Origin of the sequence: Gandjariella thermophila (genome assembly GCF_005405885.1) — a bacterium.
In the GTDB taxonomy this organism is placed as follows: domain Bacteria; phylum Actinomycetota; class Actinomycetes; order Mycobacteriales; family Pseudonocardiaceae; genus Gandjariella; species Gandjariella thermophila.
Genome location: NZ_BJFL01000023.1, coordinates 1 through 57375, shown reverse-complemented (window position 1 = coordinate 57375; position 57375 = coordinate 1). Strand labels below are relative to the sequence as shown.

Genomic DNA, 57375 nt, shown 5'->3' with positions numbered 1-57375 from the left:
CAGCGGGTCCGGCAGCGGCGGCGGCTTCGACGGCTCCCGCTCGGGCTCCGGCCGGCGGGGTTCCGGCCGGTGCGGCTCGGGGCGGTCGGGGTCCGGCAGGTCGGGTTCCGGGCCGGGCTCCGGGATGCGCGCCTCGGTGGACCGGTCCACCGCACGCGACCACCGCGGGTCCTCGACGAAGGCAGGCAGCGGGGCCGCGTCCGGGCACCACACCATGGCGGGCTCGGGGTCAACCGGCGAGACGAGCCGTGGCACCGGCCGGTCGGTCTCGCGTCCATGTTCACCGGCGGCCGGGCCGCCGTGCTCCCTCTGGGCTCCGCCGGTGACCCGGTCGGCCGTGGGCGCGGTACCCGAACCCCCATGAACGCCGCTCGGATCCTGGTCGTCGGCCGGCTCGTCCTGCAGGCCAGGGTGGTGGGGCGTGTCTGGTTCGGCCGCGAGGGCGCTGAGCGGGTGAAACTCCGGCGCGGGCAGCAGGGCCGACGCCGCCGGGTCCGCACCAGTGTCGGTGTCCGCCGGAGCGCCGAGCGGATCGTCGGCAGGTCCGCCCGGGGGCTCGGCGGTCTGGTCCTCGCCCGCGCTGGGGGCGGCGCCACCGGCGTCCGTGTCCTCCTCCGGGTCGGCCGCCCGGCGGCGGCCCCCCGTGCCGGGGATCGGCGTGACCCCTGCCGCCGCGAGCACGTCCAGGCCGGTCGGCCGGTCGGTGCCATGCCGAGGGTGCCGACCGCGGTCATCGGCGCGACGCCGCCCACCGGGCGGATCCTCGCCGCCGGCGGCCTCCGCCTCGGCAACGCCGTCCAGCCCGCCGTCGCCGAGGCGGTCGGCGGCGCCGCCTGTCATGCCGCTCGTCGCCCCGCCGGTGACGGTGTCCGCCGTGCTGTCCGCGGCCGCGCTCTCGCCGGCTGCCGCCTTCGCGCCGGTCGGATCCGCGCCGCCGGGTTCGACGGCGCCGGGTTCGACGGCGGGCGGCTCGTCGATCTCGCCGGCGGACCCGGGCTGCTGTGTGCCGGCGCCGGAGATTCGGCCCAGCGCGGAGAGTTCCGCGGCCTCACCGATGCCAGGCGCATCGGCACCGGCCTCGGACGTCGTGCTCGGCGAGGTCCCGGGCAGCCGGTGCAGCCGCCACCGATCGGCGGCCTGCGCCCACGCGGTGGACAGCCCGTCGCCACGCTCGTCGGCCGGTCGCCGCGTCCTGCGCCGCCCCTCGCCGCGGCTGCCCTGACCGATCCGGCGGAGCGAACTGGTACGGCGCGGCGCGGCGGGTGGTGTCTCGCCGTCCGCGAGGTCCCCGCCGGACGCTTCCTCGCTCTCCACGGACGTCCAGGACCATTCGGCGACGGCGGCAGCCGCTTCCGGCTCCGGCACATCGGCGATCCGCGGTCCGGCGTCTTCGGCCGCCTCGGCCGGCTCTGTCGGACGGGACCGCTCGGACGGCTCCGCCAGCTGCGGTTCCGCGGCGGCCGCGATTCCCGGGGAGTCCTCCGGCGCACCGAATCCGGTGGGTTCCGCCGGTTCGGCCGACCATGGTGGCACCACGGGCTCGGCGATCGACGTCGGCGCTCCGGCTAGCGAGGTGGCGGGTTCGGTGGTCGCCGTGGCGTGCGGCTGGCTGGCATCGCCGGGCCGCAGCAGCGCGGCCAACTGGTCCGGCACGGCGGTACCGACCTCGCGGCCGTTGGCGACGAACCCCTCTGCGAGCCGCGCGCGCACCCCGAACATGATTCTCGCCTGCCTGCGCTCGGCGGCGTGCGCGGACCGCAGATGGGCCAGCGCCTCGGACAGCTCGCCGCGCGTCTCGTGCACGTGCGCCACCGCGAGCAGCGCCTCGGTGAGCAGGTCGTCCAGCTGATGGCGGGTGGCGCTGTCCACGGTGTCCCGCAGCAACGCCTGGGCCACCTCCAGCCGGCCGGCAGGCAGGTGGACGCGGGTGGCGAGGGCCAGTCGGAGCCAGCCCGCGCTGGCGGCGAACGGGGCGCGCACCGGCCGGTCGAGCATGGGCTCCGCGGCCCGGGACGCCTCACCGACCTCGTCGGAGTCCATCAGCGCGCACACCAACTCCAGGACGAGGCGTCCGAGCACCTCCCCGCTGTCGGTGTCCCGGTCCCGCACCTGGTCGAGCAGGGCGAGCCCGTCCCGCGCGGCGGCGATGGCGCCGGCCAGGTCGCCCCAGCGCCGCTGGTGCGCGGCGATCACCGCGTGGAGTTGGCCGCGCAGCAGCAGCCGGGTGTCGCCGTCCAGTTCCTCGGCCGCCGCGTATCGCCGGTCCGACTCGTCCAGCGCGTCACTGATCGGCTGGCTGCGGCCGAGGCCGACCAGGCATTCGGTGGCCCGCATCAGGGCGGTCGCGCGCAGCGCGTTGGGCACGCCCTCGGCCGCCAGCACCGGCCGGAGCAGCGCGAAGCCGGTCATCGGAACCCGAGCCGCTTTCGCATTCGCGGCGAGTTCGACCCGCACCTCCCAGCCGACCTCCGGCTGCCCGGCCGCCTCGGCGGCCCGCAGCACCCTCACCGTGCGGTCGACCACCTGCATGCCCCGGCCCAGCCGGTTGAGCGCGGACACGGCCAACGCCTCCGCGCGTAACCGCTCGGCCTCGTCCCGCCGGGCGCCGGCCAGCGCCGCCGCCCGCTCGCTGAGCACCAGGGCGAGTTCGGGCGCCCGCCAACGCAGCCGCCGGGCGGACACCACGAGGGTGTCCACCTCGACGTCTGCCTGCGCCTCGTCCCTGGCCGCCACGAACGGTTTCTCCGTTCAGTCCCGCGTCAGCTTGCGGTACGTGACCCGGTGCGGACGCGCGGCGTCCTCACCGAGCCGTTCGATCTTGTTCTTCTCGTACCCCTCGAAGTTGCCTTCGAACCAGAACCACTTGGCCGGGTTTTCCCGGTCACCTTCCCAGGCCAGGATGTGCGTCGCCACCCTGTCCAGGAACCAACGGTCGTGGGAGATGACCACGGCGCAGCCGGGGAACTGCTCCAGCGCGTTCTCCAGCGAGCTGAGCGTCTCGACGTCCAGGTCGTTGGTGGGCTCGTCGAGCAGGATCAGGTTGCCGCCCTGCTTGAGGGTGAGCGCCAGGTTGAGCCGGTTGCGTTCACCGCCGGAGAGCACCCCGGCCGGCTTCTGCTGGTCCGGCCCCTTGAAGCCGAAGGCGCTGACGTACGCCCTGGACGGCATCTCGACCTGGCCCACCTGGATGTGGTCCAGCCCCTCGGAGACCACCTCGAACACCGTCTTGTTCGGGTCGATGCCGGCACGCTGCTGGTCGACATACGACAGCCGCACGGTGTCGCCGATCCGGACGGTGCCGGCATCGGGCTCCTCCAGCCCCACGATGGTCTTGAAGAGCGTGGTCTTCCCGACCCCGTTGGGACCGATCACGCCGACGATCCCGTTGCGCGGCAGGCTGAACGACAGGTCGTCGATGAGTACCCGGTCGCCGTAGCCCTTGCGCAGGTGCTCGACCTCGACCACGACGTTGCCCAGCCGGGGGCCTGGCGGGATCTGGATCTCCTCGAAGTCCAGCTTGCGGGTCTTCTCCGCCTCGGTTGCCATCTCCTCGTAGCGCTGCAGACGCGACCTGGACTTCGCCTGCCGGGCCTTGGCGTTGGACCGCACCCAGGCCAGCTCCTCCTTGAGCCGGCGCTGCAGCTTGGCGTCCTTCTTGCCCTGGACCGCCAACCGCTCGCTCTTCTTCTCCAGGTAGGTCGAGTAGTTGCCCTCGTACGGGTAGGCGCGCCCGCGGTCCAGCTCCAGGATCCACTGGGCCACGTTGTCCAGGAAATACCGGTCGTGCGTGACGGCCAGCACCGCGCCCGGGTACTGGGCGAGGAACTGTTCCAGCCACTGCACGCTCTCCGCGTCCAGGTGGTTGGTGGGCTCGTCGAGCAGCAGCAGGTCCGGTTTGCTGAGCAGCAGCTTGCACAGCGCCACCCGGCGACGCTCACCACCGGACAGGCTCCGCACCTCGGCGTCCGCCGGCGGGCACCGCAACGCGTCCATCGCCTGGTCGAGCTGGGAGTCGAGGTCCCACGCGTCCGCGTGGTCGAGTTCCTCCTGGAGCCGACCCATCTCCTCCATGAGGTCGTCGGAGTAGTCGGTGGCCAGCTTCTCCGCGATCTCGTTGAACCGGTCGAGCTTCCGCTTGATCTCGCCGACACCCTCCTCGACGTTGCCGAGCACCGTCTTGTCGTCGTTCAGCGGTGGCTCCTGCTGCAGGATCCCGACGGTGCTCTCCGGCGCGAGGAACGCGTCACCATTGTTTGGCTGGTCCAACCCGGCCATGATCCTAAGTACGCTCGACTTGCCGGCACCGTTCGGCCCGACAACGCCGATCTTGGCGCCAGGGAGGAAGTTCAAGGTCACGTCATCGAGGATGACCTTGTCCCCGTGCGCCTTGCGCACCTTCCTCATGGTGTAGATGAACTCGGCCATGGCCGCGATCGTAGAGGCGTCGCCATCGGCTGGACACTGCGGTCACCTGCAATGTGCGCGCGGACCGGCCGGGACACCGGCCACAGCATCCCTCTTCCTCCTCCGTACCGCCGTTGGAGTGCATTTGTTCGCCGTTCAGAGGTTGCGGAGAACACCGAATCGCTCACTCGGATGCACTCCGCCCCCTGGTCGGACCACCCTCATCGGCACGCCGACCGTCAGGCGGCCGACGCACGCCTCCGCCGTGCCGCGCCGGTCGCCGCCGGACCGGTCGCCACCGGGGCCTCGGCCACCGCGGACTCCGCCACCGAGCGTTCCGTAGGGCCGACCGCAGCCGGAGAGGCCTGTGCTGCCGCGGCGCCGACCGCCCGGGCGACAGCGCGGTCGCCGTCCGCCGGCACCGCGGCGGTGGCGTCCGGAGCGCCCGGCGCCGGCGCATCCCGCGCCCCGTCCGACTGCGGCCGGTTGCGCCGCAGGTCGGCGGTGCAGCGGGTGAGGTCCGGACCCACCGCGTGCGCGTCGACATCCAGCGACACCCGCTGCTGGCCCTCGTACTCGTAGTCGCGCGTGTACATGCGGCCGGTGACCACCACCGGGTCACCCTTGCCGAGCGACGCGGCCACCCCTTCGGCCAGCCGCTTCCAGCAGTTGACGGTGGCGAAGACCTGCCGCCCGTCCACCCACCGACCGGTTTCCGGATCGAAGCGGCGCTCCGTCGACGCCATCCGGAAGCTCACCCACTTGGCGCCCTCCGCGGTGCGCCGCTGCCGCAGGTCACTGGCCACGTTCCCGACCATGGTCACATTCGTCTCGTTCATCACCGGTACCTCCGCTCGTCCCGCGCCCGGTACTCCGTGGCGCTCCGGCCCGCGCCGGCACGACCCAGCCTGGCCCGACACGTGGCATCGCGGGCGCCGGAGCCGCGGTTCTGTGGACAGGCGAGCGCCCTGTGCAGAACTCCCCGCGCGGCGCCCGTCGCGCCCACGGAATGTCGGCCCGCCGTGGTAGAGGGCGTCTCCGATCGGCGCGGTAATTCCGGCGACAACCGGGCTCCTTCGTGGCACAAAGGACAACCGTCGCCCGGTGGGCGGCTCCCACACACCGAAGCACGACGGAATGAGTGAGTCCTCACTCATTGCAATGAGTGAGGACTCACTCATACACTGGGAGGGTGACCGACCATCGACCGAGTCCCAGACAGCGCCGAGCCGACCGCGCGGCGGCGCGCGCACAACGCGCGGCCGAGCGTGGCCGCGGCGGGGTGCGCGCCGATCGGGGTCACCGCAGGCGGGCGCCCGCGATGAGCGTCGAGGAGCGCCGCGAGTCGATCATCGCGGCCACCATCCCGTTGCTGCTGGAACGCGGTGACGCGGTGACCACCAGCCAGATCGCCGCCGCCGCCGGCATCGCCGAGGGCACCGTCTTCCGCGCCTTCCGCGACAAGCACGACCTGCTGACGAGCTGCCTTCGGGTGGCAGCACGGTCGGACGCCGAGGTGGAACGGATCGCCGGGATCCGCACCTCGCTGCCGCTGGCCGAACGGATGACCACCGTCTCGGAGGTGGTCGGCGGCTACCTGGACCGCATCTGGCGGCTGGCGCACGCGCTGCGCTCGGCCGGCGTCCACCCGCAGCCGGAGGACGCGCACGCCGACCGGACGGCCCGGCGGGAGCACGCCGAACCGCGCAACGAGATGGAGCGGAACATGCAGCGGGTCGCCGCGGCCATCGCCGACCTGCTCGCACCCGAGGCGGCCCGGCTGCGCGTGGCGCCGCCGCAGGCCGCCCGGCTGCTGCTCGGACTGATCTTCGCCAACCGCATGCAGGGCGAGAGCCACGCCGCGGAACGGCCGTCGGCGGAACAACTCGTCGACGTGTTCCTCCACGGCGCGATCGACACCACATCCACCAGAGGGGGAAACGGTTAAGTGACCGACCAACCGGCAATCGAGGCCGTGCGGGTCAGCAAGACCTTTGGCACGGTCAGGGCGCTGGACGAGGTGAGCGTCCAGGCGCCCAGGGGCACCGTGCTCGGCCTGCTGGGCCACAACGGTGCGGGCAAGACCACCCTGGTCAACGTGCTGACCACGCTGCTGCCGCCGAGCGGTGGCACGGCCAGGGTGGCCGGATTCGACGTGGTTCACCAGGCCCACCAGGTGCGCAGCCGGATCGGGCTCACCGGCCAGTTCGCGTCTGTGGACGAGCAACTGTCCGGATTGGACAATCTGATACTGATCGCCAGGCTGCTCGGCGCCTCCCGGAAGGAGGCCGCGCAGCGGGCCGGCGAGTTGCTCGAGATCTTCGACCTCGGGCAGGCGGCGCGCCGGCCGGCCCGGACCTACTCGGGCGGCATGCGGCGACGGCTCGACCTGGCCGCCAGCCTGGTCGGCCGGCCGGAGGTGATCTTCCTGGACGAGCCGACCACGGGACTGGACCCGGCCAGCCGGCTGGGCATGTGGGAGATCGTCGAGGAACTCGTCGACGACGGCACCACGGTGCTGCTGACCACCCAGTACCTGGAGGAGGCGGACCGGCTGGCCGACTCGATCACGGTGCTCTCCGCGGGCCGGGTGGTCGCCTCCGGCACCGCGGACGAACTGAAGGCCCAGGTGGGGCAGCGCACGGTCACGGTCACGCTGGGCCAGCCCGCGGACGGCGACCGGGCCGTCGCCGCGCTCGCCGGGGCCGGGCTGCACCCCGTGCACAACCCAGAGCGGCACGCGGTGACCACCCCGGTGACCGCGTCCACCGACCTCGCCGCCGTGGTACGCGCGCTGGACGACGCCTCGATCGAGGTCGCCGAACTCGCCCTGGCCGAGCCGACGCTCGACGACGTGTACCTCACCCTCGCCCACCAACCGTCCGCCGCCTGAGTCGAAAGCGACGAGAATCCATGACGACAACCCTGAACACGCCCGAGCGGGCCGGCAGCAGAGCGGAGCCGGCCCGCAGCGGCTGGCACGGCACCGGCGTGGCCACCCAGATCCTGGTGCTCACCGGCCGGTCCCTGCGCGCGATCATCCGCGACCCAAGGCTGATCGTGTTCAACCTACTGCAGCCGCTGGTCATGCTGGCCCTGTTCAGCCAGGTGTTCAGCAGCATCGCGCACACCCCCGGCTTCCCGGCCGGGGTCAGCTACATCAACTATCTGATGCCGGCCATCATCGTCACCACCGGCATCGGCTCGGCGCTGCAGTCCGGCATCGGGCTGGTGACCGACATGAAGAGCGGCGTGCTGGCCCGGTTCCGGTCGCTGCCCATCCGGCTGAGCTCCGTCCTCGTCGCCCGCAGCCTGGCCGACCTGGCACGGTCCGCCGTCCAGCTGGTGATCATGGTGCTGTTCGCCACCGTGGTGTTCGGTTTCTCGCCGGCCGGCGGGTGGACCGGCGTGGTCGCCGCGCTGCTCCTCGGCCTGGTGGTGAGCTGGGGCCTGGCCTGGGTGTTCCTCGCGCTCGGGTCGTGGCTGCGCAACGCGGAGGCGATGCAGTCGGTCGGATTCCTGGCCATGTTTCCGCTGATGTTCGCCTCCAGCGCGTACGTGCCGGTCAGCGGCCTGCCCGGCTGGCTGCAGGCGGTCGCGAAGGTCAACCCGCTGACCTACGCGGTGGACGCGGCCCGCAACCTCGCGCTGGCCATGCCGGTCGGCACCGGAGTGGTGTCGGCGCTGGTCACCAGCCTGCTGCTGGCCGTGCTGGGTGTCGCGTTCGCGGTACCCGGCTTCCGCCGGCCGTGACGGATCGGGGCCGTTCCGGACCACCTCCGGCCCGGAACGGCCCCGGTCACCGGCCGGGACCGCGCTCGGCGAGTTGGCGCAGCATCGCGTTGTACGCGGCGAGTTCCTCGTCGCCCCGGGTGTCGGCGCGCCGGTCCGAGCGGCGGGCCTGCCGCTCGTCGGCCTTCGCCCACTGCGCGAGCAGCGCGATGACCACGACGATCAGCGGCACCTCTCCGGCCGCCCACGCGATGCCGCCGCCGAGCCGCTGCTCGGACAGCAGGTCGGTGACCCACGGCAGGGCCAGCGACCGGTAGAAGGTCTCCCCGATCACCGTCTGCCGGCTCATCAGGATGACCCCGAAGAACGCGTGGAACGGCATCGAGGCGAGCAGCAGGCCGAGCCGTCCCAGCGCGGGCAGCCGGCGCGGGGCCGGGTCGATGCCGATGATCGGCCAGTAGAAGACGTAGCCGGTGAGCAGGAAGTGGGCGTTCATCGCCAGGTGCGCCCAGTGGTAGTTGAGCGCGGTGTCGAACAGCCCGGAGAAGTACAGGACGTAGAACGACCCGACGAACAGGGCGAGCGCCACGATGGGGTGGGTGAGCACCCGGGCCACCGGCGAGTGCACGAACGCCAGCAGCCATTCCCGGGGACCGGGCGGATCGTCCTTGCCGGCCGCGGGCAGCGCGCGCAGCGCGAGCGTCACCGGGCCGCCGAGCACCAGCAGGATCGGCGCCATCATGTTGAGGATCATGTGGCTGCCCATGTGCACGCTGAACATCGCGGGCGCGTACCGGCCGATGCCGGACGACGTGGCCAGCAGCACACTGCCGCAGCCGGCCAGCCAGGCCACCGTGCGGCCCACCGGCCAGGCGTCTCCCCGCTGCCGCAGCCGGCGCACGCCGGCCAGGTAGAGCACCGCGGCGCCGATCGCGGCGGTGCCGTACAGCAGGTCGAAGCGCCAGTCGAGGAACAGCCGGAGCAGCGTCGGCGGGCCGGCGAGGTCGTAGCCGACGAGCAGTTCGGTGGTGCTCGGCCGGGTGGCCGCGTCGGCCGGCGGCGGGGTGCGGCTCAGCGCCGCAGCCACACCCAGCGTGGTGAACATCACCAGGATCTCCACCGCGGCCAACCGCACCAGCGCGGCCCGTGACCCGGTGCCGGTCACCGCGCGCACGCCGCGCTGCCGCTGCAGGTAGCCGAACAACCCCAGGGCCAGCAGCAGGACGATCTTGGCGAGCACGAGCAGGCCGTAGGTGCTGCGCAGCAGGTCATGCACGGGCAGCCGGACCAGCGCGTTGAGCACGCCGGACGCAGCCATCACCAGCCAGCAGCCCAGCGCCACCGTGGAGAAGCGCGAGGTGGCCAGGCCCAGGTGCGCTCCGCGGCGCCGGGCGTGGGCGAGCAGCGCCACCAGGCCACCCACCCACAGCGCGGCCGCCACCAGATGGAACAGCAGGCTGTTGGTGGCCACGTCGTGCGAACCGCCGCTGGCCGAGTGGCCCGACACGGCGACAGGCACCAGCCCGAACACCGACACGAAGAACAGCGTCGTGGCCCAGCCCCAGGACAGCACCAGCGCGCAGCCGACGGTGACCAGCAACGCGATCAACGCGGTCAGCGCCCACGCCTTGGCCTGCTCCAGGGCGTCCACCATGGGCAGCAGCGTGGTCGGGTTGAGCATCTGGCCGACCGGTCGACCGGCCTGGTCGGCCGCGGTGAACGGCACGGAGAGCAGTGCGCCGGCGAACCACAGCAGCGCAGCCCAGCCCGCGGTGCGCAACGCCGCGTACCCGTCGGCGGCCAGCAGCCCGGAACGCTGCTGCGGCACCAGGAAGGCAGCGAACAGCAGCGACCCGATGGTCAGCACCGCGCCCGTCTCGGTGAGCACGCGGACCACGGTCAGCCCGTAGCTGGTGAAGGCTCCCGGGTCGGGCAACCCGTAGATCAGGTACTGGCGGGAACCGGACAGCGACACCAGCGCGGCGGCCAGCAGGGCGGCGAGCACGACGCAGCACAGCAGCAACGGGGCGAGCCGGGCGCGCTGGCGCGGCGCCGCGGCCACGTCGACACCTGCCGGTGCGGCCGGGGTGGCTTCGTGCGACACCTCACGAGGGTAGGTCGCGGCGCATCCTTCCTGTTCGCGGGGCCGTCACGGCATGGAAGCGCTCCCGCGCCTTGGCGTCACCGCCGTCGGTCACCATCAGTAATCCTGCTGGTCAGCGGGGTGGTTGGTAGAGTCGGTGACATGCTCAGCGGTTGCGCAACCGCGCACGCGTTGCGGTCGTCGACGCTCGGCCGGGCGGCGACCAACGGCACGCCCCGGCAGGTCGGCCGCCTGCCCGCAAGCCACGGCCGGCGCCGGAACGACGGCCCCGCCGGCCGCGCCAGCATGGTCAGATTCGCCTAGCCTGCTGCGCGCCTTCTTCCCGCCACGCCGCTGACCTGCGTCTTCGTCCTTCCGATGCGTAATCCGAAACGGTCCAGGCGTGACGAGCGATGTGAAGCATGGGACCGGATGCGCCGCGGTCGCGGCGCCGCGCGGTCGCCTGGCCCCCGTAGCTCAGCGGACAGAGCGAGAGACTTCTAATCTCTGGGTCGCAGGTTCGAGTCCTGCCGGGGGCACAGCGGACCATCCTTTGAAGCACCGTTACCCGCATCGACATGCGGAAAGTCCGCCAGTGTCGATCAGGCGGGAACAGGCGTCACACGGGCCGTAGGGTCCGTCATCAGGGGTGCCACGGCGTTCCCGCACGATCTTCCGCGCAGGTTCGAGGCCTGGTGTCCCCCCACCGTGGGTGCCATGATGGGTGCGTTTCCCGGCCCCGACTTCCCCCGATGATCTACGCCGGGCACGCCGCCGCCCGGAGGTTCGCCCGTGTAGACGATGCCGCTCGCGTTCCCGCCGTGACCGCCCACCGGTCGTGGCGGATCGCAGGAAGGTGCCGCATGACCTGGGCACGGCACGCCAGCCCCGTACAAGACCACGGCCGGTTCGCCGAACAACGAGCCATCGCCAAGGCCCACACCGAGATCCAGAACGGCAGAGCGGCCCGCACCGTCGCCTGCCACGCCGATGACGCCGACGACTGCGCGAACCTGTTGGAGATGCTTGGGCTCGACGCCCTCGACGGCAAGCGCCTCCGGGACGTGTGACATCCGCGACATGGCCCGCCGGTCAGCCGGTCGGCGGCCCCGCGGAGATCCACGCCGCGATCTGGGTGCGCGAGGTGAATCCCAGTTTGACCAGGATGTGCTGGACGTGCGCCTCGGCGGTGCGCCGCGAGATCACCAGCTGATCGCTGATCTCCCTGTTGTTCAAGCCGGCGGCGACCAGTTCGGCGATCTGTCGTTCCCTCCGGGTCAGCGGCGGCTCGCGCGGCGGAGCCGGGGATGTGGGTGTCTTGGGCGACCTCGCCGCCACGGCGTAGTCGACCGCCTGCTCAATCGGGAGTTCTCGGCCCCGTTGGAAGGCGGCGGCGAAGCGCCGGGCACCGAGCACGGTCCGGGTCCGCTGGAGATACTCGTCGTGCGGGCCGGCGAAGGGCAGGTAGTAGCCGGGCGCGGCGCCGATCCGGTCCCAGACGGCCTCGGCCGCTCCGAACAGGGTGGCGGCCCGGGCGGGATCGCCGCGCAGGTGCTCGATCCACGCGATCGTGTCGATCGAGAAGGCCAAGCCCAGCTTGTTGTCCAGCTGCCAGTGCATCTGCAGCGCCTGCCGGCCGGCGTGCTCGGCCCGGTCGGGCGCGCCGCGGAGCACCTCGACGTAGGAGACCGCCCACAGCGCGTAGGACCGCCAGAAGGTCTGACCGACCTCGACGGTGCCGGCCAGGCATTCCTGGAGGAGGGCGAGTGCCTGGTCGTGGTCCCCCTGCCAGCCCAGGGCGAGCGCCAGGCTGAACAGCGCGAAAATCTTGCCTCGCCGGCTGTCGAGCGCGCGGAAGCCCGCCAGGGCCTCGCCGAACAGCCCGACGGCGGTGTCGTGATGCCCGGTGAACAGGGCGGCCATGCCCCGCGCGTGGGTGACGTAGGCGGCTTCGACGCGGTCACCCACGCGATCGGCCACCTCGGCGGCCTCGGCCAGCAGCCGGTTGGCGACGTCGACGTTGCCCTGTAGCAGGGCGAACCAACCGGCCGTCCGCAGCGCGCTCGCACGTTCGGGCGCGGCCGCGGGTGCCACCCGCAGCAGGGTGTCGAGCCAGTAGCGGGCCTCGGTGTGCAGGCCGCAGATACCCCAGTAGTCGTCCAGCAGGCTGGCCATGCGCAACCCGGTGACGGCCCCGCCCGGCTGCTCGGCGCAGCAGTGCAGCGCCGCCCGCAGGTTGGCGTGGTCCCGGCGCAGCCGGTCCACCCAGGCGACCTGGTCGCCGTCGACCCACTCAGCGTCCCACTGCCGGACCAGCCGCGCGTAGTAGTCGCGGTGCCGGTGGCGGACCCGGCCATGCTCGTCCTCGGCGGCGAGGCTGTGCTGGCCGTAGTCGCGGATGGTCTCCAGCATCCGGTAGCGCACCGTGCCGCCGGCCTGCTCGTAGAACAGCAGCGACTTGTGGACCAGCGAGGTGAGCACGCCCGGTACGTCGTCGGCGGCCAGTCCGCCGCCCTGGCAGACGTACTCGGCGGCGGCCGCGTCGAAACCGCCGGAGAACATCGACGCGCGCCGCCATACCAGGCGCTCGGCCTCGGTGCACAGTTCGTAACTCCAGTCGATGAGCCCCCGCAGGGTGCGGTGGCGGTCCGGGTCGACGCGCGAGCCGGTGGTCAGCAGCCCGTAGCGGTGTAGGCGCACGCGTTGCTCGATCTGGTCCAGCGACAGCGAGGACAGCCACCGCGCGGCCAGTTCGATCACCAGGGGGACGCCCTCCAGGCTGCGCAGCAACCGGGCGAGCACGGCGCTGTTCTCCTGCGAGACGGCGAACTCGGGCAGCACGGCGGTGGCCCGGTCGACGAACAGCCGGACGGCGTCGCAGGCCAGCAGCGACCGTGGTGCCGGGACGTTCTCCGCGCTGGGCACCGCCAACGGCCCGATCCGCAGGATGTGCTCGCCGTACACGCCGAGCGGCTGGCGGCTGGTGGCCAGCACGTGTACCCGTGGGCAGAACCGCAGCAGCGCGTCGACGAGGTCCGCGCAGGCGTCGACCAGGTGCTCGCAGTTGTCGAGCACCAGCAGAACGCGGTCGGCCTTCAGGTGGCCGATGACCACGTTGACGGCGGGGCCGGAGGATGGGCCGCGCACGCCCAGGCTGTCCGCGACCACATCGGCCACCAGCGCCGCGTCGCGCAGTTCGGCCAGCTCGATCAGGCAGACCCCGTCGGGGAAGGTGCGCTGGAGGCGGTCGGCGACGTGGAGCGCCAGTCGCGTCTTGCCGACCCCGGCGGGCCCGGTGACGGTCAGCAGGCGCCCGCTGCTCAGCGCCTTCCTCGCCTCGCGCGCCTCCGACCGGCGGCCCACGAAGCTGCTCAGCTCGAGCGGCAGGGGCCGGTAGCGCTGGTGCCCACCCGCCGGGTCGACCATCTCTGTCTCGAACCCCCTGTCAGCCGTGGTCGCGACGCCGGAGACGGACCGAGGGCCGGGCTCGGCTAGCGGGCGAGGGCGTAGTCGACGGCCTGGTCGACCTCATAGTCCATGCCGCGCTTGAACGCCTCGTCGAACGCCCTGTCCCCCAGCGCCCGCCGGACGGCGGCCTCGCTCGCCTCGTGCGAGGCGACCAGCTCGGGAGCGCCGGCCTGGGGTTCCCCGATGGTCAGCCAGGTGGTCTGGGCGGCACCCAGCGGCACCGTGGCGCGGTCGTCGGCCCCCCTCGGCCGCGGCCGTCCAGGCCAGCATGTCCAGGGCGCAGGCCACGCCCAGCGCATCGTGGAAGACGTGCTTGATCCGCAGGCATTGCCGCGCGTACTCGGCCGCCAGGCCCGGCCGGCCCCTGCTCCACTCGACCAGCGCCAAGGTCCACAGTGCCCAGGACAGCGCCCAGATGTCACCGCGCTCCTCGCTGATGCTTCGGCACCGCACCCGCTCGCAGTTGTCCAGCACCAGCAGCAGCCGCCTGGGACGCAGGTAGCTCACCAGGACGTCCACCGGATCGTGCGCCGCCTGGTCGGCCAGTTCCAGGGTCTGGGCGACGGTGTGCGCCAGCAACGCCGGATTCCGCAGCGGGGCGAGATCGACGAACCACATCCCGTCCGGGAACGACCGGCCCATCCCCCGGGCCACCCGCAACGCCAGCCGGGTCTTGCCCACCCCGCCGGCGCCGGTCAGGGTCAGCGGCCGCGATGAGCGCACCAGGCTCCGCGCCCGGTCGACCTCGGCCTGGCGGTTGATGAAACTCGTCATCTCCACGGGCAGGCCAGCCGCCCGTGGGGTCGTGGCCCCAGCCACGCTGCCACGCTAGGCCCAACGCAATAACGGGTCAATCGCGCCAAAACGGACACATTGGCGCCGCTGGGCACCCGTACCGGCCGTATCGGACCGCATCGCGCCGGGCCGGCACCCCACGGGGGTACCGTTGCTCTGCCCGGCCCGGCCCGAGCCGCCCGCGGAACTCGTCTGCGGCGCGGATCACGGATCTGGTCGAGCCGTCGCGGGAACCACTTGGTGCCCTCGCACGTCTTGCGAGCGCGGGAGCCTGCGCGGCCGCGGCTGGCCGATGGACGCCATCCGCGGGTGCCGCATGCCCGCCAGCGCGCGGCGCACGTCCGCCGAACGGCGACCGCAGGCTGTGCGCCGCTCTGGGAGGCCAACAGGTGAACGACCGGTACGACGACAGAGACCGCGGTGGTGAGCCGCGGTGGCCAACGGGTGAGGACCCCGACATCGCCGAGGGCGCGCGTCCCGAAGGGTCGGAAGCTGGCGCTCGGTCCGCCGGCGAGCGCACCGCCCTCTGGCCGACCACGGACGGTGACCAGCCGCCCGACGCGGACGCCGGCCCGCGCCAGGCGGGCGGCCGTCCCGTCGCCGGCGGCGCGCCCGCCGGTCCCCGCGCTCCGGGTTCCCCCGCTACCCCACCCGCGAGCACACCCGCCGGTGGCGGGACCGCCGGCGGGCCGGCACAGCGCCCGGGCATCCCGCCCGGTGGCCCCCGGCAACCCGGCGGCCCGCAATCCGGTGGCCCGGGTGTGCCGCCGGCCGGTGCCGCGCGGCCCGGACCGGGCACGCCGCCGCGCGGCCTCCCGAACGGACCTAACCCGTCCGCACCGGGCGGACCGGGGCCTCGCCCGGGCGGCCCCGCCGGCCCTGGGCCGTCCCGGCCGGGCGGAAGCGGCCCGGGCGCGCACGGCATGCCCGGTGGGCCCGGTGGGCCGCCGGCCGGTGCGCGGCCTGGCATGCCCGGCTCGCCGCCGGGCCGCCGGCCGGCGCCCGGTGCCGGCGGACCACCGCCCGGATACCGCGCCATGGAGCCGCCCACCGAGAGGATCGACCCGCGGCACCGGCCCGAGCCGGCGCTGCTCACCCACGCCGATGCGGTGAGCCACGAGTACGGCGTCGGGTTAGGGGGCGACGGCGACGGCGGCTACCTGGAGGACGACCAGCGGCTGCGGCGGAAGAAGATCTGGCGGCGGGTGCGTCGCACCTGCTACGCGCTGGGCGCGGTGGGCGTCCTCGGCCCGATCATCGGATTCGTGGTGGCGTACCAGTTCGTCTCCGTCCCCGATCCGCAGGAGGTCGCGGCGAAGCAGCAGCAGGTCGTCACGCTGTACTACGCCGACGGCTCGGAGATGGGCAAGGTCACGCCCAAGACCGGAAACCGGGTCCTGGTCAAGTACGAGCAGATCCCGGACCAGGTGCGGCACGCCGTCGAGGCCGCGGAGGACGCGACGTTCGAGGATCCGTCCAACCACGGCTTCGACATGAAGTCGATCGTGCGGGCGGTGTGGATCCAGGCCACCGGCGGCGCCAGCGGTGGTTCCGGGATCACCCAGCAGTACATCAAGCAGGCCACCGGCAACGACCAGCACACGATCACGCGGAAGTTCCTGGAGCTGGTCAAGGCCTACAAGATGAGCCAGCAGGAGTCCAAGAACGACATCATCACCGCTTACCTGAACACGATCTACCTTGGCCGTGGCGCGTACGGCATCCAGGCGGCCGCCCAGGCGTACTTCGGCAAGGACGTCGGCCAGCTCAGCCCGGAGGAGGCCGCCTACCTGGCCGGCCTCATCCAGGGCCCGGGTCGTTCCGAGAACCGCGACTACGTGCAGACGCGGTGGAACTACGTGATGGACCAGATGGTCAAGTACCGCTGGCTCAGCGCGGAGGAGCGCCAGTCCGCGACGCTGCCCAACCCGGTGGCGCAGAACGCGTCCCGCTCGGACCAGCTCTCCGACTCCGGGCAGTTCATCAAGCGCCAGATCGAGGCCGAACTGGACGCCCAGCACCTCACCTGGGACCAGGTGCAGGTGAACGGCGCGAAGGTCTACACCACGATCGACCCGAAGGCTGAGAAGGCGGCGGAGGACGCGGCGCACAAGGTGATGGCAGCGGACGCCAAGACGCCGAGCCTGGCCACCGCGCTGACCGCGGTCGACCCGAAGACCGGTGGCATCGTCGCGTGGTACGGCGGGGACGACTCGTCGTACTACGACATGGCCACCATTCCGCACCCCCCCGGCTCGTCGTTCAAGCCGTTCGTGTTCCTCGCGGCGATGGAGAACAACCCGCAGATCGGGCTCAACACCCTCTACGACGGCACGGACAACCAGCAGATCGCCGGCCGCACCGTGCACAACTCCGACGGTGAGACCTGCGGCCAGCTGTGCACGGTGAAGACCGCGATGACCGAGTCGGTGAACACCGTCTTCTACCGGATGGGCGTGGACGCCGGCACCGGGAACGTGCGCAACGCCGCCCTGCAGGCCGGTATCGCCCCGACGATGCGGGACGTCAGCGGCGACCAGGTGCCCAGCCTGATCACCGTGGACAGCAACGGAAAGGGCACCAACGTGGAGGCGGGTATCGCGCTGGGCCAGTACCCGGTGCGCACCCTCGACATGGCCGCCGCCTACGCCACGTTCGCCAACAACGGCATGAAGGCCACCCCGCACTTCGTCAGCAAGGTCGTGGACAGCGGCGGGAACGTGATGTACCAGGCCAACGTGGCGCCGAAGCCGGCGTTCGACCCGAACGACCCGGACCACAACGCCAAGCTGGCCCGCAACGTCACCGAGTCCATGATCGAGGTGGCCAGCCACAGCGGGGTACCGCTGGACGGCAGCCGGCCGGTGGCGGCCAAGACCGGTACCGCGCAGTTCCAGGACACCGGGCACAACATGGCGGCCTGGATGGTGGGTTACACGCCGCAGATCGCCGCGGCCGTGTGGGTCGGCAACAAGGACAAGCCGGGGCCCATCTTCGGCAACTACCGCAACACCATCGGCAAAGCGCACGACTACGACATCTACGGCCGCGAGGAGCCCAGCTACATCTGGCAGTTGTTCATGAACAACTACCTGAAGGGCAAGCCGGTCGAGCAGTTCCCGGCGTTCCAGCCGCTCGGCACGGACAGCAACTTCAGCGGCCACACCACCACGACCGTGCCGCCGACGACCACGACGACCGAGTCGACCCCGCCGTCGACGACGGCCACGGAGACGACCACCGAGACCACCACGCGCACCAGCCGGAGCCGGGACTGCGGCGTCTTCGCTTGCCCGACCACCGAGCCGCCGACCGGGACGACCACGTCGAACCCGAACCGGCAGATCAGCGGCCAGCCCGGGCCGGGCGGCGGTTAGCGCTCGCGGCGTGGCGTGCCCGACGAGCCGCGGGCACGCCACGGTGCGCGTCGCGGCGGCCGGCTCAGCCGCCGCGGAGCACCGCGGGCAGGTGGGTCGCGCTGGTCAGCATGGGCGCGTCGATGGTCGCCGGGCGGTAGCGCAGCGCGGGCAGCCGGTCGATCATGCGCCGCACCGGATCGGCCACGGTGTCGGCACGGCCGAGCATGATCGTGCCCCACGGCTGCTCGTCGGAGCGGAAGTACACCCGGGTACCGAACACCTCGGCGAACCGTCGCCAGGGCCGGACGAAGCTGCCCACCGAGTCCGCGGTGGGCAGGCTGAGGTAGGGGCGGCTGACGTGGGTGGCGACCACGCCGCCGGGGGTGAGCAGGTCCCGGCAGCAGGCCAGGAACTGGGTGCCGTACAGGGCGTTGTGCCCGGTCTCGGAGCCGTCCTGCTCCTCGGGCAGGTCCAGCACGACGACATCGTAGCGGGTGCCGGAACGCAGCGCGTCCAGCACGAACTGCCCGCCGTCGGCGTAGTGCAGCCGGATCGGTCCCTCGCCCCGCTCGGCGGCGCGGACCTGGTCCTCGTCGTAGCCGTACGGCAGGTGCCGCGCGCATGCCCACACGCAGTCCGGGTCGATGTCCACGTGGTCGACGTGCTCGGCGCCGGCCTCGGCGGCGATCTGGCAGACGGTGCCCTCCCCGCAGCCGATCACCAGTACCCGCCGCACCCGCTCGGCGAGCAGCATCGCGGGCACCAGTTCGGCCTCGTGGAAGGCCAGTTGACCGCATTCGGCGCTCTGCGGGTTGTCGTCACAGAACAGCGTCACCCCGAGCCGGGTGCGGGCGATCAACACCCGCTGGTACGGCGTCTTGCCCTCGTAGCGCACCTCGTCGAGCCGCCAGAGGTCAGCCACGTCCGGCCGGATCGGTTCGCACAGCCAACGCCCGCCGTCCACGCCGACCATCATCACCGCCTCACGCCTCGGGTCCCGCCGTGCCGAGCGCCCCCGCCCGCCGGAGGCCCCGGAGCGGCCGGGGGCAACGACACATTCCGCGATCGGAATGCTCCATCCGCGTTATACCAGCACCCGGTGCATCGGAAGGGCCCCTGGTCGCCCGCGGAAACGGCCGCCCGTCACCGATCTTGCTGCGCGCCGCCGGGCAGCGCGAGCAAGGCCGCGACCGCGCAGAGCACCCCGGCGGCGAGCCACACCGGCTGGTACGAGCCGAACGCGTCGCGGGCCACGCCGCCGAGCACCTCGCCGACCGCCCCGGACGTTCCGCCAATCGGCCTGAGGTCGAGGGCGACGCGGGCGGGCCGCGTCACACGGCCGCCCAGCGGCGCGGCGAGCGCTAGCGTCCGCGCAGCCGGAAGCGGGCGTCCGGCTCCGGGACGCCTTCCGGGCCGGCCTGCTCGACGCGGTCGGCCACCGCCCTGGCCTGCCGGACCAGGCCGGCGAGGTCGAGCGCGTGCGGCGGGTCGGCGGCGTACGGCTCGATCCGGTCGGCGCCGCGGCGGAGCAGCGCGACCGCGCCCCTGCCGTTGCCGCGCTGCAGGTGGGTCAGGCCGACGGCGAGCTGGGCCAGGCCCTGCCACATGTCCCGGCCCCCGCCCTCGGTGGCCTTCCACGCCGCCTCCAGCACCTCGTGCGCCTGGAACGGCAGCCCGCCGTCGATCAGCCGCTGGGCCTCGTCCACCGTCGCGTCCGGGGTCAGCACGAGGTCGTCGGGCACCCGGTCGATGCCCTGGGCGCCGCGCGGCAGCGGCCTGCCGGCGGCGTCCCGGGGCCGCGCGTTGCGCGGCCGTCCGGCCGGATCACGGTCGCGGGTCGTCATGCGGTCGCCTCCTTGCCGCAGGTAACCACCGCACGGTAACTCGACCACGACGGTCTCAGGCGCGGTAGAGCGCGTCCCGCAGGACACCCGCGGCCTGCGCGATCGCGGCCCGGGCGGCCTGAGTGTCGGCCAGCTCGTTGAGCATCACGAAGTCGTGGATGATGCCCTCATAGCGCACCGCGATCACCGGCACGCCGGCCTGCCGCAGCTTGCTCGCGTACGCCTCGCCCTCGTCCCGCAGCGGGTCCGCCTCGCCGGTGATCACCAGGGCCGGTGGTAGCCCGGCCAGTTCGTCCGGGCTGGCCCGCAGCGGCGACGCGGTGGTCTCCGTGCGCTGCGCCGGGTCGGGGGTGTACTGCTCCCAGAACCACTGCATCGCGTCCCGGCGCAGGAAGTAGCCCTCGCCGAACTGGTGGTAGGACGGGGTGTCGAAGTTCGCGTCGGTGACCGGGTAGAACAGTACCTGCTGGACGAATCTCGGCCCGGCGCGCCGCTTGGCCAGCAGGGTGAGCACGGTGGCCATGTTGCCGCCCATGCTGTCCCCGGCGACCGCGATCCGCGAGGGGTCCAGGTTGCGCTCCCCGCCGTGCTCGGCGACCCACTGCGCGGCCCCGTAGCACTCCTCCAGCGCGACCGGGTAACGCGCCTCCGGCGAGCGGGAGTACTCCGGGAAGAACACGGCGGCGCCGGAGCGGGTGGCCAGCTCGCGGATCAACCGGTCGTGGGTGTGCGCGTTGCCGAACACCCATCCCGCGCCGTGGATGTAAACGATCACCGGCAGCACCCCGCGGGCGCCCTTCGGGCGGACCACCCGCACGGTGAGTTCACCGGTGGGCCCGCCGGAGAGGGTCAGGTCCTCGATGTCGGCGTCCGGCTTGGGGACCTCGCCGGCCTGGACCCGATCCATCACCTCCCGGCCCCGCTGCGGTCCGAGGTCGGGCGGGTACGGCGGGTTGGCGGTGGCCTCGGCGAACCGCTGCGCGGCCGGCTCCAGGACCACCTGGCGCGTCGCGGTCTCGGACATGTCAGCCTCCAGAAAAGCCGTGGAGAGGCACCGACATGTCCGGGATGCCCCGGTCGCGGTGGGCTAACCGGCGCGGGGCGGGTCGGGTGGCGGCCGGTTCGGGTGCGCCCACCGCGGGCGGCGCGTCGGGCGCCCGGCGGTGGTCAGCTCGGCCGTCAGCGAGTGGTGGGCGGTCACCAGCCGGCGCACTCCGCGGCGAAGTCGGCCACCAGCGTGCGGGACACGTTACGCAGGTCGGCGGCGCCGCCCCAGGTGGCGTCGTCCAGCTCGGCCGGGTCGGCCGACCGGTCGGCCAGCGCGAGCATCTGCGCGAACCGGGTGGCCACCGCGTGGTGCCGGTCGGAGCCGGTGATCCACTTGGTGTGGGCATGCCGCGAGTACAGGCCCACCACGCACGGCCCGCTGCCGTCGGTGCGGCTGGTCAGCGCGGCGAGCTGGGTCAGGCCGACGTCGGCGCCGATCACCAGCTCGGCCGAGGCGAACAGGTCGACGCAGTCCGCCGGGTCCGGTTCGCACAGCACGTCGACCGGCAACCCGTCGAACGCCTCGGCGCCGGTGACGTTCCGCGAGGTGATCACCGTGAAGTGCCGGGCGGCGCCGCGGGCGCGGGCCAGTTCGGCGGCCACCGCGGCGAAGTCGGCCACCTGGAAGTCCAGCCGCCGCGGCCACCCCGGCACGGTGACCAGCACGACGTGCCCTGGCTTCAGCTGGTGCGCCGACGGGAACAGCGGCGCCGGTGTCGCGTCGCGGGCGAGCCGCTCCCCCAGGGTCTGCTCGGTGGCCAGGTAGTGCCGCATCGGCAGCGCGGCATGCACCTCGACCATCCCCGGCTCGACCGCGTCCAGCCAGGTCGGCGGCTCGGCGGAGTCGACCCGGAAGCGGACCGGCGCGCGGGTCGCGGTGCGCACCACGTGCGGCCCCCAGGCGTGCCTGGTGGACTCCATGGGCAGCGCGCAGCGCCGCATCAGCGCCGCCTGCGGTCCGCTGTAGTGCAGCGGCACCTCCGGGGTTAACTCGCGCAGCGCCGCGACCGTGGCCAGCCCGAGCAGCAGCTCGGCCGAGCCGCACTGGCCCAGGTCCGCGATCCAGCCTCGGGAGCGCACCAGCGAGGCGCAGCCCGGCGCCGGCCGCTGCCCGGCGGCCCTGCGGTAGGTCAGCACCCGCCCGAACGGCGCCTGCTCCGCCGGTACCACCAGCCGCCCGCCTCGGTGACATCGCACGTCCTGGACCTGCCACTGGATCACGTCCTGCTGGGTCGGCACCACTCCACCTCCGTCGGCGGCTCACGGATGTGCGATCGAGTGTGCGCTCACGTCCCCGGACACCGGCATGACAGTTCGGAATGCCTGTCCGACGTTTGCATGACATATGGCTGGAACGTGCCCTTTACTTCGTAGGGTGCGGAGGTCCCCGGCGACCGACGCCCTGAAAAAAGGGGGTGCACCCGTTGCTCGGATCGCAGCCAGCGCCCCGAACCCGCCTCGAACAACTGGTGCGGCAGAGCCGCCGCACCGTCGGAGAGTTCTGCGAGGACTTCCACGAAGCCTCGCGCGAGGTGGGTGGCCGGCCGATGACCGTCTCGGAACGGCATGCGAGCCGGTGGATGGGCGGCCGCCTCGGCGGGTTACCGCACCCGGCCACCTGCCGTGTGCTGGAGCACATGTTCGGTGAGCCGGCGGAGGTTCTGTTCGGCCCGGCACAGCACGGTCCCTCCCCCGACCAGCGCGGTGGCGTGCCGGCCCGGGAGACATCCGGTGGCCACGCCGAAGGGGACCCGAGGGGAACGATCGAGAGGGAGGTCGCAATGGCCGCGACCGAGTCGGCTCGGTTCGGGCAGTTCATCGAGCAGAGCAACGTCGGCCCGCACACGCTGGAGCAGTTCCGCGCGGACACCATGCGGATCATCAACGTCTACCCGAACCGCCCCGTCTACCCGATGTTCGTGGAACTGCGCGAGCTGCGGGACCGGGCGTTCGAACTGCTGGAGGGCCGGCAGCATCCGGCGCAGAGCCGGGAGCTGCACGTGGTCGCCGGCGTAGTGTGCGGGGTGCTGGCGAACGCGTCGTTCGACCTCGGCTGGCTGCCGGCCGCGGAGACCCAGGCCCGCACCGCGTTCCTGTGCGCCGAACTGGCCGGCAACAACGCGCTGCGCGCGTGGATCCGGGGCACGCAGAGCCTGATCGCCTACTGGGACGACCGGCCCAGGGACGCCGTGGAGCTGGCCGAGGACGGCTGGCGGTACGTTCCGGAGAGCGGTACCGCCCGGGTCCGGCTGGCCGCGATCGCCGCCCGGGCGTACGCCAGGATGCGCGAAGAGGCCGCCACCGAGGAGGCGCTGTCCCGTGCCGAGCGGGCCCGGGAGGAGGTGCGGGCCGCCGACGACCCGGGCGGCATGTTCGCCTTTCCCCCGGCCAAGCAGGCGATGTACGCGGCCACCGCCCGGCTGTGGCTGGGCGACGAGGGCAACCTGGCCCGCGCGGAGCGGCTGGCCGGTGAGGCGATCGAACTGTACGTGGCCGACCCGCCGGAACGGCGCCGGCTCGGCGAACTGAGCCTGGCCCGGCTTGATCTGGCCGTGGCCCGGCTCGGCCAGGAGAACCTGGAGGGCGCCGCGGAGCAGGTCCCCGAGGTGCTCGCGGTGGCCAAGCGGCGCCGCACGGACAGCGTGGTGCGCCGGTTGCGCCAGCTTGCCACCGCGCTGCAGCGCCCACGGTTCTCCTCCGCCGCGCTCGCCCTCGACCTGCGGGACGAGATCACCGCGTTCTGCGACGCCCCGCAGACGCCCGCGCTGCCGGAGCGAGCCCGATGAGTGGGCCGGAGGAAGCACGCCGGCGGTACCCGTCGCCGCCTCCGCGGGAGGAAGCACGTCGGCGGTACTCTTCGCCGCCTCCGCGGGAGGAAGCACGTCGGCGGTACTCTTCGCCGCCTCCGCGGGAGGAAGCACGCCGGCGGGCCGAACCGCGCACCGTCGGGCTGCTGCATCCCGGCCAGATGGGCGCCGCGGTCGGCGCGGAGCTGCGCCGGGCCGGCCACACCGTGCTGTGGTGCCCGGAGGGCCGCGGCACCGAGACGCAACGCCGTGCCCTGCGGGCGGACCTGCAGGCGACCGCGGATCTGCACGGGCTGCTGGACCGCGCGGACGTGGTGCTGTCCATCTGCCCACCGGCGGCCGCCGAGGACGTCGCCGGCCGGGTCGCCGCCGCCGGCTACCGCGGCCTGTACGTGGACGCCAACGCGGTCAACCCGGCCACCGCGCGCCGAATCGCCGCGGTGGTGTCCGCGGCGGGCGCGGCCGCGATGGACGGGTCGATCATCGGCGCGCCGCCCACCGCCGAGCGCACCGTGCGGCTCTACCTGTCCGGCCCCGGCGCCGGAGTGGCCACGGTGGCGGAACTGTTCACCGGCAGCCAGGTGGAGGCCGTGCCGCTGGGCGGTGAGCTGGGCCGGGCCAGCGCGCTGAAGATGGCGTTCGCGTCGTTCCAGAAGGCCAGCAGGGTGCTGGCCGCGCTGGCGCACGCGCTCGCCGACCACCACGGCGTCACGGAGGCGCTGCTGGCCGAGGCGCAGCGCATGCCCGTGTACATCCTGGGCGACCGGGACTTCCTGCCCAGCGTGGCCAGCAGAGCCTGGCGGTGGGCGCCGGAGCTACGGGAGATCGCCCACACCCTGGACGCCGCCGGCCTGCCGCCGGACCTCGCCGACGCCACCGCCACCGTGCTGGAACGCTGGTCCGACGACCGGGACCGCACCGACCTGCCGGTCGCCGCCGTGCTGGAGCACCTGCGCCGCTGAAAGACCTCAGTCCGCGGGCGGGATGTTCTGGTTGAGGTGGAACAGGTTGTCCGGGTCGTAGGCGCGCTTCACCGCGGCCAGCCGGGCGTAGTTGTCCCGGTAGCTGTCGTGCACGCGGGCCTGGTCGTCGTCGGCCATGAAGTTGACGTAGCCGCCGCCCGTCGAGTGCGGCTCCAGTGCGCGGTAGTAGTCGCGCACCCAGGCCGTGTTGGCGGCGTTGTCGGCCGGGTCCGGCCACATGCCGGCGATCACCGTGGCGAACCGCGCGTCCCGGTAGGCGAACGCGGTGGCGTCGGACGGGACGCGGTGGCAGGCGCCGTTGATCGGGTACAGGTGCACCGCCGTGTTGACCGCGGGTACCCGCGGGCCGTACTCGAGGTGGGCCCGGATCGCGCCGTCGGTCAGCTCGGTGGCGAACGCGGTCTTCCAGTAGTGCTGCAACCCCGGCGGCAGCAGCTCGTCAAACAGCGTGTTCATCGCCGGATAGGGCACCGTGTCGACGTGTTCGGCGACGATCGGCGCGGCCCGGCGGATCGGTTCCAGCGCCCGCTCCGCCCGGTCCGCGGGACCGGACCAGCAGGCGATGATCACGCTGAACGGCCTGCCGTGCTCCTCCGGCGGGATGAACGGCAGCGGCGGGGCGAGGTGGAACGCCGGGTAGGCGCCCATCTCCTCCGGCGCGGTGTCGATGTAGGAGCGGTAGAAGTCGAGCACGTCACCGGCGCGTTCCACCGGGTAGAAGAACAGGCCCGCCACGACGTCGCGCACCGGGTGGAGCTGGTACTCGAACGAGGTGACCACGCCGAAGTTCCCGCCGCCGCCCCGCACCGCCCAGAACAGGTCCTCGTGCGACTTGTCGCTGGCCACCACCTGCCGCCCCGCGGCGGTGACCACGTCCACCGACTCCAGGTTGTCCACGGTCAGCCCGAAGCGGCGGGCCAGGTACCCGATGCCGCCGCCGAGGGTGAGCCCGCCGATTCCCGTGCTGGACACGATGCCGCCGGTGGTGGCCAGTCCGAAGGCGTGCGTGGCGTGGTCGAAGTCGCCCCAGGTGCAGCCGCCCTCGGCGCGCGCGGTGTGGGTGAGCGGGTCGACCCGGACGCCGCGCATGCGGGAGAGGTCGACGACCACGCCGCCGTCGTTGGTGCCGAACCCGGGCACGCTGTGCGAGCCGCCCCGGACGGACAGGTCCATCCCGTGGTCGCGGGCGTGGTCCACGGCGGCCATCACGTCCGCGGCGTCCACGCAGCGGACGACGACCGCGGGCCGGCGGTCGATCATCGCGTTGTACACCCGGCGGGCCTCGTCGTACCCGGCGTCGGCCGGTGTCACCATCTGGCCGCGCACCCGTTCGCGTAGCCGGTCCATCGGAGCGGAGGGCATGTCGGCTCCTTTCCACGGGCGAGCGGCCGGTGCCCACCGCCGACCATGGCACCGGCGGCGACCCACCAACTCACCCGTTGCGGGTGATGCGACGCCGCCGGGACGCCTGCGCAAACTAGCCCGGACAGCGCTGCGTTCCGACGTTCGCGTTGCAGGGGATCGGGATCGGGCGCACCCGCGTCCGGACAACGGGGAGGTGCACCATGACGTCCAGACCCGCACGGAGCGCACCACAGATGCCCAGCTGGGCCGAGCTCGGGCAGACGTCCGGCCTGCTCGTCTTCGGCGCGGTGCTGCTGATCGTCCTCGGCGCGTACAACTGCCTGCACGGCGTCTCGGCGATCTTCCGCCCGGCGGTCCTGGTGGTCCACAACACCTACGTGTTCGGCAACCTGCCGGCCTGGGGTTGGAGCCTGCTCGGGTTGGGCATCCTGCAGATCGCGGCCGGGCTCGGGGTGCTGGCCCGCAACCAGCTCGCCCGCTGGTTCGGCGTGGCCGTGATCGCGCTGAACATGTTCGCGCAGATCGTGTTCCTGCCGTTCTACCCGGCCTGGTCGCTGCTGATCATCGCGGTGGACGTGGTGGCGCTGTTCGGGCTCACCGTGTACGGCGGCCAGCCGCCGAGCCTGGCGGAGGCCCCACCCGGCCGGGCGACCACGCCGGCCGAGACGCCCACCCAGGCGACACCGTCGGAGCGGCGGCAGCCGGTGTGACCGGGCACGGCGGCCCGCACCGCCGCCCACCCCGCCGGACCGGCTGATCCACGACCACGAGGCGCCTCCGTACCGGGGTCACGGGGGCGCCTCCTTCCTGTTCGGAATCCTGCCTGGAATGCGACGGGGGAACGGGCGAGCCGTGGCACGACTCCGCTGTCCCAGCTGGCGGCCCGACCGGTACGGGATGCTGCTCGCCCTGCTGGTGCTCAGCTTCCTGGTGTCGGCCTACTCCGGGGGAACCGGCGCGGCCGTGCTGCGGCTGGTGTTCTTCACGGCCACCCTGTACCTGGCGCTGCGCACCTCGCTGGTCCGCCGCCGGATCACGCGGCTGCTGGTGCTCGCCACGCTCACCGGAACGGTGGCCACGGTGAGCCTGTCGCTGGCTACGCAGAGCCGGGTCGCCGCCGGCGTGCTGGACAGCTGGGTGGCGCTGGTGCTGCTGCTCACCGTGCTGGTGATCGTGCGCAGGGTGCTGTCCCACCCGGTGGTCTCGGTGCAGACCATTCTGGGTGCGCTGAGCGCCTACCTGATCGTCGGGCTGATGTTCGCCGCCGGGTACGGGGCGCTCGACGAGCTGGGGTCGCGGCCGTTCTTCGCGCACGGCGCGGCGGTCGATCCGGCCGTGTTGCAGTACTTCAGCTTCACCACGTTGACCACGCTCGGCTACGGCGACTACACGGCGGCCACCAACACGGGTAGGGCGGTCGCCGTGCTGGAGGCCCTGGGTGGGCAGATCTTCCTGGTCACCCTGGTGGCGCGGCTGGTGTCGGCGTTCCAGCCGGGTGCCCGCCGGCAGGCCGAGCGGGTGCCGGAGCGGCGGCCACGGCGCCCGACGGCCCGGCCGGTCGGCCGCGGGGCCGCCCCGCTTGCCGGCACACCGCGCGGGCGCGGGGGCCAGCGGCGCACGGTACGCCGTGCCCGCCCACCCGCGGGTCGGCGCGGCCGGCCCGGCTGACGCGAGCGGCTCCGACCCGTGCGCACCGCTGCTACTCCGGGGTGACGCCGAGGCGCCTCATCCCCGGCGGGTAAGCGGAATCCGGTGAGATGCCGGCACTTTCGGCGCGTTAGGGCCGAAGGTCCAGCGCCGCGCGGGACGACGGACCGCAGTGCGCGACTCGGGTCGGATGTTGCGGTGAGGACGGCCGCGGGCCGGGGGCTTCCCGCGTGCCCGGGGCAGCCGGGGCTCGCGCGAACACGCACAACCTGCGGTAACGGAGCATCACCGTCGAGCCGAGGGCATGCAGATGACCATGACGAGCAGTGGCACGTGGACCCGCCGAGGGACCGAGGGGGACGAGCCCCACCGCCCCATGCATCCCCTGCTGCTCGCGGAGAAACTGAGCGTTCCCCGGCTCGCCGGGCCGATCGTGCCGCGGCCGCGGCTGTACGCGGCGCTGGCGGCGGCCGTCCGGCCGCGGATCACCACGCTGGTGGGGCCGGCCGGCAGCGGCAAGACCGCGTTGCTGGTCTCATGGTTGCGGGACACCGCACCCGAGTACCCGGTCACCTGGGTGAACCTCGACTCCGGGGACAACGACCCCGACGTGTTCTTCGCCTGCCTGGGCGCGGCGGTGCGCCGTGCCGCCGCTGCCGGCGACGCTGCCGGCGGGGGCAACGGTGCTGGCCCGGCGGTGCCGAGGGCCAGGGCCGCCGACCCGGTGCGCGAACTGCTGGACGCGCTGTACGACCTCGCCCGGCCCACCCTGCTGGTGCTGGACAACGTGCACGAGCTCGCCGACCCGCGGGTGCTGCGCGGCCTGGAGCGGCTGCTGCGGCACGGCCCGTCCCCGGTGCACGTCGTGCTCAGCGGGCGCGGCACCGCTGGGCTGCGGCTGGGCCGGCTGCGGCTGTCCGGCGAGGTGGGTGAGGTGACCGCGGCCACGCTGGCGTGCACCCGGGAGGAGACCGAGGCGGTGCTCGCCGCGCTGGACGCGCGGCCGACGCCGGAGCGGGTGGACGCGGTGCTGGCCCGCACCGCGGGCTGGCTGGCCGGGGTGCGGCTGCTCGCGGCCGCGCCGGACGGCGAGGGCGTGGCCGAGTACCTGCGGGAGGAGGTGCTCGACCGGCAACCGGCCGAGGCGCGCGCGCTGCTGCTGCGCACCTGCCTGGCCGACCGGGTCCACGCCGAACTGGCCGAGGAGCTGACCGGGAACGGCGGTGCCGGTTCGCTGCTCGACCGGTTGGTCCGGGACCACGCGCTGGTCGCCGCCGACGGGGGTGGGTGGTTCCGGTACCACCCGATGCTGCGGGAGGCGCTGCGCACGCAACTGCGGCGGGAGATGCCCGGGGCGGTCGCCGACCTGCGCCGCCGCACCGCCGCCTGGCACGCGGCGCGCGGCGACACGGCCGGGGCGCTGCGGCTGGCCGTGGCCGGCGCCGACTGGGACCACGCGGCCCGGCTGCTGGTCGCGGACGAGCTGCGGCTGCCGTTCGCCGCCGGAGACGGCAGCGGTGCCGGTGGCGGCGACCTCCGGCACCTGCTCGCCGGCTTTCCGGAAGCACGGGTCACCGGGGACCCGGAGCTGGCCGCGGTGTTCGCCGCGGTGCAACTGGCCGGCGGTGACCCGGTGGCCGCGGAACCGTTCCTGTACCTCGCCGAGCGGACCCCGGTGGAGGGGCCGCGCCCGGCCGCGCTGGAACGGTCCTGCCTGGCGCTGCGGCTGTGCCAGGGGTGCCTGCGCGGCGAGATCGACCGGACGGTGGTCAAGGCCGGCCGGGAACTGCTCCGCGCCGACGGCGGGGAGGTGATGCTGCCGGCGCACCGGCGGGGCGTGGCCCTGCTCGGCTACCACCTGGCGGTGGCCACCCTGCTCGCCGACGAGCCGGAGCCGGCGCGGCTGGCGTTCGCCGAGGCGTTGCGGCTGCTGGAGGGCACCGGGCACGACCGTCTCACGCTGCTCGCGCGCGGCTGGCTGGCGTTGCGCACCGCGTCCGCCGGCCGGCTCACCGACGCGGCCCAGATCGCCACGCTGACCGCCGCGGAGGAGCGCGCGGCGCCGGCCGCGGCGACACTGGCGCGGCTCGCCCGGGCGGTGGTCGAACTGGAAGGCGGCGAGCCCGGCGGCGCGGGCGACCTGCTCGGCGACCACGAGCCGGCCGATCCGGTCGTCGCGGTGGCCAGCGGCCTGGTGCGCGCGCGGCTGCTGATCGACGAGGGCGAGCCGGGCGCCGCGCGCACCGAGTTGGACGCGCTTCGCCACCACCCGCCGGCCCGGGCGGCCTGGCCCCGGCACGCGGCCACGTTGCTGCACGCCCGCGCCCTGCTGGCCACCGGCGACCCGGTGGACGCCGGCGCGGTGCTGGAGCGCGCGCTCGGTGAGGCGGCCGCCCCGGACGCGGCCGACGACGCGGTGCTGGTCGGCACGGTGCGGCTGGCCGGGGACGATCCGGCGGCGGCGCTGCGCGCGGTGCAGCGGCACGTGGAAGCGGCCAGCCCGGACGGCGACCCGCTGACCACGGTCGGCGTGCTGCTGGTCGCCGCATCGGCGCACCGCCGGCTGGGCAACCGCCACGAGGCGGTGCGGCTGCTGGAAGCTGCGCTGGGCCTGGCCGCGCCGGAGGGCCTGACCCGGGTCTTCGTTGACGCCGGCGCGGACATCCAGGCGCTGCTCACGCTGCATGTGCGCCCGGAGGGCGCGCACGGCGCGATGCGGGAGAAGCTGCTGCGGCGCTTCGAGGCCCGCGCCGGCGGGCGTCCGGGGCCGTCGCAGGCGCTGCTGGAACCGCTGACCAACAGCGAACTCGCGGTACTGCGCTACCTGCCGTCGCTGATGGTCAACGAGGAGATCGCGGCGCAGATGTACCTATCGGTGAACACGGTCAAGTCCCACCTGCGCTCGCTGTACCGGAAGCTGGACGTGACCAACCGGCGCAGCGCGGTGGCCCGGGCGCGGCGGCTGGGCCTGCTGTTAACCCGCGCCGAACCGCGCTCAGCCGCCCCGCTTGCCGTGCCCGCCGTGACGCTTCCCGCCCGGGTTGGCCGGGTGCTGGTCAACGACCGGCGACGGTGCGCTGGTCACCGGGGGCGGCGGCATGGTACTGGGCTGGGCGGGTTGGCCGGTGTCCGGCGGCGCCGACTGGTTCGCCGCCGGCGGTGCCGGCGACCCGGAGCCGGAGAGGACCACCGCGCCGAGGCCGCCGAGCAGGCCGGCGGCCAGCACCGCCAGCGTGGCGCGGGCGGCGCGGCTGCGCGGCAGCAGCGCGTGCGACCGGCCGAACTCGGCGGCCGGCTCGGTGCCCTCGACCGGCACCATGTCGGCGGGCAGCGTCCTGGTGGCGTCCCGCACCGGCCGCGCCGGGTACCGGTCGACGGGTCGGGTGGGCACGTCCGCACCGGCCGGAGCCGCCGGGTAGCCGGTGCCCCTTGACAGCGCGTCCAGGGCGGTGGCCAGCGCTTCCGCGCAGCCAGCCGCGTCCGGCCGCAGCTCCGGCCGGCCGTCGGTCATCGCCCGCAGCAGCCGGCCCAGCGCCTCGGGCACGGTGTCCGGCACGTGCGGTGGCCGGCTCAGCCGGGCCACCGCCGCCTCGACATCACCGCCGACGTACTCGGGCCGGCCGGTGAGGCATTCCAGCAGCACCAGGCCGAGCGCGTAGACGTCCGCGGCCGGGCCGATGGTCTGCCCGCGCACCTGCTCGGGCGCCAGGTAACCGACCGTGCCGATCAGCTTGTTGGACGAGGTGAGCCGGTTGCCGCCGGCGAGCAGGGAGATGCCGAAGTCGGCGAGGTAGGGCCGCCCGTCCGCGTCCAGCAGGATGTTCGAGGGTTTGACGTCGCGGTGCACCACGTCCCGGGAGTGCACGTGGGTCAGCGTGTCCGCGATGCGCGCGCCCAGTAAGGCGACCCGCACGGCGGGCAGCGGCCCGTGCGCGATTTCCTCCCGCAGCGTGTGCCCGTTGATCAGCTGCATGACCAGGTACGCGCAGCCGTCCTGCATCCCGGCGTCGAACACGGTGACCAGCCCGGGGTGTTCGAGGCTGGCCAGCAGCCTGGCCTCCTCGTCGAACCGGCGCTGCCCGGCGCCGTCCGCGTCGGTCCGGAAAACCTTGATCGCCACCACCCGCTGCAGCCGGGTGTCCAGGCCCCGGTGCACTACGGCCATCCCGCCGGCGCCCAGCGGCGCGCCCAGCCGGTACCGCCCGCCCAGCATGATCTGCGGTGGCTCGGATGGTTCGGCGGGAACCGTGTCGACCTGGCCCGTCATCTGCGCTCCGTCCTTAGCGTCTACACCGCGGCGCGGTGCCCGGTTCCCCCGCGAATGACAGCCGGCATGGCCACATACCACTAACATGCCCGCCCACCTCGCGTACACCCGGGCCGCCGGGTCGTGGTGCGCTGCGGCCGCCCGGGTCCGCGACGCGGGTCAGGACCGGTTCCGGAAGGCGTCCTTCACCTTCTCCGCGGCCTGCTTCAGGTTGCTCTTGAACTGCTCCACGCGGCCCTCGGCCTGCCACTGCTCGTTGCCGGTGGCGTCGCCGGTGGCCTTCTTGGCGCGGCCGCGGATCTCCTGACCCTTGTTGCGCATCTTGTCGTCGGCGCCCATCGCGTTCCGCTCCCTCCGGGTTGCGCGGGTCGAACACCTTGCCCCTGGCTCCTCCGCTAGTACCCATTGCCGGGTCCGCGTCAAACCGCGACGACCACCGGGAACGAATTGCCAGCCGGCCGTGGGCGAGGCAGCATGGGCTGACGAAAGACGACGTCACCACGGCATACAGCCGCGATGCGCCGCCCGTCGAAGTTGGTCGACATGCGCGTCGGGAGTGTCCATGAGCGTGTCAGTTCGCGGCATCCACGGCGACCGTGGCGCGCGCCGCGGCCCGGAATCCGGGGAACGGCGATGACCGCGGTATCGCCCACGCCCGTCGTGGTCCACGAAAACGTCGCACGGCGACGGTCGAAGGGCTCGGCCTTTCTCGGCTGGGTGCGCACCACCGACCCGAAGCAGATCGGGATTCTCTACCTGACGACCTCGTTCGCGTTCTTCATGGCCGGCGGGTTGATGGCCATGTTGATGCGCGCCGAACTGGCGCGGCCGGGGCTGCAGTTCCTGTCCCAGGAGCAGTACAACCAGCTGTTCACCATGCACGGCACCATCATGCTGCTGCTGTACGCGACGCCGATCCTGTTCGGCTTCGCCAACGTGGTGCTGCCGCTCCAGATCGGTGCACCTGACGTGGCGTTTCCCCGGCTGAACGCGTTCTCCTACTGGCTGTTCCTGTTCGGCGGGCTGATCGTGATGTCGTCCTTCGTCACCCCGGGCGGGGCACCGGACTTCGGCTGGACCGCCTACACCCCGCTGTCGGACGCCATGCACTCGCCGGGGCTCGCCGGCAACCTGTGGATCACCGGCCTGATCGTCGCCGGCCTGGGCACCATCCTCGGCGGCGTCAACATGATCACCACGGTGGTCTGCCTGCGCGCACCCGGCATGACCATGTTCCGGATGCCGATCTTCACCTGGAACATCCTGATCACATCGATCATGGTGCTCCTGGCATTCCCGATCCTGACCTCGGCGCTGGCCGCGCTGCTGGCCGATCGGGTGCTCGGCGCGCAGGTGTACAACCCGGCCAACGGCGGCGCGATCATGTGGCAGCACCTGTTCTGGTTCTTCGGGCACCCCGAGGTCTACATCGTGGCGCTGCCGTTCTTCGGGATCATCACCGAAATCGTGCCGGTGTTCAGCCGCAAGCCGCTGTTCGGCTACAAGGGCATGGTCTTCGCCACGTGCTCGATCGCTGCGCTGTCCATGGCGGTGTGGGCGCACCACATGTTCGCCACCGGCGCGGTGCTGCTGCCGTTCTTCTCGATCATGACCTTTCTCATCGCGGTACCGACCGGCATCAAGTTCTTCAACTGGATCGGCACGATGTGGCGGGGCCAGCTCACCTTCGAGACGCCGATGCTGTTCGCGGTCGGCTTCCTGGTGACCTTCCTGCTCGGTGGCCTCACCGGAATCCTGCTCGCCTCGCCGCCGCTGGACTTCCACGTCACCGACACGTACTTCGTGGTGGCGCACTTCCACTACGTGCTGTTCGGCACGATCGTGTTCGCCACCTACGGCGGGATCTACTTCTGGTTCCCGAAGATGACCGGCCGGATGCTGGATGAGCCGCTGGGCAAGCTGCACTTCTGGACCACGTTCCTCGGCTTCCAGGGCACGTTCCTGGTGCAGCACTGGCTGGGGGCGATGGGCATGCCGCGCCGGTACGCGGACTACCTGCCCTCGGACGGGTTCACCACGCTGAACACCATCTCCACGGTCAGCGCGTTCGTGCTGGGCGCCTCGACGATCCCGTTCATCTGGAACGTGCTGCGCAGCTACCGCTACGGCGAACCGGCCGAGGTGGACGACCCGTGGGGGTTCGGCAACTCGCTGGAGTGGGCGACCTCCTGCCCGCCGCCCCGGCACAACTTCACCGAACTGCCCCGGATCCGCTCCGAGCGACCCGCGTTCGAGCTGCACTACCCGCACGCGGTGGAGCGCATCCGGGCGGAGGCACACTTCTCGCTGCGCGACCGGGCGTACACCACGTCCGGCGACGGGTCGTCCACTTCGGACGAATGAGAGCGGGTTCCCGGCGCCCGTCCCGCCCTTGGCTACCGTTGACGCCCGCGGCCCGTGCCCCGGCGGGCCGGCGGGATCGTGGTAGGAGGCGTCGTGCTCGATCACCTCGTCCTGGCCTGCCCCGACCTCGCCGGCGCGGTCGCCGACTTCCAGCGCCGGACCGGGGTTCGGCCGGTGGTCGGCGGCCGGCACGTGGGCCGGGGCACGGTCAGCCACCTGGTCAGCCTGGGCGGTCGGGCCTACCTGGAGATCATCGGACCGGACCCGGAGCAGTGCGAGCTGGACCAGCCGCGGCCGTTCGGCATCGACACCCTGGACCGGCCCCGGCTGGTGGCCTGGGCGGTGCGGGTGAAGGGCATCGAGGACTGGGCGGCCCGTGCCCGGGAGCACGGCTTCGACCCGGGGCCGGTGCAGCGGATGTCCCGCCGCACCGCCGACGGTGAGCTGCTGGAGTGGCAGGTGACCAGCCGCGGCCTGAACCGCGGCGACCTGGTGCCGTTCCTCATCGACTGGGGCGCCACCCCGCACCCGACGAACCGGCCGCTGCCCGTGGTGCCGCTGATCGAGCTGACCGGCACCCACCCGGAACCGGAGGCGGTGCGGGTGGCGCTGCGCGCGCTGGGCGTGGAGATGAAGGTGTTCCCCGGCGAGCGGGCCGCCCTGACCGCCAGCGTGAGCAGCCGCTACGGCCGGGTGGTGCTGGCGTGACGCACGGCACGCGCCGGCGCTGACCCGGACCGGGCCGGCGGGACCGGGCTGCCGCCGGCCGGGCTGCGCGGGTGCGCCTGGCCGGACACAATCGGCGCATGAAGATCGGCCTGCAGATCTCCGATTTCAGCTTTCCCGACGGACCTTCCCGGCTCGGCGGGCAGCTCGCCGCCGTGGCCCGCACCGCCGAGGTGGCCGGCTTCGACTCCATCTCGGTGATGGACCACTTCTTCCAGATCGGCTACATCGGGCCGCCGGAGCGGGAGATGCTGGAGGCGTACACCACCCTGGGCTACCTGGCCGGGGTCACCTCGAAGGCGAAGCTGATCACGATGGTCACCGGCGCGGTCTACCGCCATCCCGGGGTGCTCGCCAAGATCGTCAGCACGCTGGACGTGCTCTCCGGCGGCCGCGCCTGGCTGGGCATCGGCGCGGCCTGGTACGAGGAGGAGGCGCGCGGCCTGGGCATCCCGTTCCCGCCCAGGGCCGAGCGGTTCGAGCGGCTGGACGAGACGCTGCGGATCTGCCTGCGGATGTTCGCCGGCGACGAGAGCCCGTTCCACGGCAGCCACTATGCGCTGGAGCGGCCGCTGAACTCGCCCCGCCCGCTGCAGCGGCCGCACCCGCCGATCCTCATTGGCGGCGGGGGCGAGCGGAAGACGCTGCGGCTGGTCGCCCGGTACGCGCAGGCGTGCAACCTGTTCCCCGGCCCGGACCTGGCGCACAAGCTGGAGGTGCTGCGCGAGCACTGCGAGCGGGAGGGCCGCGACTACGGCGAGATCGAGAAGACCTGCCTGTACCGGTTCGACCTCGGGGAGAACGGCGAGCGGGTCGACGCGATCGTCGGCGAGCTGCGCGAGCTGGCCGGGCTCGGCATCCAGACCGTCATCGGCAGCGTCCGCGACGTCTGGCGGTTCACCCCGCTGGAGATCATCGGTCGCGAGGTCATCCCGGCCGTCGCCGACCTCTGAGCCCCGGCGACGGCGGCGTGATCAGAAGCACCACCATACTGGTATAGTGGCCTAGCCAATCTTGCTACATTGGCGTTATGTCACGGTCGGACCGGGTTCCGCCCGACGCGGAGGGGCAGGTCCACGTTCGGCTCCACCGGGACGGCGGCGTGGCGACGGTCCATCTCGGTGCCGGGGAACGGATGAACGCCCTGGGCATGGCCGGGTGGGCGGAGCTGGCCGCGGTCGCCGACCGGCTCGCCGCCGACCCGCCCGCCGCGGTGGTGGTGCGCGGCGCCGGTCGGGATTTCTGCGCCGGTTTCGATCTGCGGGAGTGGGTGGACGCGAACCCGAGGCACGTGGACGCCACCTTCACCGCGATGGAGACCGCGCTGCGCGCCATCGAGGGCATCCCGGTACCCACGGTCGCGGTGGTGCACGGCGCGGCCACCGGCGCCGGCTGCCAGATCATGCTCGCCTGCGACCTCCACGTGGTCTCGGCCGACGCCAGGGTCGGCATGCCGATCACCCGGCACGGCATCCTGGTCAGCGCGCCGTTCGCGCTGCGGCTGGCCACCCTGGTCGGCCCGGCCCGCGCCAGGGACCTGCTGTACACCGGCCGGCTGCTCAGCGGCGCCGAGGCCGCGGCTGCCGGGATGGCCACCCACGTGCACGCCGAGCACGAGGTCGACGGGGCGGCGGACGAGTTGCTGGCCACGCTGTGCGCCCAGCCGCCGGAGGCGCTGCGCGCGGTGAAGCGGTCCGTGCGGACCGGGCTGGAGCCGCTGCGGCGGGCCGCGGCCGCGGCGCCCGCCACGCCCGCCGCGGACGACGCCTTCCCGCACCGCGTGGCCGCCTTCCTGACCGCGAGGCGCCGCGAGCCCGCCCCCGGCGACGGCACGACCCCGTGAGCCGGTAGCCGCGTCCCGGTACAGTGGCGCCGAGTCGATGATCTCGTGAGGGAGCCCGCGTGCTGCGGTCGTGGTCCGTGCTGGTGGCACTGGTGCCTGCCATCGCGGTCCTGGGCGCACCGGGAGCAGCCGGCCCGAGCGGCCTGCTGAGCCTCGCCACCGCCGCCGTCCTCGTCGGCGCGCTGGCCGCCCTGTTGGTCGTCGACGACCAGCGGAGCGGGGCGCACGGCACCGCCTCGCCCGCCCGGGTCCGCGCGCTGGCGCTGCGCACCCGCTCCGGCCGGGCCGCCTTCCTCCGCCTGCGCGATCCCGACGCGCCCGGCCGCACCCGGCCGCGAGCGCCCTCGCCGGGCCCGGCGGCCGCGTAGCCACCCCACCCTTCCCGCCGGTCCGGCCCGGTAGACCAGCCACTCGAGATGGCCTTCGGGGCCGTCCGCCGGCGGGAAGCGGGCCCATTCCCGGCGTTCCGGGTCCTTTCCGTATGTCCCGCAGCGCGGCCGCCTCCGCCCGTCCGAGTTCGTTCGCGACAGACGTCGGAGTGCGCTGTGTTCCCGTTCACCCTGCTCGACGCACCCATGTCGGGCGCGTACCACCTGGTCGCCGCGTTGGCCGGGGCGGTTCACCCGCTGCTCGGCGGAGCCAGCACGGCGGCCGCGATCATGCTGTTCACCGCCGCCGTTCGCCTGCTGCTGCACCCGCTGGTCCGCGCCCAGGTTCGCGCGGAGCGGGCGCGGGCCGCGCTGCAGCCCGAGGTCGACCGGCTGCGGCGGCGACACCGCGACCAGCCTGAACGGTTGCAACGCGAACTCGTCGCGCTGCACCGGCGGCACGGCGTGCCGATGTTCGCCGGCTGCCTGCCCACCCTGCTGCAACTGCCGTTCTTCTCGGTCACCTACCGCCTGTTCAGTTCGCCGACCGTGGGCGGGGTAACGAACGCGCTGCTCGGCCACACCCTGTTCGGCGTGCCGCTGGGCGCGCACCTGTTCGGCAGCCTCGGCGGGTCCGGCGTGCTGGTGTTCGCCGGACTGGCCGCGCTGCTCGCCGTGGTTGCCGCGCTGTCCTCGGTGTGGTTGGCCCGCACCACGCCGGCCACCGCGCCCGCGGGCCGGTTGCTGCGGCTGCTGCCGTTCGGCACCGTGCTCGCCGCCGCGGTGCTGCCGCTGGCCGCCGGGCTGTACCTGCTCACCTCGACCACCTGGACGCTGGTGGAACGGGCCGCGCTGCGCCGGAGAGGTTAGCCCCGGTGTGGCCGGCGTACCGGCGCTAACCTGGAGAAACGCAGTGACTGTCGAGGTCGGTGGGGATGAACAGCGACGTCGAAGAGATCCTCGCGACACACGAGACCCGGGCGCAGCGGGTGCAGGCGGTACTGCGGCTGGCCTTCGTCGCGGTCATGGTGCTCGCCGTCTACGCCGGCACCCAACCGCGGGAGTGGGCCGCCCAGCTCGGGTTGGCGGTCGGCTATGCCGGCTGGGCGGTGGCCCTGACCTGGCTCTGGTACCGCCGGCCGCCGCGAACACACGGCCGGCGGACGACCGCGTCCGCCATGCTGGTGGACATCGTCGTGGTGCTGGTCCTGCAGCTGCTCTCCGACGGTGGCTACCTGCCGCTGGTGCTGCTGCTGTTCCTGCCGATGTTCTCCGCCGCGCAGATCAGGACGGACATCGCGCGCGTCTCCGTGGTGGCCATCTTCCTCGACACCGACTATCCGCGCCGGCACCCGAACGACGCGCTGCTGCTCAGCACGGCCCGCGAACTGCTCAGCAACGTCTCCCGGCACGCCCGCGCCGAGCACGTGCGGGTGGCCCTGCGTGACCACGACCGGTACGTCTCACTGGACGGACGGCCGGTCAGCCGGGCAACCGAAGCTGCAGCGCGGCGAACAGGCGCTGCCGCGGGTCGCCGAGGTCGAGGCCGGACACCTCGGCGGCCCGCCGCACCCGGTAGCGCAGCGTGTTCGGGTGCACGTGCAGGTCGGCCGCGGCGGCCCGCACGTCGCCGAACGCGTCCAGGTAGGCCAGCAGCGAGCGGACCAGTTCGCTGCCGTGCTCCGCGTCGTGCTCGGCCAGCCGGGTCAGCCGGGGGTCGCGAACCTCGGGGTGCGCGGCCAGCAGCGCCAGCGTCTCGCTGACCAGCACGGTGGACCGCACGTCGGCCAGCGTGGCCACGTCCAGGTCCAGGTCGCGGGCCATCGCGTCGAGCACCCGGTCCGCCTCGGCGCGGGAGTCCGGCACGTCGGCAAGACCGTCGACGACGCGGCCCACCGCGGCTCGCACCGCCACGCCGAGGTGCCGGCGCGCGGCGGCGACCATCTCCCGGGTCAGCCCGATCAGCGGGGCGCCGGCGGGCAGGTCGGGCAGCAGCACGTAGGTCCGCGCGCCGACCGGGGTGACCAGCGCGCTACGCCGGTACGCCGCGGCGTGCACGGAGACCAGGCCGGTCAGCTCGGCGCGGCGCAGTTCCAGCTCGGCGCGCCCAGCCGAGCGGGCCGGTGCGCCGGTGGGCAGCGCGAACGCCACCACGGCGGCCGGGCGGGCGGCGTCCGCGCCGATCTCGCCGGCCACCGACGCGGCGTCCACCCGCCCGTCGAGCAGCGCGGCGAGCAGGTCCTCGCGCAGCCGCGGCACGCCGGTGGCCTCGCTGCGCTGCCGGATCAGGTGCAGCGCGGTCACCCGGGCCGCGCCGAGCAGCGCCCGCTCGGCCCGCTCCCCCAGCGGCGCCCCGCTCTCCTGCACCCAGATGGTGCCCAGCGGCTGCTCGCCGGCGTGGATGCCGACCGCCAGGCGGCGGCGGATGCCCAGTTCCGGCCGCTCGTCGATGCGCACCACCTCCTCGCCGGAGCGCAGCCGCTCGTACACGCCCCACTCGCGGAGCAGCGCCAGGTAGGGCTCCGGTCCCTGCCGGCCGAGGATGGACAGCCGGCGCAGCTCGTCCACCTCGTCGGAGGACCGCGAGTAGGCCAGCACGCGGTTAGCGGTGTCCTCGATGCTGACGATGCCCTCGGTGACCGCGGCGATCGTCTGGGCCAGCGCGAACAGGTCGCCGAGCGGCTCGCCGGGGTCGCCCGCGGTGCTGACCACGCCGCGGGCCAGCGCGGCGAGCTGCTCCCAGCGCACCTCGGGCCGCACCGCCAGGAACGCGACGCTGGCGTCCCGGGCGGCCGCGGCGAGCATGGTCGCGTCCTGCGCGCGGTCCACCTTGACCGCGACCGCCGTGGCACCCCCGGCTCCGGCGCCCCGCACCGCACGCACCGCTGCCCGGCCGCGCGCCCCGATGACCAGCACCAGGTCGCCGAACCGGGCCTCCAGGTCGTCGTCCGGGTCGAGGATGACCACGTCGCGGACGGCGGCGTCGAGGCCGGACGGGGCGGCCCGCAGTTCGGCCAGCGGCTCGCCGAGAGCCAGCAGCACCTGCTCCAGGGTCGCCGCGCGCTCTTCCGGCACCGGACGCTCCCTTGTCAGCTCGGACGACGGGTGGCGGTCGATGTTATCCGGACGGACAACCCGGGCGGGCGGTGCGCGGCATAGCGTTGCGCGGAACCCGAAACACTCCGGCACGAAGGAGGCACCCGTGGACGCCGTGACCCAGGTTCCCGCCCCGGCCAACGAACCGGTGCTCGGCTACGCCCCCGGCAGCCCGGAGCGGGCCCGGCTGGAGCGGAGGCTGGCCGAACTCGCCGCCGAGCCGGTCGAGCTGACCTGCACGATCGGCGGCGAGCAGCGGATGGGTGGCGGCGAGCGGGTCGACGTGGTGCAGCCGCACAACCACCGTGCGGTGCTCGGCACGCTGGCCGGCGCCACCCAGGAGGACGCCAAGGCAGCGATCGCCGCGGCGCAAGAGGCGGCGCCGGCGTGGCGGTCGATGCCCTTCGACGAGCGCGCGGCGATCCTGCTGCGCGCCGCCGACCTGCTGGCCGGCCCGTGGCGGGACACGCTGAACGCGGCGACCATGCTGGGCCAGTCCAAGACCGTGCAGCAGGCGGAGATCGACGCGGCCTGCGAGCTGATCGACTTCTGGCGGTTCAACGTGCACTACGCCCGCCGGCTGCTGGCCGAGCAGCCGGCCAGCGTGCCGGGCGTGTGGAACCGGATGGAGCAGCGGCCGCTGGAGGGCTTCGTCTACGCGATCACGCCGTTCAACTTCACCGCGATCGCCGGCAACCTGCCCACCGCGCCCGCACTGATGGGCAACGCGGTGCTGTGGAAGCCCTCGCCCACCCAGCAGTTCGCCGCGCACCTGACCATGCGGCTGCTGGAGGAGGCCGGCCTGCCACCCGGTGTGATCAACATGCTGCCGGGGGACGGCCGCGCGGTGTCCGAGGTGGCGCTGGCCGATCCGGACCTGGCCGGCATCCACTTCACCGGCTCGACCGCGACGTTCCAGCACCTGTGGGCCACGGTGGGCGCGAACATCACCCGCTACCGCGGCTACCCGCGGATCGTCGGCGAGACCGGCGGCAAGGACTTCGTGCTCGCCCACTCCTCGGCGAACGTGGACGTGCTGCGCACCGCGCTGGTCCGCGGCGCGTTCGAGTACCAGGGGCAGAAGTGCTCCGCGGCGTCCCGCGCCTACATTCCTCGGTCGGTGTGGCAGCGGATGCGCGACGACTTCCTCGCCGAGGTGGAGTCGCTGACCGTCGGTGACGTGACCGACCTGCGCAACTTCATGGGCGCGGTGATCGACCGCCGGGCCTACGACCGGCTGGCCGGCGTGCTGCGGCGCGCGCACGAGGATGCCACCGTCGAGGTGCTGGCCGGGGGCACGGCGGACGACTCGACCGGCTACTTCGTCCGGCCGACCGTCCTGCTCGGCGAGGACCCGGGGCACGACGTGTTCCGCACCGAGTACTTCGGCCCGATCCTGGCCGTGCACGTCTACGAGGACGGCGCCTTCGACGACATGCTGCGCGTGGTCGACCAGACCGCCGCGTACGGCCTGACCGGCGCGGTCATCGCGGACGACCGGGCCGCGGTGGCGAAGGCCGCCGAGGCGCTGCGGTTCACCGCGGGCAACTTCTACGTCAACGACAAGCCGACCGGGTCGATCGTCGGCCAGCAGCCCTTCGGCGGCGCCCGCGCGTCCGGCACCAACGACAAGGCCGGCTCGGTGTTCAACCTGCTGCGCTGGACCAGCCCCCGGTCGATCAAGGAGACGTTCGTCCCGCCGACCGACTACCGCTACCCGCACATGGGTTGATCTCCCTGGGGGGCCGACCGTCCCTTCAGGACCGTCCGGTGTGGACACCGCAGCGCCGACCGCGCCGATTGTCCACAGCGGACACCGCAACCAGCCGTCCCGGCGGGCGGGAGCGCGATGCTCCGATCCCGAGCGCCCGCCGGGACCGGCGTGACCCCGCACCAACCGAGGACCCCACGATGCTCCGCCCCGCCCTGCTCGCCGTCTCCCGATCCGCGCGCACCCGCGCACTGGTCGAGGCGACCCCGCTGACCCGTCCGGTCGTCGACCGGTTCGTCGCCGGGGCCGCCCTGGACGACGCCATCCGCGCGACCCGGGAGCTGGTCGCGGGCGGCTGCCACGTCACCGTCGACCATCTCGGCGAGGACGTCGCCGACGCGCGGGACGCGGACGCCACGGTGGATGCCTACCTGCGGCTGCTCGCCACGGTGCGGGACGCGGGGCTGGCCGACCGGGCCGAGGTGTCGGTGAAGCTGTCCGCGGTGGGCCAGTTCCTCCCCCGGGACGGCGAGAAGATCGCGCTGGACAACGCCAGGCGGATCTGCGAGGCGGCGGCCGCCGCCGGCACCACGGTCACCTTGGACATGGAGGACCACACCACCACCGACGCCACCCTCGGCATCCTGCGCGACCTGCGGGTGGACTTCCCGTGGGTGGGCGCGGTGCTCCAGGCCTACCTGCGGCGTACCGAGGGGGACTGCCGCGACCTGGCCACCGCGGGATCGCGGGTGCGGCTGTGCAAGGGCGCCTACCGGGAGCCGGCCTCGGTGGCGTTCCAACGCCGGCACGAGGTGGACGCCTCCTACGTGCGCTGCCTGAAGGTGCTGATGCGCGGGCCGGGTTACCCCATGGTGGCCTCGCACGATCCGCGGCTGGTCGCGATCGCCGAGCACCTCGCCGGCGACGCCGGCCGCGAGCCGGGCAGCTACGAGTTCCAGATGCTGCACGGGGTGCGCCCGCGTGAGCAGCGGCGGATCGCCGCGCGAGGTCACACCATGCGGGTCTACCTGCCCTACGGGGACGCGTGGTACGGCTACTTCATGCGCCGGCTCGCCGAACGCCCGGCCAACGTCGTGTTCTTCCTCCGCTCCCTCGCCGGCACCGGCTGAGCGTCACGAACCGGGCCGCCGGCTCGTCCAGACGGTGCAAGCTGTTTCTCCGGGCAGAAGGTGGCGACGGTGGACCTGACCCGACTGCGCAAGCACACCGAGCGGCTGCGCGAGGTCCGGGACGCCGCCCGCGCCGCCGGGGTGGACGTGGTGATCAACGCGCGGGTCGACGTCTACCTGCACGACAAGGACGGCGAGCACCGGCTGGCCGAGGCGCTGCGCCGGGCCCGGGCCTACCGCGCGGCCGGCGCCGACTGCGTCTACCCGATCCTGGCCGGCGACGAGCCGACGATCCGAGCCCTGGTCGACGGGGTGGACGGCCCGGTCAACATCCTCGCCCGGCCCGGCGCGCCCGGTCTGGACAAGCTGGCCGCGCTCGGGGTGGCCCGGATCTCCTTCGGCGGCGGGCTGCACCGGCTGGTCATGCACGCCCTCGGCGGGGCACTCGGCAAGATCGCGGACAACGCCGACCGTACGCGGGCTGACTCCCCGCGGTACCGGCGAGCGGTACCCGGCGCTCAACGCCACACCCCCGCAGGCACATGGCCGAGGAACTCGGCGAGGTAGTCGACCATCGGGTTGATCATCTCGGGCCGCATCGGCGCCGGGCCGAAGGCCACGTCGCTGGTGGTCCAGGTGCTCACGGTGGCGCCCTCGATCCGGATCGGGAAGTACCGCGCCCGTGGGTCGGCGAGCAGCCACTGGATCACCGCCGGCGGCAGCACCGCGCGGGCGAACTCGGCGCTGTCCGAGACCAACCGGAACGCCGCGTCGAAGGCATCGTGACCGAGCCGGAGTTGGCCGGCCACGGGCCGCCGCGCCGCGGACAGCTCCAGCGTGGGGCGGCCTTCCGGCAGGTCGATCGAGACGACGGTGTACTGGCGGGTCGGTGAGGTGCCGAGTCGGCGGACGTAGACCAGCTGGTCGTAGGTATAGACGAAGGCGACCGCCCGGTACCCGCGGTGCTGGGCGCGGAGCACCTGCCGGATGCGGTGGCCGCGTGCGTTGCGGCCGCCGTGCGCCGCGGCCAGCGGGCCGCCCGTGAAGCGGTCCACCAGCCGGTCATCCGGCGGTTCGGGCACCCAGTCGACGCGGCCCGGTCCAGGCAGGACGGTGCCGGCCGGCGGCCGGGTGCTAGCGAACTCCTTGCGCTGCCGGGTGTCCCGAACCACGAACAGCACGGCAGCCACCAGGACCATCCCGGACAGCGCCGCGAGCACCGGCACGGCTGCGCCCACCGCGTTTCCCTCCCTCCCGATGTGCCGAGATCGCCTGCCCTACTGAGCGACGGCGGGCCCCGCCTGGACATCCTTGCCGATCCGCTGCAGCGACGGCAGGACCTTGACGATCTCGGAGAACAGCGTGTTGAGCTTGCTCGCGATGAACAGGCCGTCGGTGAGCACCTTCACCAGGCTCTTCACCAGCTTCGCGGCCACCGCGGTCTCCCGCTCGATGGCGCCGGTGGCTTCCTCGGCGACCACCGGCGTGGCGGCGCCGAGGGTGCAAGCCTCCTGGAGCGCGTCCGAGGCCAGCTCGCCGACCAGGTTGGCGATAATGTCCCGGATCGTGCCGCGCACCGTGCTCACCAGTTCGGCGCCGATGGTGACGAGCGCGCTCATCGCGTCCGCGAGCGCGGCGGCGGAGGCGAGCGCCTCCACCAGGACACTGGCCCGGCGGTGGTAGGCGTCCGCGGCCGGGCCGTGCCAGCCGGCGATGTCCCGGGAGACCGACTCCCGGTAGTTCGTCCCGGTGGTGGTGAGCTGCCTGCTGATGTTCTTCCAGGTGTTGGCGACCCCGGTGACGGTGTCCGGGTTACCGGCCAGCTCGTCCAGCATGAGCTTCAGCGGTTTGAGGTGGTCGATCATCCAGCCGGCGAGCATGCTGAGCGCGCTGCCGAGCGGGTCCTGGATGAGGCCGAGGGTGTCCAACCCGACGGCGACCATGTCGAAGCTGGACGCCCAACCGTTTCCGCTTTCGATGTCCTTCTTGTACTGCAGGAAGTCGTCGATGATGCCGGTGCCCGAGTACCAGTTGCCGCCTGGTCCGGAGGTCACCGGGTTCAGCGCGCTGTAGTCCCCTTTGGACAGCTCGACCGGGTTGATGCCGAACTCGTACTCCTTGGGGTTGAACCGCGACTTCGGATCGACCAGAGGGTTGTCGCCCGCCACGTGCTCCTCGCCTCACTTTCCTCGTGCGGGTGGCTGACCGTTCGGAGCTACCGCGTTGCCTGCTGTCCAGGCCCGGCACCTGGCGCGTCGCCGGGAACGTTCGGCGGCGGGCTCACCCGGTGCGTCGGTGCCGGGGACTCGACGCGTTCCGGGGCCGGGCCGGCACCGGCCACCGCGGGAGGCTTGGCGTTGCCGTCCATCCGGTCGTGGATCTGCCGCATCCGGTGCGCCTGATCCTCCTCGGCCCGCTGGTAGGCGTCGGCGGTCTGACCGAGTTGGTCCGCGGTCAGTCCCAGCGATTCGGAGATCCGCTTGACGATGTCGATGCCGATCTCCGCCAACGGCCGGACACCGAGCGGGAAGAACTGGCAGATCACCCCGTACGCGTTGGCCCACCCGCCCGGCGTTACCTGGTGTGCCGCGTCCACCGCGAGGTTCGTGGCGGCCTGCGCGGCCCGGGTGTGCTGCGCATGGGCACGGAGTTCGTCGGAGATGACGTGCAGCGAGCCGGTCACCGTGTCGCGCTCCTTTCGGATTCGGGTTCAACGCAGGAACGACCGGTGCGCCCAGTCGTCATCGCCGTCGTCGCTGGGGGCGCCCTGACGCCGCGGAGCCGGCTTCGGCGGGGCGGGCGGCTCCTGCGCCAACTCGCCAAGCCGGATCTCGGCGGCGGGCTCAGTCCGGGTGCCGGCGTCCGCGGGCGGCTCCGGGAAGCGGCCGCGGAAGCCGGCCACGATCTTGGCCGCCGCCGGGTCGTCGCCGGGCACGGTCTCGGCAACGATGTCCCGCACCCGTTCCGCGATGCGCGCCTGGGCGCGCTGCACGCAGGCCAGCACCCGCGCGGCGATCTCGTTCGGACTGAGCTGCCGCGCCCGGTCGGTGAGGGCAAGGCCGGTCAGGGCGCCGCCGGAATTGACCGTGGCGCGCACGACGCCGTCCGGCGACCGCTCGGTGACGGTGACCGCCTCGATCTTCTGCCGTACCATGGCGAACTGCTGGTGTCGCTGCCGAGCCTGCGCCGTGATGTCATCGAGCATGCGCGTGACGGCCTCGGGGTCGCGCCCGAACATCGGCCCGCTGCCCATCCCGGTCCCCTCCCACGTCGTCGGTCCGGTTCCACCAGTGACCGACGCAGCCGGACCGAGCGCGGTTCCACCCCGGGCCGCCGTACCCGGGTAACGTACGGCGCGGCGGCCGGGACTGTCGGTGCCGCGGCGCACAATCGGCTTCGTGCTGGTCTTCGTCGTTCCGCGCGGGGGTGGTGCCGGCCGGGTGGCCGGGCACCTGGGCGTGTTCACCGAGGACGGCACCCCGGCCGGCGAGCCCGAGTGGCTGGACGATCTGGCGCCGCGCGTCGCCGAGCTGGAGCGCACCCACCGGCCGCGGTGGGTGTGGCCGCACACCGCGGACATCTACCCGGACCTGCTGCGCTCCGGGGTGCGGGTGGAACGCTGCCACGACCTTGCGCTCGCCGAGGGTCTGATTCTGAACTACCACGGCCGGCACGGCGAGCCCCGAGCCCTGGCCGCCGCGTGGGCCCGCGCCCGGGGGCTGCCGGTGCCGGACGACCCGCCGCCGGTGCGCCGGGAGGACCAGCCGACCCTGTTCGAGCCGGACCGCAGCCCGCTGCCGGACGGGGTCGACCCGGTGCGCGCCGCGGTCACCGTGCACGGCGGGCAGCAGCGGGCGGCCGGCGAGGTCGAACATCCCGACCGCATGCGGGTGCTGATCGCCGCCGAGTCGGCCGGTGCGCTGGCCGCCGCGGAGATGTCGCACGCCGGCCTGCCGTGGCGGGCGGACGTGCACGAGGCGCTGCTCGCCGAGCTGCTCGGTCCCCGGCCGGCGCCGGGTGCGCGGCCGGCCCGGCTGGCGGAGCTGGCCGAGAAGATCGCCGCCGCGCTCGGCGGCCGGCAGGTCAACCCGGACAGCCCGGCGTCGGTGGTGCGCGCGTTCGCCGCCGCCGGCGTCGACGTGCCGTCCACCCGGGCGTGGGTGCTCCGCGAGGTCGACCATCCGGCCGTCGAACCGCTGCTCGAGTACAAGGAGCTGGCCAGGCTGTACGCGGCGCACGGCTGGTCGTGGCTGGAGTCCTGGGTGCGGCACGGCCGCTTCCACCCCGAGTACGTGGTCGGCGGGGTGGTGTCCGGCCGGTGGGCCACCCGCGGTGGTGCGGCGCTGCAACTGCCCAGGGCGCTGCGGTCGGCGGTGCGCGCCGAGCCGGGCCACGTGCTCGTGGTGGCCGACGCCGCGCAGCTCGAGCCGCGGGTGCTGGCCGCCCTGGCCGGGGACGCACGGCTGGCCGAGGTCGCGGCCGCCGGCGACCTGTACGCGAGCCTCGCCGCGGACTCGTTCGCCGGGGACCGCGCGCGGGCCAAGGTGGCCATGCTCTCCGCCATGTACGGCGGCAGCAGCGGCGGAGCCGGGCCGCTGCTGGCCGTGCTGCGCCGCCGGTTCCCGGACGCCGTCGGCTACGTGGAGGCCGCGGCCCGCACCGGCGAGCAGGGCGGGCTGGTGCGTTCCCGGCTGGGCCGGACCAGCCCGCCGCCGTCGGCCGCGTGGCGCGAGATGATCGGTGGCGGCTCCCGGCCGGAGGCGGACGAGACGGCACAGCGCCGTTCGCTGCGCGCGGCCCGGGACTGGGGCCGGTTCACCCGGAACTTCGTGGTGCAGGGCAGCGCGGCCGACTGGGCGGCGGCGCTGCTCGCCGTGCTGCGCCGCCGCCTTTCCGCCAGGGTGTCCGCCGCCGAACTGGTGTTCTTCCAGCACGACGAGGTGCTGGTGCACTGCCCGGAGGCGGTGGCCGACGCGGTGTGCGCGGAGCTGTGCTCGGCCGCCGAGGAGGCGACCCGCCTGGTGTTCGGGGCCACGCCGGTCCGCTTCCCGCTCGACGTGCACGTGGTCACCTGCTACGCGGACGCCAAGTAGCGCGGCCTGTGCCGGCCGGTCGGCGCGCCGCGGTCGCCCGCACCGGAGAGACTGGTCCCGGAGACACCGGCGCCGTGAACCGGTCGGGGGCCGGTTCGGGACGAGGGAGGCGAGCGTGGCGCGGGCGGGTCGTCGGCCGGGGCGGACGGGGACGCGGGAGCGGATCCTGGCCGCGGCGCGCGAACTGTTCGGGCAGCGCGGCTACGAGGGCACCACGATCCGGGCGATCGCCGCCGCGGCCGAGGTCAACCCCGCGCTGCTGCACCACTTCTTCGGCACCAAGGAGCAGGTTTTCGTGGCCGCGCTGAACCTGCCCATCGACCCGGCCACGGTGGTGCCGCGCATCCTGGACGGGCCGCGCGGGGAACTCGGCCAGCGGATGGTGCGCGTGATGCTCGAGGTGTGGCGGCAGCCGGACGCCCGGGCGTCCTTCCTCGCCCTGCTGCGCTCGGTGGCCAGCCACGAGGACGCGGTCCGGATGTTCCGCCAGTTCGTGGAGCGCACCGTGCTGGAACGCCTCGCCGGCGCGCTCGGCGTGCCAAAGCTGCGGCTGACCACCGCGGCGGCGCAGGTGATCGGGTTGGCGCTGCTGCGGTTCGTGATCGGCATGGAGCCGCTGTCCACCGCCGACGAGGAGGAGATCGTCCAGCTCGTCGCCCCGGTCATCCAGTACTACGTGGACGGTCGCGGCCCGTCTCGACCCTGAGGATGTCCCCCGCCCTTGACCGCGCCGCGGCCGGCCACACAGAATTAAACGTATGACTAATTCGCCTGCGGTCGACGTGGCCGGGCTCCGGGTCCGCCGCGGCGGCCGGGAGGTGCTGCACGGGCTGTCCTTCGCGGTGCCGCGCGGCTCGATCACCGGCCTGGTCGGCCCGAGCGGCTGCGGCAAGACGACCTTGCTGCGCGTGCTGGTCGGCGTGCAGGCGGTCGCCGGGGGCGCGGTCACGGTGCTGGACCGGCCGGCGGGCAGCGCCGCGCTGCGCCGGCGCATCGGATACTCGCCGCAGAGCCCCGCGGTGTACCCGGACATGACGGTCGCCGAGTGCCTGCGCTACTTCGCGGCGGCGCGGCGGGCGCCGCGCGCGGACGTGCGCCGGGTGCTCGACGAGGTCCGGCTGACACCCGAGGCCGGCGCGCTCGTCGGGCGACTCTCCGGCGGTCAGCTCAGCCGGGTGAGCCTGGCGGCCGCCCTGCTCGGCGCGCCGGAACTGCTGGTCCTCGACGAGCCGACGGTCGGGCTCGACCCGGTGCTGCGCGACGAACTCTGGACGCTGTTCCACCGGCTCGCCGGGCGCGGCGTGACCCTGCTGGTGTCCAGCCACGTCATGGACGAGGCCGCCCGCTGCCAGCGGCTGCTGCTGATGCGCGGGGGCCGGCTGCTCGCCGATGACACCCCGGCCGCGCTCCGCGCGGCGACCGCCGCGGACGACCTGGACCAGGCGTTCCTCCGGCTGGTACGCGCCGAGGAGGCGCGGGAGACGGCTGCCGGGACGAACCCGCGGACGACGGAGGTGGCTTCCTGATGCGTGCGCCAAGCCGCAGCCGCCGACGTGGGAGGGAGGGGCCGTGAACCCGGTCATCACGCTGGCGACGGCGCGGCGGCTGCTCACCCAGCTCCGGCACGACCCCAGGACGGTGGTGATGCTGGTGCTGCTGCCCACCGCCCTGCTCGTGCTGCTGCGCTACGTCTTCGACTCCGAGCGCCTCTTCGCCCACCTCGCCCCCGCGCTGCTGGCCGTCTTCCCGTTCCTGATCATGTTCATGATCAGCTCGATCATCACGCTGCGCGAGCGCACCACGGGCACGCTGGAACGGCTGATGACCATGCCGATCGCCAAGCTCGACCTGCTCCTCGGCTACGCGCTGGCGTTCGGGCTGCTCGCCGTGCTCCAGGTGGCCGTCACCCTCGGGGTGTCGCTGGCCTGGCTGGGCGTGGACATCGCTGGTCCGGTGTGGACACTCGTGCTGGTGGCCGTGCTGGACGCGCTGCTCGGCATGGCGCTCGGCCTGTTCGTCAGCGCGTTCGCCCGCACCGAGTTCCAGGCCATGCAGTTCATGCCGGTGTTCGCGATGCCGCAGATCCTCCTCTGTGGACTGCTCCAGCCGCGCGGCCAGATGGCCACCGTGCTCGGCTGGGCGTCCGACGTGATGCCGCTGTCCTACGCCGTGGACGCGCTGAACCACGTCACGTCGTCCAGCACGGTGGACACGGACCTGGTCCGGGACATCGCGATCGTCGCCGGCTGCGTGCTGCTCGCGCTCCTGCTTGGCGCCGCCAACCTGCGCCGCCGCACGCCCTAACCGGCCCGCTCGCGCGGGTGGGTCTCGTACATGCGGGCGGCGACGACGAGCCCGGAGGCGGCGGTGATCGCGGCGACCACCCACACCGCGCCGCGCACGCCCCACAGGTCGGCGGCGACGCCGGAGACCACGGCGCCGACGGCGAAACCGCCGTCCCGCCACAGCCGGTACACGCCAACCGCGCGGGCCCGCCAGGCCGGGTGGGCCACGTCGCCGATCACCGCGAGCAGCGTGGGGTACACCATGGCGGTGCCGGCACCGAGCAGCACGGCCGCCGCGGCCCACAACCCGAAGCCGTCGCCGGCGGCGACCAGGGCCAGGGCGGCGGCCTGGACCAGCATCCCCGCGGTGATCAGGCCCTTGCGGCCGCAGCGGTCGGACAGCGGGCCGGTGACGAGCTGCCCGAGGCCCCAGACCGCCGGGTAGAGCGCGGTGAGCACGCCCATCCGGCCGATGGACAGGCCGCCGGCGACGAACAGGATCGGGAACAGGCCCATGGCCAAGCCGTCATTGAGGTTGTTCACCATGCCGGCCTGGCTCGCCGCGGACAGCGCCGGTTCCCGCAGGCTGGTGTGGCCGAACACCTCCCGCGCGGTGAGCCCGGCGTGCAGGGGGTCGTGCCGGCCGCCCGCGCGGGGCACGTGCTGCGCGGCCTCCAGCCGGGCGTGGTCGCGGGTCTCCCGCACGGCGAAGGTGGTCAGGCCGAGGCCGAGCACGACGTAGCAGGCGCCGAGCAGGAACGGCGCCGGCCGCAGCCCGTAGCGGGCGGCGAGGTAGCCGGTGGTGGCGGCGGTAACCGCGACGGCGCCGTAGCCGGCGGCCTCGTTGAGCCCCATGGCCAGCCCGCGCCGGGCCGGGCCGGCCAGGTCGATCTTCATGATCACCGTGGTGGACCAGGTGAGCCCCTGGTTGACGCCGAGCAGCACGTTGGCCGCGACGACCCAGCCCCAGTTGGGTGCCCAGATGAGCAGCAGCGGGACCGGGACGGCCACCAGCCAGCCGGCCAGCAGCACGGGCTTGCGGCCGAACCGATCGGCGAGGGTGCCGGCGGCGTAGTTGGTGGTCGCCTTGGTGACGCCGAAGGCGAGCACGTACGTCAGCAGGGCGGTGTAGGCGGTGAGCCGGAAGTCCCGCTCGGCCAGCAGGGGCAGCACGTTGCGCTCCTGCCCGAGTACCCCGCCGACCAGCGCGTTGACCGCGACCAGCAGGCTGAACTGGGCCAGGTTGGCGCGTAGCCCGAGCCGCACCGGCCGGGTGGTGGTCATGGCCCGGTCGCCAGCTCCCGGCCGGTGACCGCGACCCAGTCCTCCGGTCCGCCCCGCAGCACGGCGAGATCGCGGTGCCCGGCCCGCTCCAGCAGGCTGGCCGCGCCCATGGCGCGCTCGCCGTGACCGCACATCACCACCGTCGGCTCGCGTGGCAACTCCTCCGCCCGGCCGGGCACATCGCCCAGCTCGACGTGCGCGGCGCCGGGCAGGTGGCCGGCGGCGAACTCCGGCGCCTGGCGGATGTCCAGCACCCGCGCCGCGCCGATCTCGCCGGCGCGCACCAGGCGGGTGCTGGCCGTGGGCTGCCCGGCGGCGGTCCACGCGTCCAGGCCGCCGGCCAGCTCGCCGGCGAGGTTGCGGTAGCCGATCTTGGCCGCCTGCCAGGCGACCTCACCGGGATCCTGGTCCGCCGACCGCACCACCACCAGCGGCCGGTCCTGCGGTGCGAGCCAGCCCAGCCAGGAGGCGAACTGCGGGCGCAGCGGGATGGACAGCGCCCCGGGCACGTGCGCCGCGGCGAACTCCGGCACCGGCCGCACGTCGACCAGCTCGGCGCCCCCGGCCAGCAGCGACCGCACGGCGGCCACGTCCAGCGGGGCCAGCGCGGGGTCGGCGTCGAGCACGACCGGGCCGCGCCGGTTCACCTCGGCCAGGCGGAGGAAGTACGGCGGGAAGCTGCCCAGCGAGCCGAGCAGCGCGGCGACGAAGGCGTCCTCGTCAGCGGCGCGGAGTAGCGGGTTGGTCTCCCGCTCCCGGCCGATGGTGCTGGTGCGCCGGGTACCGGGCGGCGCGGAGCAGAAGGAGCCGGCGCCATGTGTCGGCCACACCGCCACCTCGTCCGGCAGCACGGCCAGCCGCCGCAGCGAGGCGTACTGCCGGCGGGCCAGGTGCTCGGTGCGCTCCGGGCCGCTCAGGTCGGTCCGGGCGGCCGCGCCCACCAGCAGCGACCCGCCGGTGAACACGCCGACCGGGGTGTCCCCATCGAGCAGCAGGAAGGACAGGTGCTCGTGGGTGTGCCCGGGGGTGGCCAGGGCGCGCAGCCGCAGGCCGCCGAGGTCGATCTCGTCGCCGTCGTGCAGCCCGGTGTGCGGGAACTCCCGGTTGCCGGCCGCGGAGGCGAGAATCCGGGTGCCCTCGGTGACGGCCAGCTGCCGGGCGCCGGAGACGAAGTCCGCGTGCAGGTGGGTGTCCGCGGCGAACGCCACGGCGAGCCCGCGGCGCCGGGCGGCCTGGCGCGCCCCGCGCAGGTCGAGGCTGACGTCCACCACCAGCGCCCGCCCGTCGCCGAGATCGAGCAGGTAGGCCGAGTTGCCCAGCCCCTCGTCAACCAGCGGAACGACATCGACCGTGCCCATGCCAGCCCTCCCCGCGGTCCGGCGGCCACCCTACCGCCGTTATACACTATTCCATAGATCAGTGGAGGAACGATGAGCGATCGGGACGCGAAGGCGGCGCTGTACGAGCAGTTCGCCCGGGTCGGCAAGGCGCTGGGCAGCGGCAGGCGGCTGGAGCTGCTGGACCTGCTGGCCCAGGGGGAGCGCACCGTGGAGTCCCTGGCGCGGGCCGCGGGCCTGGGCCTGACCACCGCGTCCGCGCACCTGCGGACGCTGCGGCAGGCCAACCTGGTGGCCACCCGCCGGGAGGGCACCCGGGTGTACTACCGGCTCGCCGGCACCGACGTCGCCGCGCTCTACGCGCTGGTGCGCACGGTCGCCAGCGCCCACCTGCCGGATGTCGGGGCGGCGGCCGCCGCCTATCTCGGCCCGGACACCGAGTCGGTCAGCCGGGACGATCTGCTCCGCCGCGTCCGCGCCGGCGAGACCATCGTGCTCGACGTGCGCCCGCGCGAGGAGTACGCCGCCGGGCACATCCCGGGGGCGATCTCGGTACCGGTGACGGAACTGCTCGGCCGGCTCGCCGAGATCCCGGCCGACCAGGAGATCGTCGCCTACTGCCGGGGGGCGTACTGCGTGCTCGCGCACGACGCGGTGCGCCTGCTCACCGCGCACGGCCGAGCCGCGCGCCGGCTGGTCGACGGGATGCTGGAGTGGCGCCTGGCCGATCTTCCGGTGGCCACCGGGTAGCCCGCCCAGCCGGCTCCGGTCCGCACCGCGCCGCCGGCGGCGAAGAGGACGAGGCGGCCCCGCCCCCACCTCCCCTGGGTCACCCATGTGCCGGGATGCGCGGCGTGGCGGGGCGAACCGGTTGGTCCGAACGGTCGATTGGACTCCGGTTGTGAGAGCGCTCTCATAATCGAGTCAGTGGCCGGTCGGCCCGGTCACCGAATCCCGCCGTGACAAGGAGGTCACGCATGCATGCCATCTCTCGCGCCAGCCGACGGTGGCGCGCGCTGCTCGCCGCCGGCGCCGCCGCCGCGGTGGTGCCCGCCGGATTACTCACCGCCGGCCAGGATCGGCCGGCGCATGCCGCTCCCGCCCCGCCCAGCGGGTTCACCACCATCTGGAGCGACGACTTCGACGGCGCGGGCGGCACCCTGCCGTCCTCCGCCAACTGGCTGTTCGACACCGGAACCGGCTACCCCGGCGGCGCCGACCACTGGGGCACCGGTGAGGTCGAGACGATGACGAACAGCCCGAACAACGTCTCCCTGGACGGCAACGGCCACCTGGCCATCCGCCCGGTGCGCGACGCGTCCGGCAACTGGACGTCGGCGCGCATCGAGACCCAGCGCACCGACTTCCAGCCGCCGCCGGGCGGCGTGCTGCGCGTCGAGGCGTCCATCCAGCAGCCGAACGTGAACACCACGAACGGCCTCGGCTACTGGCCGGCGTTCTGGATGCTCGGCGCACCGGCCCGCCCGGTCGGCGCGACCAACTGGCCGAGCATCGGCGAGATCGACATCATGGAGGACATCAACGGCCGCAGCTCGGAGTTCGGCACCTTCCACTGCGGCACCGACCCGGGCGGGCCGTGCGACGAGACCACCGGCATCGGCAGCGGTGAACGCGGCTGCGCCGGCTGCCAGACCGGTTTCCACACCTACGCCATGGAGCTGGACTACAGCACCAACCCGCAGCAGATCCGCTGGTACCTGGACGGCAACAACTTCTTCACCGTCAACGCCAACCAGGTCGACCAGACCACCTGGAACAACGCCACCCAGCACGGTTTCTTCGTCATCCTGAACGTGGCCATGGGCGGTGGCTTCCCCGCGGCGTTCGGCGGCGGCCCCACCTCGGCCACCGTCTCCGGCCAACCCATGCTGGTGGACTACGTCTCGGTGGCCACCAAGGGCGGCAGCGGTGGCACCACGACCACGACCGCCCCGTCCAGCGGCACCACCAGCGCGTACGGCACCATCCAGGCGGAGAGCGCCAGCCAGACCTCGGGCCTGGCCACGGAGTCCACCATGGACACCTCGGGAGGCCAGGATCTCGGCCAGCTCGCCAACGGGGCGTGGGCCGAGTACCCGAACGTCGACTTCGGCGCCACGCCGGCCACCCAGTTCCACGGCAGGGTGGCCTCCGGCGCGGCCGGCGGGGTGAGCGGCCTGGTCGAGGTGCGGCTGGACCGCAGGGACAGCGCGCCGATCGGCAGCTTCGCGGTGGCCAACACCGGCGGCTGGCAGAGCTGGCGGACGATACCGGCCAACATCGCCGCCACCACCGGCGTGCACACCGTCTACCTGACGTTCACCAGCGGCCAACCGGCCCCGTTCGTCTCGCTGAACTGGTTTGACTTCGCCCACTAGCGACCCGGGTCGGGTGGGCGGGAACACCGCCCACCCACCATGGGCCGGCAGCGGGGCGAGTAGCGTCCACGAGCGCAGGTGATGATCGGGGGAAGGACGGGCCGGATGCGGGTTCTCTTCGTCTCCACGCCGGGCATCGGGCACGCGTTCCCGATGGTGTCGCTGGCGTGGGCGCTGCGTGCGGCCGGGCACGAGGTGCTGTTCGCCACCGGGGCCGACGCGCTGGCGGTGCGGAACGCCGGGCTGCAGGTCGTGGACATCGCCCCCGGCCTGACCATGCGGGACCTCTTCGCGCGGGTGCACGAGGAGCAGCCGGAGCTGGTGGAGCGGATGCGGAGCGGCCAGCTTCGGGACGTCCGCCTGGCGATCACCGCGTTCGGCCGGATCGCCAGCCACCTCGCCGACGGAGTGGTCGAGGCCGCCGAGGACTGGCGGCCGGACCTGGTGGTGTACTCCCAGTTCCAGGGCACCGGCCCGCTCGCCGCCGCCAAGCTGGGCGTGCCGGCCGTCGGGCACGGCTTCGGCTTCGCCCGCGCCGAGGACGCTCTGCCGCTGCTGCACGAGCACATGACCGACGCCTACGACCGGCACGGGGTGGCCGCGCCGCCGCGGCGGCATGCCACCATCGACGTGGCGCCGCCCAGCATGCTGGGCGGCGAGCCGCACGGCTGGTCCATGCGGTACGTGCCGTACAACGGCGGCGCAGTGCTGCCGGAGTGGCTGGTCCGGCCGGCGGAGCGGCCCCGCATCGCGGTCACCCTGGGCACCGTCGTGCCGCGGATGTCCGGGCTCGGCCCGGTGGAACGGATCGTGGCGGCGGCAAGGCACGTGGACGCCGAGTTCGTGCTCGCCCTGGGCAACACGGACACCGGAGCCCTCGGCGAGCTACCGGACAACGTCCGCCCGGTCGGCTGGACCCCGCTCGGCGCGCTGCTGCGCACCTGCGCCGCTGCCGTACACCACGGCGGCGCGGGCACCACGCTCACCGTGCTCGACGCGGGCGTGCCGCAACTCGTGGTGCCCGACGGCGCGGACCGCTACATCAACGCCCACGCGGTCACCGAACGCGGCGCCGGGCTGACCGCCGAGGCGGACGCGGTGGACCCGGACCTGCTCGGCGAGTTGCTCGGCAACGACAAGCTGCGCCGGGCCACCGCCGAGGTGCGCGCCGAGATGGCCGCCATGCCCGCCCCCGCCGCCCTGGTACCCCGCCTGGAGACATTGGCAGCCGGCTGATGCCGGCGGCGGGCGGGAAGCCCCCGACTGAACGGACCGGCCCGAACGACGCAAACGCACACCTCAGCGCGTGCCATGGATGTCGAACCGCCCGGCTACGATCTCTGCCCGAAAACCGTCCCATGTGGACGGTGAAAGCATCAGCACCGGCCCACCCGGATTCTTCGAGTCCCGCACCGCGACGACCTCGCCAGCCAGGGCAACCTCAACGCACTGGCCGCCACTGGAGCCGCTCCAGCTGCTCTTGCGCCAGTTTCCGCAGCTCAGCGGCGGCTCCATATCGCGCACTCCTCAGCGACCGGTCACCCATACGTGGCCGCAACTGTAGCAATCAAGTCCTCGGATTCCTCGGGGCTGAGCGCCGTCTCACGTAGCCGACCAAACACCACGCTGTACTGGCTGACATCGGCGACCTTCTGCAGGTAAGTTGCTCCCACTACGTCTTCCAGATACACCACGGATCGCTTCTGAGCCGGGAACTTCAGCAGCGTGAACGACGACGCGACGACCAGTTGACGAACAGCCTCCCGAGGCACGACCCGAAGTACGACGTTGGGCTCGGTTGACATCTTCTGAAGATGTCGCAGCTGACGGAACATTGAGCGTTATTCAGGCCGGCTTGATCACCTCAAAGTAGGGCAACGACCCCGATCAGGTAAGATCGTTTTCCTACCACAGAACACGACTTACAGGCGGGGCCGTTGCGTTACCAGTCTACTACAG

The 57375-nt window shown here is 73.4% G+C and carries 49 protein-coding genes, 1 tRNA gene and 1 pseudogene (1 of these 51 only partly in view); 28 read left to right on the top strand and 23 right to left on the bottom strand.

Annotated elements, in window-relative coordinates; all coding sequences use genetic code 11:
* The 3 genes from FFT21_RS19575 to FFT21_RS29250 form a co-directional block, all read right to left on the bottom strand.
* Positions 1-2733: the 5' portion of a hypothetical protein gene (locus FFT21_RS19575; protein WP_137815363.1), read on the bottom strand. The gene continues 2025 nt to the left of window position 1, outside the view; only the first 2733 of its 4758 coding nucleotides appear in the window; the start codon lies at positions 2731-2733; the stop codon falls past the left edge of the window.
* A gap of 15 nt (positions 2734-2748) precedes the next feature.
* Positions 2749-4425, bottom strand: coding sequence for an energy-dependent translational throttle protein EttA (ettA, locus tag FFT21_RS19570; RefSeq protein ID WP_137815362.1), 1677 nt, complete (start codon positions 4423-4425; stop codon positions 2749-2751).
* 218 nt (positions 4426-4643) lie between these two features.
* Positions 4644-5243 (bottom strand): single-stranded DNA-binding protein, encoded by a 600-nt coding sequence (locus FFT21_RS29250; RefSeq protein ID WP_192909641.1) that lies wholly within the window; start codon positions 5241-5243, stop codon positions 4644-4646.
* A 353-nt stretch (positions 5244-5596) separates the two neighbouring features.
* Here FFT21_RS29250 and FFT21_RS19560 point away from each other — a divergent pair, with 353 nt between their 5' ends.
* Genes FFT21_RS19560 through FFT21_RS19550 form a run of 3 tightly spaced genes read left to right on the top strand, consistent with a single transcriptional unit; the run spans position 5597 to position 8157 of the window.
* On the top strand, positions 5597-6352 hold the full coding sequence (locus FFT21_RS19560; protein ID WP_225978565.1) for a TetR/AcrR family transcriptional regulator: 756 nt from the start codon (positions 5597-5599) through the stop codon (positions 6350-6352).
* On the top strand, positions 6353-7297 hold the full coding sequence (locus FFT21_RS19555) for an ATP-binding cassette domain-containing protein (RefSeq protein WP_137815360.1): 945 nt from the start codon (positions 6353-6355) through the stop codon (positions 7295-7297).
* Between the two features lie 20 nt (positions 7298-7317).
* Positions 7318-8157 (top strand): ABC transporter permease, encoded by an 840-nt coding sequence (locus FFT21_RS19550; protein WP_137815359.1) that lies wholly within the window; start codon positions 7318-7320, stop codon positions 8155-8157.
* Between the two features lie 46 nt (positions 8158-8203).
* Here the strand turns inward: FFT21_RS19550 and FFT21_RS19545 are convergent, their stop codons facing one another.
* A complete protein-coding gene (locus FFT21_RS19545) occupies positions 8204-10240 on the bottom strand; it encodes a bifunctional copper resistance protein CopD/cytochrome c oxidase assembly protein (protein ID WP_371856832.1) in 2037 nt (678 codons plus the stop codon).
* Between the two features lie 141 nt (positions 10241-10381).
* On the opposite strand from FFT21_RS19545, the gene FFT21_RS28885 reads away from it, so the two are divergent.
* The 3 genes from FFT21_RS28885 (at position 10382) to FFT21_RS19535 (ending at position 11289) form a co-directional block, all read left to right on the top strand.
* Positions 10382-10543, top strand: a complete 162-nt coding sequence (locus tag FFT21_RS28885; RefSeq protein WP_153816563.1) for a hypothetical protein — start codon at positions 10382-10384, stop codon at positions 10541-10543.
* Positions 10544-10685: 142 nt separating this feature from the next.
* Positions 10686-10758 (top strand) — tRNA-Arg (locus FFT21_RS19540).
* Between the two features lie 324 nt (positions 10759-11082).
* Entirely contained in the window at positions 11083-11289 is a 207-nt protein-coding gene (locus FFT21_RS19535) for a hypothetical protein (protein ID WP_137815358.1), read from the top strand.
* 22 nt (positions 11290-11311) lie between these two features.
* Here the strand turns inward: FFT21_RS19535 and FFT21_RS19530 are convergent, their stop codons facing one another.
* On the bottom strand, positions 11312-13645 hold the full coding sequence (locus FFT21_RS19530) for an ATP-binding protein (protein ID WP_137815357.1): 2334 nt from the start codon (positions 13643-13645) through the stop codon (positions 11312-11314).
* 102 nt (positions 13646-13747) lie between these two features.
* A complete protein-coding gene (locus FFT21_RS19525; RefSeq protein ID WP_137815356.1) occupies positions 13748-14506 on the bottom strand; it encodes an NB-ARC domain-containing protein in 759 nt (252 codons plus the stop codon).
* A 1013-nt stretch (positions 14507-15519) separates the two neighbouring features.
* Here FFT21_RS19525 and FFT21_RS19520 point away from each other — a divergent pair.
* Complete coding sequence (locus tag FFT21_RS19520; RefSeq protein WP_192909640.1) at positions 15520-17859, top strand: transglycosylase domain-containing protein; 2340 nt, start codon at positions 15520-15522, stop codon at positions 17857-17859.
* A gap of 64 nt (positions 17860-17923) precedes the next feature.
* Here the strand turns inward: FFT21_RS19520 and FFT21_RS19515 are convergent, their stop codons facing one another.
* The 5 genes from FFT21_RS19515 to FFT21_RS19495 all read right to left on the bottom strand — a co-directional run bounded on the left by FFT21_RS19515 (position 17924) and on the right by FFT21_RS19495 (position 21971).
* Positions 17924-18805: a spermine/spermidine synthase domain-containing protein gene (locus FFT21_RS19515; protein WP_225978564.1), complete on the bottom strand. Its 882-nt coding sequence runs from the start codon at positions 18803-18805 to the stop codon at positions 17924-17926.
* Between the two features lie 179 nt (positions 18806-18984).
* Positions 18985-19176, bottom strand: a complete 192-nt coding sequence (locus tag FFT21_RS19510; protein ID WP_137815353.1) for a hypothetical protein — start codon at positions 19174-19176, stop codon at positions 18985-18987.
* 26 nt (positions 19177-19202) lie between these two features.
* Positions 19203-19685 (bottom strand): DUF309 domain-containing protein, encoded by a 483-nt coding sequence (locus FFT21_RS19505; protein ID WP_137815352.1) that lies wholly within the window; start codon positions 19683-19685, stop codon positions 19203-19205.
* A 55-nt stretch (positions 19686-19740) separates the two neighbouring features.
* Positions 19741-20709 (bottom strand): alpha/beta hydrolase, encoded by a 969-nt coding sequence (locus tag FFT21_RS19500; protein ID WP_137815351.1) that lies wholly within the window; start codon positions 20707-20709, stop codon positions 19741-19743.
* Between the two features lie 173 nt (positions 20710-20882).
* Entirely contained in the window at positions 20883-21971 is a 1089-nt protein-coding gene (locus FFT21_RS19495) for a glycosyl transferase family 9 (protein WP_137815350.1), read from the bottom strand.
* Positions 21972-22147: 176 nt separating this feature from the next.
* Between FFT21_RS19495 and FFT21_RS19490 the strand changes: the two genes are divergently transcribed.
* Both FFT21_RS19490 and FFT21_RS19485 read left to right on the top strand, forming a co-directional pair.
* Positions 22148-23518 carry an NsdA family TPR-like regulatory protein gene (locus FFT21_RS19490; protein WP_503826168.1) on the top strand — a complete coding sequence of 457 codons (1371 nt, stop codon included), beginning with the start codon at positions 22148-22150 and terminating at the stop codon, positions 23516-23518.
* Positions 23515-24501, top strand: a complete 987-nt coding sequence (locus FFT21_RS19485; protein ID WP_137815348.1) for an NAD(P)-dependent oxidoreductase — start codon at positions 23515-23517, stop codon at positions 24499-24501. The genes FFT21_RS19490 and FFT21_RS19485 overlap by 4 nt, the downstream gene beginning before the upstream one ends.
* A 6-nt stretch (positions 24502-24507) precedes the next feature.
* Here the strand turns inward: FFT21_RS19485 and FFT21_RS19480 are convergent, their stop codons facing one another.
* Positions 24508-25884, bottom strand: coding sequence for an FAD-binding oxidoreductase (locus tag FFT21_RS19480; RefSeq protein WP_192909639.1), 1377 nt, complete (start codon positions 25882-25884; stop codon positions 24508-24510).
* 236 nt (positions 25885-26120) lie between these two features.
* Between FFT21_RS19480 and FFT21_RS19475 the strand changes: the two genes are divergently transcribed.
* From FFT21_RS19475 to FFT21_RS19465, 3 genes and pseudogenes are all read left to right on the top strand, one after another.
* Entirely contained in the window at positions 26121-26597 is a 477-nt protein-coding gene (locus tag FFT21_RS19475) for a DUF7144 family membrane protein (RefSeq protein WP_137815347.1), read from the top strand.
* A 142-nt stretch (positions 26598-26739) separates the two neighbouring features.
* A complete protein-coding gene (locus tag FFT21_RS19470; RefSeq protein WP_225978563.1) occupies positions 26740-27555 on the top strand; it encodes a potassium channel family protein in 816 nt (271 codons plus the stop codon).
* Positions 27556-27838: 283 nt separating this feature from the next.
* A pseudogene (locus FFT21_RS19465) lies at positions 27839-30472 on the top strand (helix-turn-helix transcriptional regulator); the annotation flags it as partial.
* Positions 30473-30529: 57 nt separating this feature from the next.
* Here FFT21_RS19465 and FFT21_RS29865 read toward each other — a convergent pair.
* Both FFT21_RS29865 and FFT21_RS19455 read right to left on the bottom strand, forming a co-directional pair.
* Positions 30530-31801, bottom strand: a complete 1272-nt coding sequence (locus tag FFT21_RS29865) for a serine/threonine-protein kinase (protein WP_225978562.1) — start codon at positions 31799-31801, stop codon at positions 30530-30532.
* Positions 31802-31960: 159 nt separating this feature from the next.
* On the bottom strand, positions 31961-32140 hold the full coding sequence (locus FFT21_RS19455; RefSeq protein ID WP_137815344.1) for a CsbD family protein: 180 nt from the start codon (positions 32138-32140) through the stop codon (positions 31961-31963).
* A 294-nt stretch (positions 32141-32434) separates the two neighbouring features.
* Between FFT21_RS19455 and ctaD the strand changes: the two genes are divergently transcribed.
* The 6 genes from ctaD to FFT21_RS19425 all read left to right on the top strand — a co-directional run bounded on the left by ctaD (position 32435) and on the right by FFT21_RS19425 (position 37972).
* A complete protein-coding gene (gene ctaD / locus FFT21_RS19450) occupies positions 32435-34165 on the top strand; it encodes an aa3-type cytochrome oxidase subunit I (RefSeq protein ID WP_137815343.1) in 1731 nt (576 codons plus the stop codon).
* A gap of 93 nt (positions 34166-34258) precedes the next feature.
* On the top strand, positions 34259-34873 hold the full coding sequence (locus FFT21_RS19445) for a VOC family protein (RefSeq protein WP_137815342.1): 615 nt from the start codon (positions 34259-34261) through the stop codon (positions 34871-34873).
* 98 nt (positions 34874-34971) lie between these two features.
* Positions 34972-35844 (top strand): LLM class F420-dependent oxidoreductase, encoded by an 873-nt coding sequence (locus FFT21_RS19440; protein WP_137815341.1) that lies wholly within the window; start codon positions 34972-34974, stop codon positions 35842-35844.
* Between the two features lie 77 nt (positions 35845-35921).
* Positions 35922-36734 carry an enoyl-CoA hydratase/isomerase family protein gene (locus tag FFT21_RS19435; RefSeq protein WP_137815340.1) on the top strand — a complete coding sequence of 271 codons (813 nt, stop codon included), beginning with the start codon at positions 35922-35924 and terminating at the stop codon, positions 36732-36734.
* A gap of 59 nt (positions 36735-36793) precedes the next feature.
* A complete protein-coding gene (locus FFT21_RS19430; protein ID WP_225978561.1) occupies positions 36794-37102 on the top strand; it encodes a DUF6412 domain-containing protein in 309 nt (102 codons plus the stop codon).
* A 207-nt stretch (positions 37103-37309) separates the two neighbouring features.
* Positions 37310-37972: a YidC/Oxa1 family membrane protein insertase gene (locus FFT21_RS19425; RefSeq protein WP_137815391.1), complete on the top strand. Its 663-nt coding sequence runs from the start codon at positions 37310-37312 to the stop codon at positions 37970-37972.
* A 612-nt stretch (positions 37973-38584) separates the two neighbouring features.
* Here the strand turns inward: FFT21_RS19425 and FFT21_RS19420 are convergent.
* On the bottom strand, positions 38585-40177 hold the full coding sequence (locus tag FFT21_RS19420) for a PucR family transcriptional regulator (RefSeq protein WP_137815339.1): 1593 nt from the start codon (positions 40175-40177) through the stop codon (positions 38585-38587).
* Between the two features lie 127 nt (positions 40178-40304).
* Between FFT21_RS19420 and pruA the strand changes: the two genes are divergently transcribed.
* The 3 genes from pruA to FFT21_RS19405 all read left to right on the top strand — a co-directional run bounded on the left by pruA (position 40305) and on the right by FFT21_RS19405 (position 43606).
* Positions 40305-41930 carry an L-glutamate gamma-semialdehyde dehydrogenase gene (gene pruA / locus FFT21_RS19415; RefSeq protein ID WP_137815338.1) on the top strand — a complete coding sequence of 542 codons (1626 nt, stop codon included), beginning with the start codon at positions 40305-40307 and terminating at the stop codon, positions 41928-41930.
* A 179-nt stretch (positions 41931-42109) separates the two neighbouring features.
* Positions 42110-43039: a proline dehydrogenase family protein gene (locus FFT21_RS19410; RefSeq protein WP_137815337.1), complete on the top strand. Its 930-nt coding sequence runs from the start codon at positions 42110-42112 to the stop codon at positions 43037-43039.
* A 69-nt stretch (positions 43040-43108) separates the two neighbouring features.
* The gene (locus FFT21_RS19405; RefSeq protein ID WP_225978560.1) at positions 43109-43606 is read left to right on the top strand and encodes an isocitrate lyase/phosphoenolpyruvate mutase family protein; all 498 of its coding nucleotides are present in this window, start codon (positions 43109-43111) and stop codon (positions 43604-43606) included.
* Here the strand turns inward: FFT21_RS19405 and FFT21_RS19400 are convergent.
* Genes FFT21_RS19400 through FFT21_RS19385 form a run of 4 tightly spaced genes read right to left on the bottom strand, consistent with a single transcriptional unit; the run spans position 43558 to position 46292 of the window.
* Positions 43558-44277, bottom strand: a complete 720-nt coding sequence (locus tag FFT21_RS19400; RefSeq protein ID WP_137815335.1) for a hypothetical protein — start codon at positions 44275-44277, stop codon at positions 43558-43560. The two genes, FFT21_RS19405 and FFT21_RS19400, sit on opposite strands and share 49 nt — an antisense overlap.
* A 39-nt stretch (positions 44278-44316) precedes the next feature.
* A complete protein-coding gene (locus FFT21_RS19395; RefSeq protein ID WP_137815334.1) occupies positions 44317-45207 on the bottom strand; it encodes a WXG100-like domain-containing protein in 891 nt (296 codons plus the stop codon).
* A gap of 47 nt (positions 45208-45254) precedes the next feature.
* Positions 45255-45722, bottom strand: a complete 468-nt coding sequence (locus FFT21_RS19390; RefSeq protein WP_192909637.1) for a type VII secretion target — start codon at positions 45720-45722, stop codon at positions 45255-45257.
* Positions 45723-45749: 27 nt separating this feature from the next.
* Positions 45750-46292 carry a YbaB/EbfC family nucleoid-associated protein gene (locus FFT21_RS19385; RefSeq protein WP_137815332.1) on the bottom strand — a complete coding sequence of 181 codons (543 nt, stop codon included), beginning with the start codon at positions 46290-46292 and terminating at the stop codon, positions 45750-45752.
* 121 nt (positions 46293-46413) lie between these two features.
* On the opposite strand from FFT21_RS19385, the gene FFT21_RS19380 reads away from it, so the two are divergent.
* From FFT21_RS19380 to FFT21_RS19365, 4 genes are all read left to right on the top strand, one after another.
* Positions 46414-48132 (top strand): bifunctional 3'-5' exonuclease/DNA polymerase, encoded by a 1719-nt coding sequence (locus FFT21_RS19380; protein WP_225978559.1) that lies wholly within the window; start codon positions 46414-46416, stop codon positions 48130-48132.
* Between the two features lie 115 nt (positions 48133-48247).
* On the top strand, positions 48248-48838 hold the full coding sequence (locus FFT21_RS19375; protein WP_137815331.1) for a TetR/AcrR family transcriptional regulator: 591 nt from the start codon (positions 48248-48250) through the stop codon (positions 48836-48838).
* Positions 48839-48890: 52 nt separating this feature from the next.
* Positions 48891-49658, top strand: coding sequence for an ABC transporter ATP-binding protein (locus FFT21_RS19370; protein WP_137815330.1), 768 nt, complete (start codon positions 48891-48893; stop codon positions 49656-49658).
* A 43-nt stretch (positions 49659-49701) separates the two neighbouring features.
* Positions 49702-50436 carry an ABC transporter permease gene (locus FFT21_RS19365; protein WP_137815329.1) on the top strand — a complete coding sequence of 245 codons (735 nt, stop codon included), beginning with the start codon at positions 49702-49704 and terminating at the stop codon, positions 50434-50436.
* Here the strand turns inward: FFT21_RS19365 and FFT21_RS19360 are convergent.
* Both FFT21_RS19360 and FFT21_RS19355 read right to left on the bottom strand, forming a co-directional pair.
* Positions 50433-51701, bottom strand: coding sequence for an MFS transporter (locus tag FFT21_RS19360; RefSeq protein ID WP_137815328.1), 1269 nt, complete (start codon positions 51699-51701; stop codon positions 50433-50435). The genes FFT21_RS19365 and FFT21_RS19360 overlap by 4 nt on opposite strands.
* Entirely contained in the window at positions 51698-53059 is a 1362-nt protein-coding gene (locus FFT21_RS19355) for an MBL fold metallo-hydrolase (RefSeq protein ID WP_137815327.1), read from the bottom strand. The genes FFT21_RS19360 and FFT21_RS19355 overlap by 4 nt, the downstream gene beginning before the upstream one ends.
* Before the next feature lie 72 nt (positions 53060-53131).
* On the opposite strand from FFT21_RS19355, the gene FFT21_RS19350 reads away from it, so the two are divergent.
* The 3 genes from FFT21_RS19350 to FFT21_RS19340 all read left to right on the top strand — a co-directional run bounded on the left by FFT21_RS19350 (position 53132) and on the right by FFT21_RS19340 (position 56652).
* Positions 53132-53788: an ArsR/SmtB family transcription factor gene (locus FFT21_RS19350; RefSeq protein WP_137815326.1), complete on the top strand. Its 657-nt coding sequence runs from the start codon at positions 53132-53134 to the stop codon at positions 53786-53788.
* A 227-nt stretch (positions 53789-54015) separates the two neighbouring features.
* Positions 54016-55416, top strand: a complete 1401-nt coding sequence (locus FFT21_RS19345; RefSeq protein WP_137815325.1) for a glycoside hydrolase family 16 protein — start codon at positions 54016-54018, stop codon at positions 55414-55416.
* Between the two features lie 105 nt (positions 55417-55521).
* Entirely contained in the window at positions 55522-56652 is a 1131-nt protein-coding gene (locus FFT21_RS19340) for a nucleotide disphospho-sugar-binding domain-containing protein (protein WP_137815324.1), read from the top strand.
* Between the two features lie 63 nt (positions 56653-56715).
* On the opposite strand, the gene FFT21_RS19335 is transcribed toward FFT21_RS19340, so the two are convergent.
* Together FFT21_RS19335 and FFT21_RS19330 are read right to left on the bottom strand one after the other, a co-directional pair.
* Positions 56716-56931 carry a DUF397 domain-containing protein gene (locus tag FFT21_RS19335; protein ID WP_137815323.1) on the bottom strand — a complete coding sequence of 72 codons (216 nt, stop codon included), beginning with the start codon at positions 56929-56931 and terminating at the stop codon, positions 56716-56718.
* A 23-nt stretch (positions 56932-56954) separates the two neighbouring features.
* Positions 56955-57251, bottom strand: a complete 297-nt coding sequence (locus FFT21_RS19330) for a Scr1 family TA system antitoxin-like transcriptional regulator (RefSeq protein WP_225978558.1) — start codon at positions 57249-57251, stop codon at positions 56955-56957.
* Between the last annotated feature and the right edge of the window lie 124 nt (positions 57252-57375).

Excerpts from the sequence above, each read along its gene's own strand:
- FFT21_RS19485 (WP_137815348.1), top strand. The coding sequence starts at position 23,515 with ATGAGTGGGCCGGAGGAAGCACGCCGGCGGTACCCGTCGCCGCCTCCG.
- FFT21_RS19340 (WP_137815324.1), top strand. The coding sequence starts at position 55,522 with ATGCGGGTTCTCTTCGTCTCCACGCCGGGCATCGGGCACGCGTTCCCG.
- FFT21_RS19440 (WP_137815341.1), top strand. The coding sequence starts at position 34,972 with ATGAAGATCGGCCTGCAGATCTCCGATTTCAGCTTTCCCGACGGACCT.
- FFT21_RS19435 (WP_137815340.1), top strand. The coding sequence starts at position 35,922 with ATGTCACGGTCGGACCGGGTTCCGCCCGACGCGGAGGGGCAGGTCCAC.
- FFT21_RS19385 (WP_137815332.1), bottom strand. The coding sequence starts at position 46,292 with ATGGGCAGCGGGCCGATGTTCGGGCGCGACCCCGAGGCCGTCACGCGC.
- FFT21_RS29250 (WP_192909641.1), bottom strand. The coding sequence starts at position 5,243 with ATGAACGAGACGAATGTGACCATGGTCGGGAACGTGGCCAGTGACCTG.
- ettA (WP_137815362.1), bottom strand. The coding sequence starts at position 4,425 with ATGGCCGAGTTCATCTACACCATGAGGAAGGTGCGCAAGGCGCACGGG.
- FFT21_RS19505 (WP_137815352.1), bottom strand. The coding sequence starts at position 19,685 with ATGACGACCCGCGACCGTGATCCGGCCGGACGGCCGCGCAACGCGCGG.
- FFT21_RS29865 (WP_225978562.1), bottom strand. The coding sequence starts at position 31,801 with ATGACGGGCCAGGTCGACACGGTTCCCGCCGAACCATCCGAGCCACCG.
- FFT21_RS19550 (WP_137815359.1), top strand. The coding sequence starts at position 7,318 with ATGACGACAACCCTGAACACGCCCGAGCGGGCCGGCAGCAGAGCGGAG.
- FFT21_RS19455 (WP_137815344.1), bottom strand. The coding sequence starts at position 32,140 with ATGGGCGCCGACGACAAGATGCGCAACAAGGGTCAGGAGATCCGCGGC.
- FFT21_RS19350 (WP_137815326.1), top strand. The coding sequence starts at position 53,132 with ATGAGCGATCGGGACGCGAAGGCGGCGCTGTACGAGCAGTTCGCCCGG.
- FFT21_RS19500 (WP_137815351.1), bottom strand. The coding sequence starts at position 20,709 with ATGTCCGAGACCGCGACGCGCCAGGTGGTCCTGGAGCCGGCCGCGCAG.
- FFT21_RS19345 (WP_137815325.1), top strand. The coding sequence starts at position 54,016 with ATGCATGCCATCTCTCGCGCCAGCCGACGGTGGCGCGCGCTGCTCGCC.
- FFT21_RS19355 (WP_137815327.1), bottom strand. The coding sequence starts at position 53,059 with ATGGGCACGGTCGATGTCGTTCCGCTGGTTGACGAGGGGCTGGGCAAC.
- FFT21_RS19530 (WP_137815357.1), bottom strand. The coding sequence starts at position 13,645 with ATGGTCGACCCGGCGGGTGGGCACCAGCGCTACCGGCCCCTGCCGCTC.
- FFT21_RS19480 (WP_192909639.1), bottom strand. The coding sequence starts at position 25,884 with ATGCCCTCCGCTCCGATGGACCGGCTACGCGAACGGGTGCGCGGCCAG.
- FFT21_RS19535 (WP_137815358.1), top strand. The coding sequence starts at position 11,083 with ATGACCTGGGCACGGCACGCCAGCCCCGTACAAGACCACGGCCGGTTC.
- FFT21_RS19335 (WP_137815323.1), bottom strand. The coding sequence starts at position 56,931 with ATGGAGCCGCCGCTGAGCTGCGGAAACTGGCGCAAGAGCAGCTGGAGC.
- FFT21_RS28885 (WP_153816563.1), top strand. The coding sequence starts at position 10,382 with ATGCTCAGCGGTTGCGCAACCGCGCACGCGTTGCGGTCGTCGACGCTC.
- FFT21_RS19475 (WP_137815347.1), top strand. The coding sequence starts at position 26,121 with ATGCCCAGCTGGGCCGAGCTCGGGCAGACGTCCGGCCTGCTCGTCTTC.
- FFT21_RS19520 (WP_192909640.1), top strand. The coding sequence starts at position 15,520 with ATGGAGCCGCCCACCGAGAGGATCGACCCGCGGCACCGGCCCGAGCCG.
- FFT21_RS19370 (WP_137815330.1), top strand. The coding sequence starts at position 48,891 with ATGACTAATTCGCCTGCGGTCGACGTGGCCGGGCTCCGGGTCCGCCGC.
- FFT21_RS19425 (WP_137815391.1), top strand. The coding sequence starts at position 37,310 with ATGTCGGGCGCGTACCACCTGGTCGCCGCGTTGGCCGGGGCGGTTCAC.
- FFT21_RS19330 (WP_225978558.1), bottom strand. The coding sequence starts at position 57,251 with ATGTTCCGTCAGCTGCGACATCTTCAGAAGATGTCAACCGAGCCCAAC.
- FFT21_RS19360 (WP_137815328.1), bottom strand. The coding sequence starts at position 51,701 with ATGACCACCACCCGGCCGGTGCGGCTCGGGCTACGCGCCAACCTGGCC.
- FFT21_RS19410 (WP_137815337.1), top strand. The coding sequence starts at position 42,110 with ATGCTCCGCCCCGCCCTGCTCGCCGTCTCCCGATCCGCGCGCACCCGC.
- ctaD (WP_137815343.1), top strand. The coding sequence starts at position 32,435 with ATGACCGCGGTATCGCCCACGCCCGTCGTGGTCCACGAAAACGTCGCA.